This is a genomic window from Oryzisolibacter sp. LB2S (assembly GCF_040732315.1).
In the GTDB taxonomy this organism is placed as follows: domain Bacteria; phylum Pseudomonadota; class Gammaproteobacteria; order Burkholderiales; family Burkholderiaceae_C; genus Alicycliphilus; species Alicycliphilus soli.
In genome coordinates this window covers 3288399-3343706 of sequence record NZ_CP160388.1, presented here as the reverse complement: position 1 = coordinate 3343706, position 55308 = coordinate 3288399, and the positions used below count along the sequence as shown (strand labels likewise).

Annotated in this window: 56 protein-coding genes, 1 pseudogene and 1 riboswitch (2 of these 58 running past the window's edge); of the genes and pseudogenes, 42 read left to right on the top strand and 15 right to left on the bottom strand. The window is 63.8% G+C overall.

The annotated features are described in order from the left end of the window. Both hppD and phhA read left to right on the top strand, forming a co-directional pair. Positions 1–1025 carry the 3' portion of a 4-hydroxyphenylpyruvate dioxygenase gene (gene hppD, locus ABUE11_RS15780; RefSeq protein ID WP_367066303.1) on the top strand. 103 nt of this gene lie to the left of the window's left edge, so the window shows 1025 of its 1128 coding nt (coding positions 104–1128); its start codon lies off the left edge, out of view; its stop codon occupies positions 1023–1025. A gap of 1 nt (position 1026) precedes the next feature. Beyond that, positions 1027–1854: a phenylalanine 4-monooxygenase gene (gene phhA, locus ABUE11_RS15775; protein WP_367066301.1), complete on the top strand. Its 828-nt coding sequence runs from the start codon at positions 1027–1029 to the stop codon at positions 1852–1854. Between the two features lie 17 nt (positions 1855–1871). Here phhA and ABUE11_RS15770 read toward each other — a convergent pair whose 3' ends face one another. Then, positions 1872–2336 (bottom strand): phasin family protein, encoded by a 465-nt coding sequence (locus tag ABUE11_RS15770; protein ID WP_367066299.1) that lies wholly within the window; start codon positions 2334–2336, stop codon positions 1872–1874. Between the two features lie 79 nt (positions 2337–2415). After that, positions 2416–3179, bottom strand: a protein-coding gene (locus tag ABUE11_RS15765; RefSeq protein WP_367065164.1) for an IS5 family transposase whose coding sequence is annotated in 2 segments (ribosomal slippage) — positions 2416–2864 and positions 2864–3179 — 765 coding nt in all. Because the reading frame shifts where the segments join, the coding sequence is not laid out codon by codon here. A 154-nt stretch (positions 3180–3333) separates the two neighbouring features. On the opposite strand from ABUE11_RS15765, the gene rfbB reads away from it, so the two are divergent. The 11 genes from rfbB to ABUE11_RS15710 all read left to right on the top strand — a co-directional run bounded on the left by rfbB (position 3334) and on the right by ABUE11_RS15710 (position 14459). After that, the gene (gene rfbB / locus ABUE11_RS15760; protein ID WP_367066298.1) at positions 3334–4413 is read left to right on the top strand and encodes a dTDP-glucose 4,6-dehydratase; all 1080 of its coding nucleotides are present in this window, start codon (positions 3334–3336) and stop codon (positions 4411–4413) included. Continuing rightward, positions 4410–5288: a dTDP-4-dehydrorhamnose reductase gene (rfbD, locus tag ABUE11_RS15755; RefSeq protein ID WP_367066296.1), complete on the top strand. Its 879-nt coding sequence runs from the start codon at positions 4410–4412 to the stop codon at positions 5286–5288. Before rfbB ends, rfbD begins: the two co-directional genes overlap by 4 nt. 8 nt (positions 5289–5296) lie before the next feature. Next, the gene (rfbA, locus tag ABUE11_RS15750; RefSeq protein WP_367066295.1) at positions 5297–6187 is read left to right on the top strand and encodes a glucose-1-phosphate thymidylyltransferase RfbA; all 891 of its coding nucleotides are present in this window, start codon (positions 5297–5299) and stop codon (positions 6185–6187) included. Further along, positions 6184–6729 carry a dTDP-4-dehydrorhamnose 3,5-epimerase gene (gene rfbC, locus ABUE11_RS15745; protein ID WP_367066294.1) on the top strand — a complete coding sequence of 182 codons (546 nt, stop codon included), beginning with the start codon at positions 6184–6186 and terminating at the stop codon, positions 6727–6729. The genes rfbA and rfbC overlap by 4 nt, the downstream gene beginning before the upstream one ends. 191 nt (positions 6730–6920) lie before the next feature. Then, positions 6921–7766: an ABC transporter permease gene (locus ABUE11_RS15740; RefSeq protein WP_367066293.1), complete on the top strand. Its 846-nt coding sequence runs from the start codon at positions 6921–6923 to the stop codon at positions 7764–7766. Positions 7767–7772: 6 nt separating this feature from the next. Next, positions 7773–8480: an ABC transporter ATP-binding protein gene (locus tag ABUE11_RS15735; RefSeq protein ID WP_367066292.1), complete on the top strand. Its 708-nt coding sequence runs from the start codon at positions 7773–7775 to the stop codon at positions 8478–8480. Positions 8481–8976: 496 nt separating this feature from the next. After that, positions 8977–10575, top strand: coding sequence for a glycosyltransferase family 61 protein (locus tag ABUE11_RS15730; protein WP_367066291.1), 1599 nt, complete (start codon positions 8977–8979; stop codon positions 10573–10575). Next, on the top strand, positions 10572–11303 hold the full coding sequence (locus tag ABUE11_RS15725; protein ID WP_367066290.1) for a DapH/DapD/GlmU-related protein: 732 nt from the start codon (positions 10572–10574) through the stop codon (positions 11301–11303). Before ABUE11_RS15730 ends, ABUE11_RS15725 begins: the two co-directional genes overlap by 4 nt. A 21-nt stretch (positions 11304–11324) precedes the next feature. Further along, positions 11325–11738, top strand: coding sequence for an FdtA/QdtA family cupin domain-containing protein (locus tag ABUE11_RS15720; protein ID WP_367066289.1), 414 nt, complete (start codon positions 11325–11327; stop codon positions 11736–11738). Between the two features lie 4 nt (positions 11739–11742). Next, positions 11743–12837: a DegT/DnrJ/EryC1/StrS family aminotransferase gene (locus tag ABUE11_RS15715; protein WP_367066288.1), complete on the top strand. Its 1095-nt coding sequence runs from the start codon at positions 11743–11745 to the stop codon at positions 12835–12837. 170 nt (positions 12838–13007) lie between these two features. Beyond that, a complete protein-coding gene (locus tag ABUE11_RS15710; RefSeq protein ID WP_367066287.1) occupies positions 13008–14459 on the top strand; it encodes a hypothetical protein in 1452 nt (483 codons plus the stop codon). A gap of 186 nt (positions 14460–14645) precedes the next feature. Here ABUE11_RS15710 and ABUE11_RS15705 read toward each other — a convergent pair. Next, a pseudogene (locus ABUE11_RS15705) lies at positions 14646–14741 on the bottom strand (IS5/IS1182 family transposase); the annotation flags it as partial. A gap of 49 nt (positions 14742–14790) precedes the next feature. Here ABUE11_RS15705 and ABUE11_RS15700 point away from each other — a divergent pair. The 14 genes from ABUE11_RS15700 (at position 14791) to ABUE11_RS15635 (ending at position 29701) form a co-directional block, all read left to right on the top strand. Beyond that, the gene (locus tag ABUE11_RS15700; protein WP_367066286.1) at positions 14791–15093 is read left to right on the top strand and encodes a DUF1153 domain-containing protein; all 303 of its coding nucleotides are present in this window, start codon (positions 14791–14793) and stop codon (positions 15091–15093) included. A gap of 98 nt (positions 15094–15191) precedes the next feature. Continuing rightward, positions 15192–15917, top strand: a complete 726-nt coding sequence (locus tag ABUE11_RS15695; protein WP_367068841.1) for a glycosyltransferase — start codon at positions 15192–15194, stop codon at positions 15915–15917. A gap of 10 nt (positions 15918–15927) precedes the next feature. Continuing rightward, a complete protein-coding gene (locus ABUE11_RS15690) occupies positions 15928–17034 on the top strand; it encodes a glycosyltransferase (protein ID WP_367066285.1) in 1107 nt (368 codons plus the stop codon). A gap of 49 nt (positions 17035–17083) precedes the next feature. Then, positions 17084–17974, top strand: a complete 891-nt coding sequence (gene argB, locus ABUE11_RS15685) for an acetylglutamate kinase (RefSeq protein WP_367066284.1) — start codon at positions 17084–17086, stop codon at positions 17972–17974. Positions 17975–18213: 239 nt separating this feature from the next. Further along, positions 18214–18858, top strand: a complete 645-nt coding sequence (gene slmA, locus ABUE11_RS15680; protein ID WP_367066283.1) for a nucleoid occlusion factor SlmA — start codon at positions 18214–18216, stop codon at positions 18856–18858. 203 nt (positions 18859–19061) lie between these two features. Then, positions 19062–19709, top strand: coding sequence for a TetR/AcrR family transcriptional regulator (locus ABUE11_RS15675; RefSeq protein WP_367066282.1), 648 nt, complete (start codon positions 19062–19064; stop codon positions 19707–19709). A gap of 64 nt (positions 19710–19773) precedes the next feature. Continuing rightward, positions 19774–21570 (top strand): acyl-CoA dehydrogenase C-terminal domain-containing protein, encoded by a 1797-nt coding sequence (locus tag ABUE11_RS15670; protein ID WP_367066281.1) that lies wholly within the window; start codon positions 19774–19776, stop codon positions 21568–21570. 82 nt (positions 21571–21652) lie between these two features. Continuing rightward, positions 21653–22081 (top strand): DUF2147 domain-containing protein, encoded by a 429-nt coding sequence (locus ABUE11_RS15665; protein WP_367066280.1) that lies wholly within the window; start codon positions 21653–21655, stop codon positions 22079–22081. 22 nt (positions 22082–22103) lie between these two features. After that, positions 22104–24506 carry a 3-hydroxyacyl-CoA dehydrogenase NAD-binding domain-containing protein gene (locus tag ABUE11_RS15660; protein WP_367066278.1) on the top strand — a complete coding sequence of 801 codons (2403 nt, stop codon included), beginning with the start codon at positions 22104–22106 and terminating at the stop codon, positions 24504–24506. Between the two features lie 20 nt (positions 24507–24526). Beyond that, a complete protein-coding gene (locus tag ABUE11_RS15655) occupies positions 24527–25720 on the top strand; it encodes an acetyl-CoA C-acyltransferase (RefSeq protein ID WP_367066277.1) in 1194 nt (397 codons plus the stop codon). 102 nt (positions 25721–25822) lie between these two features. Beyond that, the gene (locus tag ABUE11_RS15650) at positions 25823–26716 is read left to right on the top strand and encodes an alpha/beta fold hydrolase (protein ID WP_367066276.1); all 894 of its coding nucleotides are present in this window, start codon (positions 25823–25825) and stop codon (positions 26714–26716) included. A 30-nt stretch (positions 26717–26746) separates the two neighbouring features. Next, positions 26747–27577: a thioesterase family protein gene (locus ABUE11_RS15645; RefSeq protein ID WP_367066274.1), complete on the top strand. Its 831-nt coding sequence runs from the start codon at positions 26747–26749 to the stop codon at positions 27575–27577. A 2-nt stretch (positions 27578–27579) separates the two neighbouring features. After that, entirely contained in the window at positions 27580–28365 is a 786-nt protein-coding gene (locus ABUE11_RS15640) for an enoyl-CoA hydratase (protein ID WP_367066273.1), read from the top strand. A gap of 766 nt (positions 28366–29131) precedes the next feature. Further along, entirely contained in the window at positions 29132–29701 is a 570-nt protein-coding gene (locus ABUE11_RS15635) for a polymer-forming cytoskeletal protein (protein ID WP_367066272.1), read from the top strand. 61 nt (positions 29702–29762) lie between these two features. Here ABUE11_RS15635 and ABUE11_RS15630 read toward each other — a convergent pair whose 3' ends face one another. Next, positions 29763–30185 (bottom strand): acyl-CoA thioesterase, encoded by a 423-nt coding sequence (locus ABUE11_RS15630; protein ID WP_367066271.1) that lies wholly within the window; start codon positions 30183–30185, stop codon positions 29763–29765. Positions 30186–30227: 42 nt separating this feature from the next. Here ABUE11_RS15630 and ABUE11_RS15625 point away from each other — a divergent pair, with 42 nt between their 5' ends. Together ABUE11_RS15625 and ABUE11_RS15620 are read left to right on the top strand one after the other, a co-directional pair. After that, entirely contained in the window at positions 30228–32123 is a 1896-nt protein-coding gene (locus ABUE11_RS15625) for an ABC transporter ATP-binding protein/permease (protein ID WP_367066270.1), read from the top strand. A 49-nt stretch (positions 32124–32172) separates the two neighbouring features. Next, complete coding sequence (locus ABUE11_RS15620; protein ID WP_367066269.1) at positions 32173–32520, top strand: nucleotide pyrophosphohydrolase; 348 nt, start codon at positions 32173–32175, stop codon at positions 32518–32520. Between the two features lie 248 nt (positions 32521–32768). Here the strand turns inward: ABUE11_RS15620 and ABUE11_RS15615 are convergent, their stop codons facing one another. The 3 genes from ABUE11_RS15615 to ABUE11_RS15605 form a co-directional block, all read right to left on the bottom strand. Next, positions 32769–33800 (bottom strand): DctP family TRAP transporter solute-binding subunit, encoded by a 1032-nt coding sequence (locus tag ABUE11_RS15615; protein ID WP_367068840.1) that lies wholly within the window; start codon positions 33798–33800, stop codon positions 32769–32771. 198 nt (positions 33801–33998) lie between these two features. Then, on the bottom strand, positions 33999–35297 hold the full coding sequence (locus ABUE11_RS15610) for a TRAP transporter large permease (protein WP_367066268.1): 1299 nt from the start codon (positions 35295–35297) through the stop codon (positions 33999–34001). Continuing rightward, a complete protein-coding gene (locus ABUE11_RS15605; protein WP_367066267.1) occupies positions 35294–35851 on the bottom strand; it encodes a TRAP transporter small permease in 558 nt (185 codons plus the stop codon). The genes ABUE11_RS15610 and ABUE11_RS15605 overlap by 4 nt, the downstream gene beginning before the upstream one ends. 137 nt (positions 35852–35988) lie before the next feature. Between ABUE11_RS15605 and ABUE11_RS15600 the strand changes: the two genes are divergently transcribed. From ABUE11_RS15600 to ABUE11_RS15580, 5 genes are all read left to right on the top strand, one after another. Beyond that, a complete protein-coding gene (locus ABUE11_RS15600) occupies positions 35989–36927 on the top strand; it encodes a LysR substrate-binding domain-containing protein (protein WP_367066266.1) in 939 nt (312 codons plus the stop codon). 211 nt (positions 36928–37138) lie between these two features. Next, complete coding sequence (locus tag ABUE11_RS15595; RefSeq protein WP_367066265.1) at positions 37139–38038, top strand: transporter substrate-binding domain-containing protein; 900 nt, start codon at positions 37139–37141, stop codon at positions 38036–38038. Positions 38039–38142: 104 nt separating this feature from the next. Then, entirely contained in the window at positions 38143–38895 is a 753-nt protein-coding gene (locus ABUE11_RS15590) for an amino acid ABC transporter permease (protein ID WP_367066264.1), read from the top strand. Between the two features lies 1 nt (position 38896). After that, positions 38897–39568: an amino acid ABC transporter permease gene (locus ABUE11_RS15585; protein WP_367066262.1), complete on the top strand. Its 672-nt coding sequence runs from the start codon at positions 38897–38899 to the stop codon at positions 39566–39568. 26 nt (positions 39569–39594) lie between these two features. Then, positions 39595–40332 carry an amino acid ABC transporter ATP-binding protein gene (locus tag ABUE11_RS15580; protein ID WP_367066261.1) on the top strand — a complete coding sequence of 246 codons (738 nt, stop codon included), beginning with the start codon at positions 39595–39597 and terminating at the stop codon, positions 40330–40332. 106 nt (positions 40333–40438) lie between these two features. Here the strand turns inward: ABUE11_RS15580 and ABUE11_RS15575 are convergent, their stop codons facing one another. The 5 genes from ABUE11_RS15575 to ABUE11_RS15555 form a co-directional block, all read right to left on the bottom strand. Next, the gene (locus tag ABUE11_RS15575) at positions 40439–41473 is read right to left on the bottom strand and encodes an ornithine cyclodeaminase (RefSeq protein ID WP_367066260.1); all 1035 of its coding nucleotides are present in this window, start codon (positions 41471–41473) and stop codon (positions 40439–40441) included. A gap of 76 nt (positions 41474–41549) precedes the next feature. Next, complete coding sequence (locus tag ABUE11_RS15570) at positions 41550–42365, bottom strand: HAD-IIB family hydrolase (RefSeq protein ID WP_367066259.1); 816 nt, start codon at positions 42363–42365, stop codon at positions 41550–41552. Positions 42366–42367: 2 nt separating this feature from the next. Then, positions 42368–43996: a peptide chain release factor 3 gene (locus ABUE11_RS15565; protein WP_367066258.1), complete on the bottom strand. Its 1629-nt coding sequence runs from the start codon at positions 43994–43996 to the stop codon at positions 42368–42370. Between the two features lie 16 nt (positions 43997–44012). Then, positions 44013–44315, bottom strand: coding sequence for a type II toxin-antitoxin system RelE/ParE family toxin (locus ABUE11_RS15560; protein WP_367066257.1), 303 nt, complete (start codon positions 44313–44315; stop codon positions 44013–44015). Further along, positions 44312–44578 carry a type II toxin-antitoxin system ParD family antitoxin gene (locus tag ABUE11_RS15555; protein ID WP_367066255.1) on the bottom strand — a complete coding sequence of 89 codons (267 nt, stop codon included), beginning with the start codon at positions 44576–44578 and terminating at the stop codon, positions 44312–44314. The genes ABUE11_RS15560 and ABUE11_RS15555 overlap by 4 nt, the downstream gene beginning before the upstream one ends. A gap of 60 nt (positions 44579–44638) precedes the next feature. Next, positions 44639–44730: riboswitch (S-adenosyl-L-homocysteine riboswitch) on the top strand. A gap of 78 nt (positions 44731–44808) precedes the next feature. Here ABUE11_RS15555 and ahcY point away from each other — a divergent pair. The 4 genes from ahcY (at position 44809) to ABUE11_RS15535 (ending at position 49017) form a co-directional block, all read left to right on the top strand. Further along, complete coding sequence (gene ahcY / locus ABUE11_RS15550) at positions 44809–46236, top strand: adenosylhomocysteinase (protein WP_367066254.1); 1428 nt, start codon at positions 44809–44811, stop codon at positions 46234–46236. Between the two features lie 188 nt (positions 46237–46424). Beyond that, a complete protein-coding gene (locus ABUE11_RS15545) occupies positions 46425–47426 on the top strand; it encodes a TlyA family RNA methyltransferase (RefSeq protein ID WP_367066253.1) in 1002 nt (333 codons plus the stop codon). Next, complete coding sequence (metF, locus tag ABUE11_RS15540) at positions 47423–48250, top strand: methylenetetrahydrofolate reductase [NAD(P)H] (RefSeq protein ID WP_367066252.1); 828 nt, start codon at positions 47423–47425, stop codon at positions 48248–48250. The genes ABUE11_RS15545 and metF overlap by 4 nt, the downstream gene beginning before the upstream one ends. Positions 48251–48393: 143 nt before the next feature. Continuing rightward, positions 48394–49017 (top strand): septal ring lytic transglycosylase RlpA family protein, encoded by a 624-nt coding sequence (locus ABUE11_RS15535; RefSeq protein ID WP_367066250.1) that lies wholly within the window; start codon positions 48394–48396, stop codon positions 49015–49017. A gap of 30 nt (positions 49018–49047) precedes the next feature. Here the strand turns inward: ABUE11_RS15535 and rlmJ are convergent, their stop codons facing one another. After that, the gene (gene rlmJ, locus ABUE11_RS15530; RefSeq protein ID WP_367066249.1) at positions 49048–49944 is read right to left on the bottom strand and encodes a 23S rRNA (adenine(2030)-N(6))-methyltransferase RlmJ; all 897 of its coding nucleotides are present in this window, start codon (positions 49942–49944) and stop codon (positions 49048–49050) included. Positions 49945–50172: 228 nt separating this feature from the next. Between rlmJ and ABUE11_RS15525 the strand changes: the two genes are divergently transcribed. The 4 genes from ABUE11_RS15525 to erpA all read left to right on the top strand — a co-directional run bounded on the left by ABUE11_RS15525 (position 50173) and on the right by erpA (position 53422). Then, positions 50173–51891: a serine/threonine-protein kinase gene (locus ABUE11_RS15525; protein WP_367068839.1), complete on the top strand. Its 1719-nt coding sequence runs from the start codon at positions 50173–50175 to the stop codon at positions 51889–51891. Positions 51892–52051: 160 nt separating this feature from the next. Then, on the top strand, positions 52052–52480 hold the full coding sequence (gene rplM, locus ABUE11_RS15520; protein ID WP_367066248.1) for a 50S ribosomal protein L13: 429 nt from the start codon (positions 52052–52054) through the stop codon (positions 52478–52480). A 9-nt stretch (positions 52481–52489) separates the two neighbouring features. After that, positions 52490–52882, top strand: a complete 393-nt coding sequence (gene rpsI / locus ABUE11_RS15515) for a 30S ribosomal protein S9 (RefSeq protein WP_367066247.1) — start codon at positions 52490–52492, stop codon at positions 52880–52882. Positions 52883–53050: 168 nt separating this feature from the next. Then, positions 53051–53422, top strand: coding sequence for an iron-sulfur cluster insertion protein ErpA (gene erpA / locus ABUE11_RS15510; RefSeq protein WP_367066246.1), 372 nt, complete (start codon positions 53051–53053; stop codon positions 53420–53422). A 45-nt stretch (positions 53423–53467) separates the two neighbouring features. Here the strand turns inward: erpA and ABUE11_RS15505 are convergent, their stop codons facing one another. Further along, positions 53468–54556, bottom strand: a complete 1089-nt coding sequence (locus ABUE11_RS15505; RefSeq protein WP_367068837.1) for an anhydro-N-acetylmuramic acid kinase — start codon at positions 54554–54556, stop codon at positions 53468–53470. A gap of 43 nt (positions 54557–54599) precedes the next feature. Continuing rightward, positions 54600–55308, bottom strand: the 3' portion of a protein-coding gene (locus ABUE11_RS15500) for a peptidoglycan DD-metalloendopeptidase family protein (RefSeq protein WP_367066245.1). The gene runs 656 nt beyond the window's last position; the window shows 709 of its 1365 coding nt (coding positions 657–1365); its start codon lies off the right edge, out of view; the stop codon is at positions 54600–54602.

Here is a 55308-nt window from a genome sequence, read left to right as displayed (position 1 = left end):
CCGGCGTGCTCGAGAAGGTGTTCGAGCAGCTCGGCTTCACCCTCGTGGCCAGGCACCGCAGCAAGGACGTGCTGCTGTACCGCCAGAACCAGATCAACTTCATCCTCAACCGCGAGCCCAAGAGCCAGGCGGCCTACTTCGCCGCCGAGCATGGGCCGAGCGCCTGCGGCCTGGCGTTCCGCGTCAAGGACGCGCACCACGCCTACAAGAGGGCGCTGGAGCTCGGCGCCCAGCCCATAGAGATTCCCACCGGCCCCATGGAGCTGCGCCTGCCCGCCATCAAGGGCATAGGCGGCGCGCCGCTGTACCTGATCGACCGCTTCGAGGACGGCAAGTCCATCTACGACATCGACTTCGAATGGCTGCCCGGCGTGGACCAGCGACCCGTGGGCCACGGCCTCAACGAGATCGACCACCTCACGCACAACGTCTACCGCGGCCGCATGGGCTTCTGGGCGGGGTTCTACGAAAAGCTGTTCAACTTCCGCGAGATCCGCTACTTCGACATCCAGGGCGAGTACACGGGCCTGACCAGCAAGGCCATGACCGCGCCCGACGGCAAGATCCGCATCCCGCTCAACGAGGAGGCCAAGCAGGGCGGGGGGCAGATCGAGGAATTCCTGCTGCAGTACAACGGCGAGGGCATACAGCACATCGCCCTGATCTGCGACGACCTGCCCGCCGTGGTCGACCGCCTGGGCCTGGCCGGCGTGCCGCTGGCCACGGCGCCCAACGACATCTATTACGAGATGCTCGAGAGCCGCCTGCCCGGCCATGGCGAGCCCGTGCCCGAGCTGCAGGCGCGCGGCATCCTGCTCGACGGCAGCACGGCCGACGGCACGCCGCGCCTGCTGCTGCAGATCTTCTCCACGCCCATGCTGGGCCCGGTGTTCTTCGAATTCATCGAGCGCAAGGGGGACTTCCGCGACGGCTTTGGCGAGGGCAACTTCAAGGCGCTGTTCGAGTCCATGGAGCGTGACCAGATCAACCGCGGCGTGATCGACACCGGCGCCAAGGGGGCCTGACATGGCCGTCCAGCCGGCCGTCTACGGCGCCAGCGAGCGTCCGCCGCGCGGCGACTACACGCGCGCCGCGGACGACTACACCTGCGCCCAGAACTGGGCTGCCTACACCGAGGCCGACCACGACACCTACCACCGCCTCTACCTGCGCCAATCCGAGCAGCTGCCCGGCCTGGCCAGCGAGGCCTTCATCGCCGCGCTGCCGCTGCTCGGCGCCAAGGAGCGCATACCGCGCTTTGACGACATCAACGAGCGCCTGTACCGCGCCACGCGCTGGCAGCTCGTGGCAGTGCCCGGGCTGATCCCAGAGGTGCCGTTCTTCAGCCTGCTGGCCGCGCGCAAGTTCCCGGTGACGGACTGGATCCGTACCCCCGAGGAGTTCGAGTACATCGTCGAGCCCGACGTGTTCCACGACCTCTTCGGCCATGTGCCGCTCTTGTTCAACCCGGTGCTGGCCGACTACATGCAGCGCTATGGCGAGGGCGGCCTCAAGGCCGCGCGCCTGGGTGCCTGCGAGATGCTCGCGCGCCTGTACTGGTACACCATCGAATTTGGCCTGATCCGCGAGCGCGCGGGCCTGCGCGCCTACGGCGCGGGCATCCTGAGCTCGCACGGCGAACTGCCCTACAGCGTGCAAAGCCCCGAGCCGCGGCGCCTGCCGCTGCAACTCGAGCGCACCATGCGCACGCGCTACAAGATCGACAGCTACCAGCAGACCTACTTTGTCATCGACAGCTTCCAGCAGCTCTTCGACCTGACCGCCCAGGACTTCGAGCCGCTCTATGCGTGCCTGCGCGGGCTGCCTGAATTTGCGGCCGACGCCGCCGGTTGACGGGAATCCGACCCCGGTCAACGACCCCGATCAAGGGGCGCCGATGGGCCCTCGTCATCATCCCCACGTTGCGCGCGCAGCTGCTGCAGCTCCCGGGTCAGCGCATCGACCTGTGCGCGCAGGACCGCAAGCTCGTCCTTGGTTGGCACACCCAGACGCTGGAGGGCCTTGGCCACGCGCTGCTCGAAGATGCCTTCGAGCCGATCCCACTGACCCGCGGCGCGCTCGCCGAGCCCGGTCGCCAGATGGCTCATGCGCTGGCTGGCCTCGCTCAGGTGCTCCTCGGCGGCGCTCTGCGTCCTGCGCTGCAGCGCCAGACCTTCACGCACCAGGGCCTCGAAGACCTTGCCGCCTTCCTCCTGCGCCTTGGCGAACGCCCCCAGACCCGCGAGCCAGATCTGCTGCGCCGACTCCCGCGCCATGCGCGGCAGGTCGTGGCCGGGATGCGGGGTCTTGTGCTCGTCGTCGGGTGGCTGCTCCATGGGTGCTCCTTGCTCAATCCGTAGGCACATTGTGTGCATTGCCTCTCGCCTGACCATAGGCTGACGCCCCTAGGGCCTGTTAACACATCCGAAGCCCATCAGCGACGAGTACAAAGCTGATGAAGCCGAGGAACATGATGTCGAGTTTCTCGAACCGCGTGAAGATGCGCCGGAAGCCCTTGAGGCGGCGGAATAGACGCTCAACCTCGTTGCGGCGCTTGTACATCTCGCGGTCGTACTCCCAAGGCTCGACGCGGGTACGCAGCGGTGGCACGACGGGGATGTAGCCCAAATCGAGCGCCAACTGGCGCGTCTCGTTGCCCTCGTAGGCCTTGTCCATGAGCAGGTGCAGCGGCCGGTTCGGGGCGCCCAGGCTGGCGAGCAGTTCGCGCCCTTGTGGGGCATCGCCGGCCTGGCCCGGCGACAGTGAGAACGTTATGGCCGTTCGAGCATCCGCGGCAACCATATGAATCTTGGTTGTCCATCCACCTCGAGACTTGCCGATGGATTGGGGGCCGTTTTTTTTAGCGCGCCCGTGCCGTCTGGGTGCACCTTGATGCTTGTGGAGTCCAGTGACACCGCCTCGATCTTGATGCGCACAACCTGAGCCTTCTGCAGTTCCTCGAACATTCTGTCGAGGACCCCAGCCTTGGTCCAGCGGTTCATGCGCGTGTAGATCGTGTGCCAGTTACCGAAGCGCTTGGGCAGTCCACGCCACTTGCAGCCATGCTCGGCTACGTAGAGGATGGCGTTGACGACCTGCAAGTTGCTCAGGCTGACGTTTCCTCGCTGCGTGGGAAGGCAGTGCTCGATCTTGGCGAATTGTTCTGGCGTTATCTCCATGGCTGCCAGTCTGTGCCATGGCGGGCGCAAAAACAATTAGTGTTAACACGCCCTAAACCTTCGTCCACTTGCGCGGACGAACGGTTACAACCGTTTTGGGGGCAGTGGGATAATCATCGGTTTTGCTCACGCGACACCCTTAACGGACCCCCCCATGATTCTGGTCACCGGCGGCGCCGGCTTCATTGGCGCCAACTTTGTGCTCGACTGGCTGGCGCACGGCGACGAGCCCGTGCTCAACCTCGACAAGCTCACCTACGCGGGCAATCTGCACAACCTCGACAGCCTCAAGGACGACGCGCGCCATGTGTTCGTGCAGGGCGACATCGGCGACCGCGCGCTGCTCGACCGCCTGCTGGCCGAGCACCAGCCGCGCGCCATTGTCAACTTCGCCGCCGAAAGCCATGTGGACCGGTCGATTCACGGCCCCGAGGACTTCATCCAGACCAACGTCGTCGGTACCTTCAGGCTTCTGGAGGCCGCAAGGCACTACTGGAACGCGCTGCCAGCTGCAAAAAAAGAAGCGTTTCGCTTTCTGCACGTGAGCACCGACGAGGTCTACGGCACGCTCGCGCCTTTTGACCCGGCGTTTACCGAAGACAACAAGGTCGAGCCCAATAGCCCGTATTCGGCCAGCAAGGCCGCCAGCGACCACCTGGTGCGCGCCTGGCACCATACCTACGGCCTGCCGGTGTTGACGACGAATTGCAGCAACAACTACGGCTCGCTGCACTTCCCCGAAAAGCTCATCCCGCTGATGATCGTCAACGCTCTGGCCGGCAAAAGCCTGCCCGTGTATGGCGACGGCATGCAGGTGCGTGACTGGCTCTACGTGAGGGACCATTGCAGCGCCATCCGCCGCGTGCTCGAGGCGGGTGTGGTCGGCCAGACCTACAACGTGGGCGGCTGGAACGAAAAGCCCAACATCGAGATCGTCCACACCATCTGCACGCTGCTCGACGAATTGCGCCCGCGCGCCGACGGAAAGAAGTACGCCGAGCAAATCACCCACGTCAAGGACCGCCCCGGCCATGACCGCCGCTACGCCATCGACGCGCGCAAGATCGAGCGCGAACTGGGTTGGCGCCCGGCCGAAACCTTCGAGTCCGGCATACGCAAAACCGTGCAGTGGTATCTGGATAACCCGGACTGGGTGGCCAACGTGCAGTCCGGTGCCTATCGCGAATGGGTGGCACGGCAGTACGAGGGCGAAAAAGAGGGCGCACAGGCATGAACATCCTGCTGCTGGGCAAGAACGGCCAAGTCGGCTGGGAGCTGCAGCGCAGCCTGGCCGTGCTCGGCCGCGTCACGGCCCTGGGGCATGATGAGGCCGACTTCACCGAGCCCGATCAGGTGCTCGCCCATGTGCGCAGCCTGCGCCCCGACGTCATCGTCAACGCCGCCGCCCACACCGCCGTGGACAAGGCCGAGAGCGAGCCCGAGCGCGCCCGCCGCATCAACGCCACCACCCCCGGCCTGCTGGCGCAGGAGGCCGCGCGCCTGGGCGCCTGGCTCATCCACTACGGCACCGACTACGTGTTTGACGGCAGCGGCAGCCGCCCCTGGAGCGAGGCCGACGCACCGGCGCCGCTCTCGGTCTATGGCCGTACCAAGCTCGAGGGCGAGCAGTCCATTCAACAATCGGGCTGCCGCCATCTGATCCTCCGCACCAGCTGGGTCTACGCCGCGCGCGGCGGCAACTTTGCCAAGACCATGCTGCGCCTTGCGCAAGAGCGCGAGCGCCTGACGGTCATCGATGACCAATGGGGCGCGCCCACCGGCGCCGATCTGCTCGCCGACGTGACGGCCCATGCCATCCGCCACCTGCAGCGTCATCCCCAGGACGGTGGCCTGTACCACTGCGCCGCCGCCGGCGAGACCAACTGGCATATGTATGCAAAATACGTGCTGGAGCACGCCAGGCAAGCGCAACCAGCTATAAAAATAAAAGCGACCGAAGTCACCCCCATCCCCACCAGCGCCTACCCCACGCCGGCCGTGCGCCCGCACAACTCGCGCCTCGATTGCAGCCGCCTGCAGGCCACGTTCGGCCTCACGCTGCCGCATTGGCAGCAGGGCGTCTCGCGCATGCTGACTGAAATACTCTGACTCACCCCATGACACAGCAACGCAAAGGCATCATCCTCGCCGGCGGCTCCGGCACGCGCCTGCACCCGGCCACGCTCGCCATCAGCAAGCAGCTGCTGCCGGTGTACGACAAACCCATGATCTATTACCCACTCAGCACCCTGATGCTGGCGGGCATACGCGACATCCTCGTCATCAGCACGCCGCAGGACACGCCGCGCTTTGAGCAGCTCCTGGGCGATGGCAGCCAGTGGGGCGTGAACCTGCAATATGCCGTGCAGCCCAGCCCCGATGGCCTGGCCCAGGCCTTTCTGATTGGCGAGCAGTTCTTGGCCGGCGCTCCCAGCGCCTTGGTGCTGGGCGACAACATCTTCTACGGCCACGATTTTCAGCAGTTGTTGAAAAAGGCCGATGCGCGCCAAAGCGGCGCCACGGTCTTTGCCTACCACGTGCATGACCCCGAGCGCTATGGCGTCGTCGCCTTCGATGCAGCGGGCAAGGCAGTGAGCATCCAGGAAAAGCCCAAGGCACCGCAGAGCAACTACGCCGTCACCGGCCTGTACTTCTACGACAGCCAGGTGGTGGATATCGCCAAGGCCGTCCGCCCAAGCGCCCGCGGCGAGCTCGAGATCACGAGCGTCAACCAGGCCTACCTGGAGCAGGGCCAGCTCACCGTCAAGACCATGGGCCGGGGCTACGCCTGGCTTGATACCGGCACGCACGACAGCCTGCTCGAGGCCAGCCAGTTCATCGCCACGCTGGAAAACCGCCAGGGCCTGAAAGTCGCCTGCCCCGAAGAGATCGCCTGGCGCAGCCGCTGGATAGACGCCGCCCAGCTCGAACGCCTGGCCCAGCCCCTGGCCAAGAACGGCTACGGTCAGTACCTCCAGCGCCTTCTGAAGGACAAGGTGTTCCAATGAAAGCTACTCGCCTTTCCATTCCGGACGTTGTGCTATTCGAACCAGATGTTTTCAGTGATGCACGTGGCCATTTCTTCGAGAGCTATAACCAAAAGGCCTTTAACGAAGCGATAGGTTTCGACCACCAGTTCGTACAGGACAATCACAGCAGAAGTGGTCATGGCGTGTTGCGCGGCTTACACTACCAGATCCAGCACCCGCAGGGCAAGCTAGTGCGCGTGGTGGGCGGCTGCGTGTGGGATGTGGCAGTGGATCTCCGCAAAAGCTCGCCAACATTTGGACAATGGGTTGGAGCAGAGCTGTCCGACGAGAACAAGCAACAGATGTGGATACCACCGGGTTTTGCACATGGATTTGTGACTTTGGACGGTGTGGCCGACGTCCTCTACAAAACTACAGAATTTTATGCGCCTCAATTTGAGCGGTGCATTCTCTGGAGCGATCCCCAACTGGCTATCGATTGGCATTATCGGGGCGCACCGCTACTGTCTGCGAAGGATGTGCAGGGGGTGTTGCTAGCCGCTGCAGAGGTGTTCGAGTAAGCGTACGGAGTGCCTAAATAACCTCCCTCTCCTGAATTGCAATCAACGCTTCTACTGCCTGTAGCTGTGGTGGAACCTGACCCTAGACTGTAAACGCTTCAGCTCTTCACGTCGTTGGATCTTGCTTTTCTGGAGACGTCCATGTGAGACCTTCTCTAGTAAAATCTAACACTTTGATGAGGACTTCCAACGTGAGTGTCGCTGCCACAAAGCGCTTGGCCAAATCGCACCCCTATCTACCTCCTCCCGCCAGTTCCAAGCGCAACGCCTGGGTCGAGTGGTGGGATGGAACAAAACGTGTCGACATCTGGTGGACCTTGGCGTGGTTCGATATCGTTCTACGGTATCGCCGGTCTATGCTCGGCCCGTTTTGGTTGACGCTCAGCATGGGTGCATTGATCGCAGGAATGGGGCCACTGTACAGCAGTCTATTCAATATTAATCTCACGACTTTCTTCCCCTACTTGGCGTTGGGGATTATTTATTGGTCATTATTCTCTAATATTGTAACGGACTCATGCTCGGTATTTATCAATTCGTCCAGCCATCTAAAGCAGGCATATTTTCCGATAAGTCTTTTTGTATGGCGTAGCATCGCGCGTAACCTTATCGTTTTTGCGCACCAAATCATCCTCTTCCTGCCTATTGCCTATTGGGTGAATGTTCCCCTAACATCGAACGCTTGGCTGGTAGTACCAGCTCTTCTGCTTGCATTGATTAATGCACATGCGATTGGACTAATGCTTGGCCTGCTCTGCACCCGGTATCGCGATGTCGCACAAATTATAAGCAGCGTAATGCAGGTTCTTATGTTTTTAACGCCAGTTTTCTGGATGGATACCAGTTTGCCGGAGCGAGCGAAGTATGTCTTATGGAATCCCCTTGCGCAATTGCTTAATTTGTTGCGTGCTCCGCTGTTGGGCGGCGCGCCTGGACTCGAAGTCTGGCTCGTTATAGCGGGCTGGACAACATTCAATATCATTGCCGCCGGTTGGCTGTTTAGAAAATATCGTCGCCGCGTCATCTACTGGTTGTAATATCTAATGGCATGCATTTATATGGAAGGGGTATCGGTCCGATTCCCAATTTATGGTGCTGGCGCCAGCTCTTTAAAAAAAACCCTGGTTGCGTCGGTCACTGGAGGACGCATCGGTAAGGAAACTGGCGTTACTGTTGTACAAGCACTAAACGACATATCGATTGAACTGAGAAGTGGTGACCGCTTGGGCCTTGTTGGCCATAATGGGGCTGGAAAATCCACTCTTCTGCGCACCATTGCTGGTATCTATGAGCCATCCGCAGGTACCCTGGTCCGCGAAGGCAGCGTCGCAAGTCTAATAGACCCATCCCTTGGTATCGAGCCCGATGCGACCGGCTACGAAAACATTGTTCTTCGGGGGCTGGTAATGGGGTTAAGTAAAAATCAAATATCGACACTAACCCCGGAGATTGCAGAGTTCAGCGGGCTAGGTGATTACCTAGACATGCCGGTCCGTACATACTCCACCGGGATGGCCATGCGTCTGGCGTTTTCCATTTCTACCAGCGTACAGGCCGATATTTTGTTAATGGACGAATGGCTATCTGTTGGCGATGCTGAATTCACAAATAAGGCTGAGCAGCGTATGCGTGACGTCGTTTCGCGGTCTGGCATTCTTGTTCTTGCCTCGCACTCGCCGGATTTGCTAGCAAGGGAATGCAACAAGATTGTTCACTTGGAGCATGGCTGTATCGTCAGTGCTATTCGCTAACCTGCAGTCCGTTAAATATGCTTAGGAACGGCGTTCAAAACTCTATTTATTGACCCACTCGTACTTGTAATATGGTGTTTCTCTAAGAGGTTAAAGATCGATTTTTGAGTTTTGACACATTCCTTGGGGTTCCTCTGAGAGATTTTTGTCCGAACAGAGAGTGAGAGTGAAGCGACTAAGGAATTTCTTCATAAATGGACTCCCGCTGTGATAGCTACTTCTGGCAGGAGTTATTCATTATTGAAGTCAATGCAGTATTAATAACTCACACGCGCATGGCTGCGTTAACGTGTCGTGATGAATGGCTCAGGTAGAGTACCTTTGATTTATGCAGGGGTTCCTTAAGTTCAAATTATAGTTGACAAAAAGTGATTTGCGCAAAAAATCCTTGCGACACGGGTCGATGAGGGTGAGTTACTAGTGTAATTTAATGCAGAACGGACATGGTGGTCAAAATATATTTAAACTATTCTGATCAATACGAAATGGCCGAAAAATGACTACATCATCAAACATAGAATCTCTCATATCTGATCTGCGTGAGTCACTTCGCATTATCCGTAGCAACCTGGCTCATCAAGAAAATATTCTTGAACAAATTATGTTAAGGATGCAAAATAACGAGGTGCAGAATGGTGGTCAAGTCCCAGATGAAATATTAATTCAACATGCATGGACTCCGCCTGAGCGTTGTGACGATATATCTTTGCCATCGAGGCAAATGATTCGTAAAATTGATCCATCATCTGATGCGGTTGGTGCGCTAAATGGCGCGAAAAAAACTTGGGTGGGGCGGTTCTATGTGGCCCATCTTAAGGCGCGCCCACTTTTTCGGCGGACAGCTATGTGGCTATGGATAAACTTTTATCCAGTTTATGAAAAGCACGTGGCAAGACGCCTTAAGAGGAAAGCGAAAAGCACTTGGTATCCCTTAATCACTTTCAGAGACTATGCAAAAAAAGCCAATAGTCCAATAACCAAAGTGTTTAGTAATGCAATCATTAACACCGCAACACCTTGTACATTCCCAAATGATGATCAGGTGCATCTTGAAAAACCACACGATCAATATGAGTTTCCGCCAATATGCATTATCCAAGTAGAAAATGCGCGGGTTTGCGGCGGAACAAACCTTACCTTCACCGATGAAGATGTAATATGCCACGATCTTTATAACTTCGAGCAAGACTACACAAGTGAAGAATTACACGGGCGACACGTTATCGATGTAAACAAAAAACAAATATGTGTCACACACGAAGATACAGCGCCAGAGGACATTCAGGTAGCAGCGGCATTTGTTGATGCCTGTGCTTCGAATTACGCGCACTGGCTCACAGAGGTCCTGCCGCGTGTTGCGGCATTTTGCTCTGTGAAGCAATTCAAAGATGTCCCTGTAATAGTCGATGAAGGTCTGCATAAAAATATTATGTCATCCCTGGCCGCGGTGGTGGAGCCCGGACGCGAGATAATAACCATCCCAATTGGGCGGGCGATACGAGTGGCAAGACTGTACATTACATCAGTTGCTGGTTATGTGCCATTTGAGCCGCGAAAAAAAAGAGGCGATGCCCCCGTGCATGGCTATTTTAGCCCACCAGCGCTTAACTATCTTAAAAACGTGCTTGCGCCAGCAGTAGTGGCGCTTGGCATTCAGGCATATCCAAAAAAAATATACATAAGAAGAAATTCTGGCGTAAGAAAAGTCACAAACAACGCCGAAATAGAGAGATTGCTCGTTGCTCAAGGGTTTTCTGTCGTAGAGCCAGAGAAACTCTCATTTGCTCAACAAATTGCACTTTTTTATAACGCGGATATAGTTATTGGGCCCACTGGTGCGGCGATGTCTAATATAATATTTTCCAGGAATGAGGCCGCGATTGTTATTCTAATTAATCAGCTGCCGGGTACAATTTACTGGTATTGGCAAAATATTGCTCAGGCTTCGGGGAAGAGTATCTGTTATATTCTTGGAAGTGGCGCTAGCGATAAAAATGTAGGCCCCCATTCGGATTATTATGTTGATCCGAAAAAAATTGAAGCAGCCTTAGAGGCTAAAGATAATACGGCAAGCAAACAAGGGTACTTAGCATGAACACTCGCAGGATTCACAAGACGGCTATAATTCATCCAAAGGCACTAGTTGGCGAAAATGTGGATATAGGACCGTATGCGGTCATTGGAAATGCATCTATCGGCAATGGTTCGGTAGTTCATTCACACGCAATCATTGCCGATGGCGTAGAACTTGGCGAAGAAGTCGAGGTTTTCCCGGGCGCTTTGGTTGGGAAGGAGCCAAAAGGTGCGGGATCGCTTGCTAGGCTACCGAGCTTCAAGAAATACGTGCGCATTGGAAGTCAATGCTCCATTGGGCCGAATTCTGTTATCTATTTTGATGTTGAAATAGGAAACAATACGCTGATAGGTGATGGTGCGTCGATTAGAGAGCAATGCCGGATAGGTCAGCGGTGCATAATAAGTCGCTATGTAACTATAAATTATAATACGTCAATTGGTGACAGAACAAAAATTATGGATCTCACGCATATTACAGGAAATTGCAATATTGGTTCGGATGTATTTATTAGTCTTCTGGTTGCCACCACGAATGATAATTCCGTTCGTGCAGGATATGGGGGGCATGTGATAGGGCCAACTATCGAGGATAATGTGGTTGTGGGTGCGAGCGCGAGCATCTTGCCGGGAGTTAGACTAGGCGAAGGATCAACTATAGGATCTGGTGCAGTCGTAACAAGGGATGTAAATCCAAATTCAGTAGTGGTTGGTATGCCAGCAAGGCAGCGAGGCGATCTGAACAAGTAGCCCTGCCCTCAAGGAAAAGTAATGGCGAACTTAGATAAATGTCATATTATCGATCTCCCCAAGATTACGGACAGTCGTGGTAACCTTACTTATATAGAGGCATATCGACACATACCATTCGACATCCGCCGGGTTTACTATCTTTACGACGTCCCGGGCGGTGCTGAGCGTGGTGGACATGCGCACAAGGCGCTGCATCAATTGATTGTTGCAATATCTGGCTCGTTTGATATTCACCTGGATGATGGTGGTCGCAAGAAGACAATTCACCTCAATCGTAGCTATAATGGCTTGTATGTTTGCCCGATGATTTGGCGGGAAATTGATAATTTTTCATCGGGAGCGGTTTGTATGGTTATTGCGTCAGATTTTTACGATGAAGAGGATTATTATCGTGACTATGGCATTTTTCTAGATGATGCTAAACGGTTATAAATTTATGAAAGTTCAATTTTTGAATCTGGCTCGTCTTCATCAGCCCATTCGTAAACAACTCGACGAGGCCTATCAAAGGGTAATGCAGTCTGGGTGGTTTGTTATGGGGCCTGAATTATCAGCATTTGAATCTGAATTTGCGGCGTATAGCGAAGTAAGGAACTGCATTGGCGTCGGTAACGGATTGGAGGCACTTCATTTATTGCTTCGAGCTTACCAAATTGGTCCGGGAGATGAAGTTATTGTTCCCTCCAATACGTTCATTGCTACGTGGCTTGCTGTGAGCCAATGCGGGGCTACTCCAGTGCCGGTGGAGCCTCTCATGGAAACTCATAACATTGATCCTGCTTTGGTGGAGGCTGCAATTACCCCACGTACTCGCGCCATTATCCCGGTTCATTTATATGGGCAACCGGCAGATATGGATCCTATAAATGAGATTGCTTCCCGAAATGGCTTGATTGTGATTGAGGATGCCGCCCAAGCCCAAGGTGCTCGATACAAAGGTCGAAAGGTGGGATCATTGGGTCATGCCGCAGGAACTAGCTTTTATCCAGGAAAAAACCTTGGGGCGCTGGGTGATGGTGGTGCGGTGCTTACGAATGATGATGTGATTGCCGATAAAGTTCGCCTCCTTCGCAACTATGGATCTACAATCAAATACCAGCATGATGTTGCTGGTTATAATAGCCGGCTTGATGAAATGCAGGCCGCCTTCTTAAGGATTAAGTTAAAATTCTTGGATGAATGGAATAATAGGCGAAAAGCGATTGCGGCCATATATTCTCAGTGTCTAGGAGGATTTGATGGTTCCATTCCTTGTGTTCCGGATTATGCGGATCCAGTATGGCATCTATATGTAATTCGCAGTGACTATCGCGATGAGTTCAAGGCGCATCTCGATGCGCTAGGGATTTCTACCGTTATTCACTATCCAATCCCGCCACATCGACAGGGCTGCTACGCGGGGAGCGGCTACAAGACGCTTGCTATTGCAGAATGTTTGGCCCGGCAAGTCTTGAGTCTACCAATGTCGCCAGATCTATCTGACGCTGAAATTGATGCTGTTATCAATTCGGTGAAAAGCTTCCGAAAATAGTTTGCCTTGTCGCGATCCAGAGTGGCGTTGGTTGCCTTTCAGTGGCGGTGGAATTGATCAAGTTCCAATATCTGTGATTTACCAGCTATTGGTGGGCATGGATCTTTGCGCTTTCGCGCGATTTGGCCGGTAAATAGCTTAGGTAGACCATTTATCACATAAAATCACGAGTGAATACTAATTTCCACTCAGTGCGGTCACTTGCAGAAAAAGTAGAACTGGCGATCGCCCAGGGGCGGCTTAACGCGGGTCTGAATCTTATTCATGATTTTGTTGAGCGGATAATAACTGAGCCTCTCTGCACCGCGCAAGTTTTCGCCTCTAGGGAGCTTGATGGCTTGTGTATTAAAATTGGTCGCTCCAATTTGCACGATGCGATCGAATCTCGGTTTTATGAAGATGTTGCGGACGTTGATGCAAATATCACTGTCTATATTGTAAGTCGCCTGCAGAGTTCTGGTGGTCACTCGCGGCTTGTTTTGGATTTCATACGCGCACAGCCAGAAAAAAATCACTTAATCCTGTCGACGGAGATTTCCGGATCCTCGGATGGTGATTACATCCTGCAGTGTCTATCAGGGATTGGAAATGTACAATTCAAACAGGCTCCGCGCGGAGACTTTCGGCATCGACTATTGTGGCTTCAGTCAATATTGCTGCGACACAAGCCGGAGCGCGTCCACTTGTTTAATCATCATCAAGATAGTGTTGCAATAGCTGCTCTAGTACCGGAACTTGATTTAGACGTAAGTTTTTACCATCACGGCGACCACCATCTTTGTCTTGGGGTGTATATGAGTCATGTTGCTCATGTTGATCTGCATCCAATGGGGTACCATCACTGTCGCAATGAGTTAGCTATTGAGAATTGCTATCTTCCACTTACTTTTGAGGATAAAGGTGGCACTCTTGCTGCAACTTGTGCAAATGTCGGGGGCGGCCTAATTACTGCCACGGCGGCGCGATCAAATAAGATCGAGATCCCATATTACTTAAGCTACATAGATCTCATTCCGCACATAATCAAAGCAACTCGTGGAAAGCATATCCACATTGGAAGGCTAACCCCCTGGGCCTTGCGCCGGATACGCAAAGGAATTCGCAAAGAAGGACTGCCGAAAGATTGCTTTCTATATATTGAGTGGGTTCCTAGTGTTTGGAGGGCTCTGCAGGAACACTGCGTTGATGCATACATTGCATCATTTCCATACGGAGCAGGCCTAACCCTAATTGAGGCCATGGGTGCCAGTGTGCCCGTTATTATGCATCAGCACATGTACTCGCGTATATTGAGCGGCCTCGAGCTGGCATACCCAGAAGCGTTTCACTGGTCTGATCCAGAAGATCTTTTGGCGCATCTCGAGGGTCTTCGCGCAGAGCAGCTTGTGGGAGAAAAACAGCTCTCTCGCGCGCAGTATGAGAAGTTCCACACGCCTGAGGTGCTGGTCGCTTACTTGCAAAAATCGGAGTCATCAACACTCGCGCCTCCACCTCTCGCACGCGAGTTCTCTCCGCGCCATGATGAGTGGGCGGCCCTCATCGATTCGCAGCTTAATATTTCTCGCTTGCTTTATCGGCTGGCTTATCGCACACTACGCCGGCTTAGACGATGGATGCGCTAGTGGGTTTCCAACCTAAGGAAGGTCTGCAAAACCCCACCCGCCGAGGTTGAGGAGATGAGTAATGCGACTCGGACTCCGTGATGTGAGTCGGAACGGCAATTCCAGAGTGAATTGACGCGAATCTCGGCGCTCGTCGCGGTCGCTGCGCCTTTCTGGCGCCATGCAGACGCACTTATGTCTGCAGTCCAGTAATGTTCGGCGCACCATCCACAGATTGCCCAGTGCCGCCAGCATCGTCAGCGTTGCGGTGTTCTTGGCCAGCCCACGGTAGCGCACCTTTGTATTGACCCAGTGAATTCCTGCACAGGTGTTAACGTTGAAGGAAACGACGATGAGCACCCTGATGGAAGACGACATCAAGCGCTGGACAGCCAAGCGCAAAACCGCCCTGGTTCTGGACATCATCCAGGGCAAGACCACGATCTCAGAGGCCAGCCGGGCCTTCGATCTCAGCCCCTCCGAAGTCGAGCAGTGGGTCGATGACGGCAAGCGCGGCATGGAAAATGCCCTGCGCACCAAGCCGTTGGAAGTCAAAGAGCAGTACGAGAAGCAACTGCGTGAACTGCAGGAGGCCTCCCGAGTTCGACACCTGGATCACTATTGCAGCCCCATGCGTCCTGACCAGGCCATATGAATCAACCGCTTGCACGGGCAGAAGAGTCGGTTTGTTGGTCATAACCGGCGACACTCCGATGAGTCAAAATTTCTTTCTGGACTGAGTCTATTTTGTTAGTGATCTCTGTTGTAAGTCATGGTCATGCAGATCTGGTTCATGAATTGCTGCGTTCCCTGGCAGATCTCGGTGCGGGCACTGTTGATCGCGTCGTGTTGACGCTGAATTTGCCAGAGAGCGAGCCGCAGGCACCAAGGCGGGGATGGCCCTTCGTGCTCAATGTGCGCGCAAACGCCAGCCCACTTGGCTTTGGCACCAACCATAATCGGGCGCTTCGCGGTGTGACCGAGCCCTTCGTCTGCGTGCTCAATCCCGATATTGGATTGTGTGACAGCGCAGCTTTGGGGGAACTGGTGCGGGCGGCGTCACTGCCTGGCGTCGGGTGTGCTTACCCGTTGCAGGTGGACGAGCGGGGCGAAGTGCAGGATAGCGTGCGCGCTCTCCCGACTCCCTGGACGTTGTGGCGGCGCCGACTCCTGCGCCGTGCAGAGCATGACGTCGATTGGGTCAATGCGGCCTGCATGGTGTTGCCGCGTGCGGTATGGGAGACTGTGGGTGGCTTTGATGAGTCATATCACATGTACTGCGAGGACGTAGACCTCTGCCTGCGCATCCAGTTGGCGGGTTTCCGCCTGCAAAGGGCCGATTGTGTCGTGGTGCACGAGGGCGCTAGGGCCAGCAGTCGCAAACTCGATCACCTGCGCTGGCATATGGCCAGCATGTTGCGTTTATGGGCATCGCCTGTGTATCGGCAGTACAAAGCAGCGCGGCGCGTTTCCGCCTGAAAATCCCTTCATGCTCTTGCTTGCCGTTTTTGCTTTCGTGCTGTCCGCCCTTGTCTCGCTGCTCGTGCTGCGTTGGGCGCGCCGTCGCCGTTTTTCTTACGATCCGGCAGCACCACAAAGATTTCATGTGGGTGAGACGCCCAGGCTTGGCGGCGTGGGCATGCTGGTGAGCGTGTGGGGCGGCTGGCTTCTTGGGTTGGTGCTGTCGCGCCATTTTGGGGATCCCACGCGATTGGGCATGGGCGTGTGGGTGGCTTCTTGGGCCGTGGCGTTGCTGCCGGCTGTCCTGGGCGGCGTGTGGGAGGACTTGACGCAACGGCTCTCGGTGCTCTACCGCCTGGGGTTGACGCTGATCACCGGCGTGCTGGCCGTGACTTGGTGTGGCCTCGCGGTGCCGCGATTGGGCGTTGGTGTGGTCGATGGCTGGATGCATGCCATGCCGTGGTTGGGCGTGGTGTTGGCCTTAATCGCAATTACGGGGTTGCCGCACGCGTTCAATATTATTGACGGGTATAACGGGTTAGCAGCCATGGTGGCCATAGTGGTTTGCTTGGCGCTTGCCCATGTTGCGTTGCAGGTGAATGATCGTGCGCTTGCGAGCATTTTGGCGGTGACTGCGGCGTCGACGACTGGCTTTCTGATCTGGAACTATCCGCGCGGTTGGTTGTTTGCCGGCGATGGTGGTGCTTATCTTTGGGGGGTGGTGATCGCATTTGCCAGTATTGCCTTGGTGCAGCGCCATGCAGAGGTGTCAGCGTGGTTCCCGATGTTGTTGCTGATCTACCCTGTGTGGGAAACGGTGTTCTCCATTTATCGCAAGTTGGTGCGAGGTGATTCGCCTGGCATGGCCGATGCGCTTCATTTCCACCAACTGGTGTACCGGCGGATCGTGCGCGGTGTGTTCGACGGCGACGACGAGGCGCGCGACATGTTGATACGCAATAACCGAACGTCACCCTACCTATGGGGGTTCACCATGCTCACCGTGGTGCCGGCCGTGCTGTTCTGGCGAAACACACCGGTCCTGATGGCGTTCTGCGCCTTGTTCTGCGCGACCTATTTGGCGGCCTACATCGCCATCGTGCGGTTCAAGGTGCCTGGCTGGATGCGCTTTTGATGCTGCACAATTTCGCTTCTTTTGCTCTTGCTTGTCCACAGGCTGCACGATGACCGATCTCTCCACCATAGCCCCCCGCGACAAGGCCGAAATCCTGGCCCAGGCGCTGCCCTACATCCGCAAGTTCCATGGCAAGACCATGGTCATCAAGTACGGCGGCAATGCCATGACCGACCCGGAGCTGCAGCAGGACTTTGCCGAGGATGTGGTGCTGCTCAAGCTCGTGGGCATCAACCCCGTGGTCGTGCATGGCGGCGGCCCGCAGATTGAGGCGGCGCTCCATCGCCTGGGCAAGAAGGGCGAGTTCATCCAGGGCATGCGCGTGACCGATGCCGAGACCATGGAGGTGGTCGAGTGGGTGCTGGCCGGTGAGGTGCAGCAGGACATCGTGGGCCTGATCCACCACGCGGGCGGCAAGGCCGTGGGCCTGACGGGGCGCGACGGCGGCATGATTCGCGCTCGCAAGCTCAAGATGGTGGACCACAAGGATCCGAGCATCGAGTACGACGTGGGTCAGGTGGGCGACATCGTGGAGATCGACCCGAGCGTGGTCAAGGCGCTGCAGGACGACGCCTTCATTCCCGTCGTCAGCCCCATTGGCTTTGGTGAGAACAACGAGAGCTACAACATCAACGCCGACGTCGTGGCCAGCCGCCTGGCGACGGTGCTGCAGGCCGAGAAGCTCGTGATGCTGACCAACATCCCGGGCGTGCTGGACAAGCAGGGTCAGCTGTTGCCCGAGCTCACGCCGGTGCAGATCGACGCGTTGATCGCCGACGGCACCATCTCCGGCGGCATGCTGCCCAAGCTCGCCGGCGCCATCGATGCCGCCAAGGCGGGGGTGAATGCTGTGCATGTGGTCGATGGCCGGGTGCCGCATTCCATGCTGCTGGAGATTCTGACGGATCAGGCCTACGGCACCATGATTCGCAGCGAGTGAGGGGCTCGCCGCGGATGGCGGGGCTCTCCACTCGCTTCCGACGGCTCGCTTGCGTGATAGGGCAGGCCCCTGGGACGTACAGGGGGCTGCATCGATGTCGATGCTCGGCCCATGTTTGGCGGACCACCGGCCACGACCCCGCTCACGAACGGGGTTGCTTGCCTGCGACGGTTGTGGATAGCACTGACACAGGATCGGCATGTGCTGTGCGAGAATCAATTGCATACATTTGTTGCAATATGCCCGATTCCTCCTCTGCCACCCCCGAACTCTCTCCATCCAATGGTGCAGCCGCACCGCGTCGCCGGCCGCGGCCTGGCGAGCGGCGCGAGCAGATCCTGCAGGCGCTGGCCACCATGTTGGAGCAGCCGGGCGCCGAGCGCATCACCACGGCGGCGCTGGCGCGCCAGCTGTCGGTGAGCGAGGCGGCGCTCTACCGCCATTTCGCGAGCAAGGCGCAGATGTTCGAGGGCCTGATCGATTTCGTGGAGCGCAGCGTGTTCACGCTGGTGCGTCAGGTGGTGGACCACCCCGGCGACGCGGATGGTGCCCAGCGCGCGGCGCATATCGTCACCATGGTGCTGCAGTTTGCAGAGCGCAATCCGGGCATGGTGCGCGTCATGGTGGGTGATGCGCTGGTATTCGAGAACGAGCGCCTGCAGCAGCGGATGAACCTGTTCTTCGACAAGCTGGAATCCACGCTGCGCCAGTGCCTGCGGCCTGCCGCCGATGCCGAGGGTGTCGCCGCTCCCACGGCTCAGGCCCAGGTGCGCGCCGCCGCCCTGTGCGACCTGCTGCGCGGGCGCCTGCAGCGCTATGCCCGCACGGGTTTTCGCCGCTTGCCCACCGAGCACATGGATGCGACGCTGGCGTTGATGTTCTAGCGGGGGGGGGCACCGGCCCGGAGCCGGACCGCCTCGCCGGCACATTGTTCCGGCTCTCTCGCCTCCCGCTCACCGTGGCTGCGCTTGTGCGGTCGGTGAGCAACTAGGTGTTTACCCTTGGGTGCGCTCTGCGCGGCTGCAAAGACTGGTGCCGCACCGGCATTTCATGCAGAATAGAACGATCGTTCGTTTTATTTTGTGCCATGCCCACCTCGCCTCCCTCCGCCAAGACTGCCCGCGCGCCGCGTCGCGAAGGTCGCGCCCTGCAAAAGGGGCAGCAGACCAAGGCCGTGATCGTGGATGCGGCATTGGGCCTGGCCGCGCACATCGGGCTCGAGGGCCTGTCCATCGGCGCGCTGGCCGATGTCACGGGCATGAGCAAGTCGGGCGTGTTCGCGCATTTTGGCTCGCGCGAGGAGCTGCAGATTTCCGTGATCCGCGAATACCACCAGCGCTTCGAGCAGGAGGTGTTCTACCCCGCCATGAGCGAGCCGCGCGGCATTGCGCGCCTGCGCGCCATGTTCGGCAACTGGATGAAGCGCACCTCGATAGAGATCGACTCGGGCTGCATCTACATCAGCGGCGCGGTCGAGTTCGATGACCGCGAGGGGCCCGTGCGCGACGCGCTGGCCCAGTCGGTGCAGACCTGGCAGACGGCGATGAAGCGCGCCATCACGCAGTGCAAGGAATGCGGCCAGCTGCGCGCCGACGTGCGGGAGGAGCAGCTGCTGTTCGAGATCCACGGCCTGATCCTCGCGCTGCACTACGAGGCGCGCTTTCTGCGCACGCCCGGCTCGATCGCGCGGGCCAATACCGCCTTCGACAACATTCTGGCGCGCTACGCCGCATAGGGCGGCGCCGGTTTTTCTTTCACCCCTATCACATCAGCCACCCCACCTCGAGAGGAGAGTTCACATGCCTACCTACACGCCGCCGCTGCGCGACATGCAATTCGTGCTGCATGAAGTCTTCCACGTCGCCGACGAGTTCAAGGCCATGCCCGCGCATGCCGAGACCGACGCCGACACCATCAACGCCGTGCTCGAGGAGGCCGGCAAGTTCGCCGCCGAGGTGGCCTTTCCGCTGAACATCAGCGGCGATGCCGAGGGCTGCACGCACAACAAGCAGGACTACAGCGTCACCACGCCCAAGGGCTTCAAGGAGGCCTATGCCACCTACATCGAGGGCGGCTGGCCGGCCCTGTCCTGCGACCCCGCGTTTGGCGGCCAGGGCCTGCCGCACACCGTCAACCAGTGCCTGTACGAGATGCTCAACAGCGCCAACCAGGCCTGGACCATGTACCCCGGCCTGTCGCATGGCGCCTACGAGGCCCTGTTGGCCCATGGCACGGACGAGCAGAAGAAGACCTACCTGCCCAAGCTGGTCAGCGGCCAGTGGACCGGCACCATGTGCCTGACCGAGCCGCATTGCGGCACCGACCTGGGCCTGCTGCGCACCAAGGCCGAGCCCCAGGCCGACGGCACCTACAGGATCACCGGCAACAAGATCTTCATCAGCGCCGGCGAGCATGACGTGGCCGAGAACATCGTGCACCTGGTGCTGGCCCGCCTGCCCGACGCGCCAAGGGGCAGCAAGGGCATCAGCCTGTTCGTGGTCCCGAAGTTCCATGTGAATGCCGATGGATCGCTGGGTGGCCGCAACCCCATCTTCTGCACGGGCCTGGAGCACAAGATGGGCATACACGGCAATGCCACGGCGCAGATCAGCATCGACGGCGCCACGGGCACCCTGGTGGGCGAGCCCAACAAGGGCCTGGCCGCCATGTTCGTGATGATGAACGCCGCCCGTCTGGGCGTGGGCAACCAGTCGCTGGGCCTGACCGAGGTGGCCTTCCAGAACGCGCTGGCCTACGCCAAGGACCGCATCCAGATGCGCAGCCTGTCCGGCACCAAGGCCAAGGACAAGGACGCCGACCCCATCATCGTCCACCCCGACGTGCGCAAGATGCTGCTCACCGCCAAGGCCTATGCCGAGGGCGCGCGTGCGCTGCAGATCTTCTGCACGCTGCTGCTGGACAAGAGCCACAGCCACCCCGACGAGAAGGTGCGCAAGGACAGCGATGAGCTGGTCGCGCTGCTGACCCCCATCGTCAAGGCCTTTGTCACCGACAACGGCCACATTGCCACCAACGCCTGCATGCAGGTGTTCGGCGGCCATGGCTTCATCAAGGAATGGGGCATGGAGCAGTTTGTGCGCGACAACCGCATCAACATGATCTACGAGGGCACGAACACCGTGCAGTCGCTCGATCTGCTGGGCCGCAAGGTGCTGGGCAACCAGGGCGCGACGCTCAAGAAGTTCGGCAAGCTCGTGGGCCAGCTGGTGATGGAAGAAGGCGTGAACGAGAAGATGGCCGAGTTCATCAACCCGATTGCCATGCTGGGCGACCAGATGACGAAGTTCACCACCGAGATCGGCTTCCGCGGCATGCAAAACCCCGACGAGGTGGGCGCCGCCGCCGTGGACTATCTGCGCGTGGCCGGCCATCTGGTGTTCGGCTACCTGTTTGCGCGCATGGCCCAGGTGTCGCTGCGCGCGATTGCCGCGGGCAGCACCGACCCGTTCTACACCGCCAAGCTGCAGACGGCGCGTTTCTATTTCGGGAAGCTGTTCCCCGAGGTGCAGACGCTGATGCGCACGGCACGTGCCGGCAGCAAGGTGCTGATGGACACGGACGCCGCGCTGGCCTGAGCCCGCTGACTCCCTCTCCCGCGGGCGGGAGAGGGAGTGACAGGTGACCGAGTATTCGTAGAGTTTTTGCCAAGGAGCCCTTATGAGACAAGCGTTAGCAGCTATCGTTTTGATGGCAATCGCCGGCCCCGCACTGGCCCAGATGAGCCCGCTGGGTCTGTGGCGCAGCATTGACGACAAGAGCGGCGAGCCCAAGGCCGAGATCCGCATCGTCGAGCAGGCCGGCGCCTTGAGCGGCCGCATCGAGAAGACCCTGCGCAAGGACGCCAAGCCCACCTGCACCGAATGCCAGGACGACCGCAAGGGCCAGCCCATCGTGGGCCTGGAGATCATCCGCGGCGGCAAGCAGGCCGAGGGCAAGGAGGTCTGGGAGGGCGGCAAGATCCTCGATCCCGAAAACGGCAAGGAATACCGCGCCAGCCTCACGCCCGTCGACGGCGGCAAGAAGCTGGAGGTGCGCGGCTACCTCGGCCCGTTCTGGCGCACCCAGACCTGGCAGCGCGTGGAATAACCATCGAAGAATTGAAGAAACCATGACCCGATTCAATGTCAAGAAAGTCGCCGTGCTCGGCGCGGGCGTGATGGGCGCGCAGATTGCGGCCCACCTCGTCAACGTGAAGGTGCCGGTGGTGCTGTTCGACCTGCCCGCCAAGGAAGGCCCGAAGAGCGCCATCGCGCTCAAGGCCATCGCCAACCTCAAGAAGCTCAAGCCCTCGCCGATCGGCGTGGCCGAGGATGCGGATCTGATAGAGCCCGCCAACTACGAGGAGCACATGGGCCTGCTCAAGGACTGCGACCTGGTGATCGAGGCGATCGCCGAGCGCATGGACTGGAAGCTGGACCTCTACACAAAAATAGCCCCCCATGTCGCCAAGCACACGCTGCTGGCCTCCAACACCTCGGGCCTGTCGATCACCAAGCTCTCCGAGGCCCTGCCCGAGGCGCTGCGCCACCGCTTCTGCGGCATCCACTTCTTCAACCCGCCGCGCTACATGCCGCTGGTGGAGCTGATCGCCACGCCCGCCACCGAGGCGCGCGTGATCGACCAGCTCGAGGCCTTCGTCACCAGCGGCCTGGGCAAGGGCGTGGTGCGCGCCAAGGACACGCCCAACTTCATCGCCAACCGCATCGGCATCGCCGGCATGCTGTCCACGATGAAGGAGGTGGAAAACTTCGGCCTCACCTATGACGTGGTCGATGACCTCACGGGCAAGAAGCTCGGCCGCGCATCGAGCGGGACGTTTCGCACCGCCGACGTGGTGGGCCTGGACACCATGGCCCATGTCATCAAGACGCTGCAGGACAACCTCTCGCTGGAGACCGACCCGTTCTACGCGAGCTTCGGCACGCCGCCCGTGCTCGCCAAGCTCATCGAGCTCGGCAACCTGGGCCAGAAGACCAAGGCCGGCTTCTACAAGAAGGCGGGGCGCGACATCCTGCGCTTCGAGCTCGAGAGCGAAGACTACGTGCCCGGCGGCCAGAAGGCCGACGAGGTGTACGCGCGCATGCTGAAAAAGCCTGCGGCCGAGCGCCTCAAGCTGCTGCGCAATGCCGAGGGTGCGCCGGGCCAGTTCCTCTGGGCCATCCTGCGCAACAGTTTTCACTACGCCGCCATCCACCTGGAGAGCATTGCCGACTGCGCGCGCGACGTGGACCAGGCCATGCGCTGGGGCTTTGGCATGAAGCAGGGCCCGTTCGAGCTCTGGCAGGAGGCCGGCTGGCTCGAGGTTGCCAAGATGGTGCAGGAGGACATCGACGCGGGCCGTGCGCTGTGCAGCGCGCCGCTGCCCAAATGGGTGTTCGAGGGCCCCGTGGCCGAGGCCGGTGGCGTGCACACGGCGGCCGGCTCGTGGAGCCCATCGCAGCAAAAATTCATAGCACGTCGCGTGCTCCCCGTCTACGAAAGACAGCTTTTCCCTGAAAAACTGCTCGGCGAGGACAGCCTGCCCGACTGGCAGACGGCGGGCACGACGATTGCCGAATCCAAGGCGCTGCGCACCTGGACGCTCGACGGCCAGGTCTTGATCGCCAGCATCAAGAACAAGATGCACGCCATCAGCCCCGAGGTCATGGAAGGCTTGCTCGAGGCCGTGGAGCTGGCCGAGCAGGAATACCAGGCCATGGTGATCTGGTCGGGCGACGCGCCGTTCTCGGTCGGCGCCGATCTGGAAGCGACCATGCCTGCCTTTGTGGTCGGCGGCGCCGACGCCATCGACAGCATCGAGTCCGAGCTGCAGAACCTGATGCTGCGCATACGCTATGCGCAGGTGCCGGTCATCTCCGCCATCCATGGCATGGCCCTGGGCGGCGGCTGCGAGCTGGCCGTGTACAGCGCGCGCCGCGTGGTGCACATGGAGGGCTATCTGGGCCTGGTGGAAGTCGGCGTGGGGCTGGTGCCCGGCGCGGGCGGCCTGACCTACGTCGCACGCCGTGCGGCCGAGAAGGCCGCCGCGAGCACGGGCAAGGACATCTTGCCCTTCCTGAGCGAGGGCTTCACTGCCGCGGCCATGGCCAAGGTGGGCATGAGCGCCATCGAGTCGCGCAAGCTCGGCTACCTGCTCGACTCCGACATCATCGTGCCGCACAGGGACGAGCTCCTGTTCGTCGCCATCAACGAGGCCAAGGCCATGGCCGCGAGTGGCTGGCGTGCGCCGCTCAAGCGCCTGTTCCCCGTGGCCGGCCGCAGTGCCATGGCCACGATCAGGATGCAGCTCGTGAACATGCGCGACGGCGGCTTCATCAGCGCCTACGACTACAAGATCGCCAGCATGATCGCCGAGGTGGTCTGCGGCGGCGACGTGGACGCGGGCACCCTGGTGAGCGAGGAATACCTGATGGCCCTGGAGCGCAAGGTGTTCTGCCACCTGATCGGCCAGCCCAAGACGCATGAGCGCATCTTGGGGATGCTCAACACCGGCAAGCCCGTGCGTAACTGAGCGCCAAGGAGAGATACAACATGAAGCAAGTACAAGACGCCTACATCGTCGCCGCCACGCGCACGCCCATCGGGCGCTCGGGCCGCGGCTACTTCAAGAACACCCGCCCGGACGATCTGCTGCTGGCCGCCGTGCGCGGCGCCATGGCGCAGGTGCCCACGCTCGACCCCAAGGCCATCGAGGACAGCATTATCGGCTGCTCCTTCCCCGAGGGCGAGCAGGGCATGAACATGGCGCGCATCGTCATGGGCCTGGCCTTTGACCACCCCGTGGGCGGCGTCACCGTCAACCGTTTCTGCGCCTCGGGCATCACCGCCATCCAGATGGCGGCCGACCGCATCCGCGTGGGCGAGGCCGATGTGCTGATCGCCGGCGGCGCCGAGTCCATGAGCATGGTGCCCATGGGCGGCAACAAGCCCTCGTTCAACCCCGAAATCTTCACGCGCGACGAGAACGTCGGCATCGCCTACGGCATGGGCCTGACGGCCGAGAAGGTGGCGCAGCAGTGGAAGGTCTCGCGCGAGGCGCAGGATGCGTTTGCGCTCGAGTCGCACCAGCGCGCCATCAAGGCGCAGCAGGCGGGCGAATTCACCGACGAGATCACCCCCGTGGAGGTCATAGAGCGCAGCCCGAACCTCGCCACGGGCGAGGTCGGCATCAAGACGCGTACCGTGAACCTCGACGAGGGCCCGCGCCCCGACACCTCGCTCGAGGGCCTGGCCAAGTTGAAGCCCGTGTTCGCCGCACGCGGCTCGGTCACGGCGGGCAACAGCAGCCAGACCAGCGACGGCGCCGGCGCGCTGATCCTCGCGAGCGAGAAGGCCGTCAAGCAGTTTGGCCTGACGCCGCTGGCGCGTTTTGTCAGCTTTGCCGCACGCGGCGTGCCGCCCGAGATCATGGGCATAGGCCCGATCGAGGCCATCCCCGCCGCGCTGCGCTATGCCGGCCTCAAGCACGAGGACATTGGCTGGTATGAGCTCAACGAGGCCTTCGCCGCGCAGTCGCTGGCCGTGATCAACACCCTGGGCCTGAACCCCGCCACGGTCAACCCCATGGGCGGCGCCATCGCCCTGGGTCACCCGCTGGGCGCCACGGGCGCGATCCGTGCGGCCACCACCATCCACGCGCTGCGCCGCCACAAGCTCAAGTACGGCATGGTGACCATGTGCATCGGCACCGGCCAGGGCGCGGCGGGTATCTTCGAAAGCGTTTAAGCACGCAGGGCGTGAGCGAGCGGCCCGCGAGCCTGGTGCGCGGGCCGTTCCTATTGGCATGACTTCGAGCCGGCGCAGACCGGCCCACAAGGAGACGCAAGCATGCAGACCTACACCCTTGAGCCACCCGGCGGCGCCCCGCTGGCGCTGTGCGTGCACGAGGGCATCGGCCTGGCGCGCGCCAGCGTGGTGATGGGCCCGGCCATCGGCGTGCCGCAGCAGTTCTACCAGGACTTTGCCGCCTGGCTGGCGCGCCAGGGCTGGCGCGTGACCACCTTCGACTACCGCGGCCATGGCGCCTCGCTCAAGGGCCGCCCCGCGCACGCGCGTGCCAACCTGTTCGACTGGGCGAGTGACTACGAGGCCGTGGTGGCGCACGCGCGCGCGCAGTTGCCGGGCAGGCCCCTGTACCTGATGGGTCATAGCCTGGGAGCGCAGCTGCCTGGCCTGTTTGCGCGGCCGGGGCAGGTGGACGGCCTGCTCGCCGTGGCCGCGGGCAGCGGCTACCTGCGCCACATCGCGCCGCGGGTCAGGCGCATGGCGCCGTTGCTGTGGTACGGGGTGCTGCCGCTGTCCACGCTGGCCTGCGGCTACTTCCCGGGCCGGCGCCTGCGCACCATCGGCGACCTGCCCGCGGGTGTGGCCTGGCAATGGCGCCGCTGGTGCCTGCACCCGCGCTACAGCGCCGGCGCCGAGGGCGAGCGCGCGGAGCGCGGCTACGCCCAGGTGCGCTATCCCATCACGGCGCTGTCGATGACGGACGACGAGATGATGACCCTGGCCGGCACCGAGGCACTGCTGGCGCTGTACAGCGGCGCGCCACGGCACATCGAGCGCCTGGGTCCTCAGGATGCGGGCGGGCGGCGCATAGGCCACATGGGGTTCTTCCGGCCGCAGTTCGAATCCACGCTGTGGCCGCGCGCGCAGGGCGTGCTGGCCCAATGGGCCGCAAGCTGGCAGGGCGGCGCCGCGCCAGTCGCCACCACGACGGCATGAGCCGCGCTTTCACGGCACACTCGCACGACCATGACCACCGCAACACACCCACTTGATACGGCGCTGCAACTGCAGTCCACGGCCACTCCCGGCCACTACCAGGGGCGCACCACGCCCGATTACTGGAACATGGTCGGCCCGTTTGGCGGCATCACCGCCGCGACGCTGCTGCGGGCCGTGCTCAGTCATCCGCGGCTGCTCGGTGCGCCGCTGTCGCTCACCGTCAACTATGCGGCCGCGATCGGCGAGGGCGACTTCACCGTGCGCGCCGAGCCGGTGCGCACCAACCGGTCCACCCAGCACTGGGTCGTGACGGCGCTGCAGCGCGATGCCGACGGCCAGGAGCAGGTGACGACCACGGCCACCGTGGTCACGGCCCTGCGCCGCGAGACCTGGAGCGCCACCGACCTGCCCATGCCCGCCGTGCCCGCGCCCGCCCAATGCGCGCGCGTCGAGACGGCATTTCGCTCCGAGTGGCTCCGTCGCTACGAGATGCGTCTCGTGTCGGGCGCGCTGCCCACGCAGTGGGACGACAGCGGCCACACCAGCCTGACGCAGCTGTGGGTGCGCGATGCGCCCGAGCGGGCGCTGGACTTCTGTGCGCTGGCCGCACTCGCCGATGTGTTCTATCCGCGCGTGTGGCTGCGCCGTGCGCGCCAGGTGCCTGCGGGCACGGTGTCGATTACCGTGTACTTTCATGCGGGTGAGTCGGATCTGGCCGCCACCGGCACCGGCTACCTGCTGGCGCAGGCGCGCGCGCAGGAGCTGCGCAACGGCTTCTTCGACCAGTCCGCACAGCTGTGGAACGAAGCCGGCCAGATGCTCGCCACCAGCCACCAAATCGTCTACTACAAGGAATGAACATGACAGAGTCCAGCGACATCCTCGTGCACACCGAGGCCGGCGTAGCCACCATCACCTTCAACCGCGCCGACAAGAAGAACTCCATCACCGAGGCCATGTACGCCGCCATGGCCGACGCGCTGGCCGCGGCCGAGCAGGACGCGGCCGTGCGCTGCGTGGTGTTTCAGGGCGACATGGCGATCTTCAGCGCGGGCAACGACATTGCCGACTTCCTGGAGCAGGTCCAGGCCGGCAGCCCGGCCAGCGGCGAGCGTCCGGTGTGGCGCTTTCTGCGCACCATCGCGGCGTTTCCCAAGCCCATCGTGGCGGCGGTGTGCGGCCCGGCCGTGGGCATAGGCACCACGCTGCTGCTGCATTGCGACCTGGTCTACGCAGGCGACAACGCGGCGTTCTCCCTGCCCTTCGTGAATCTGGGCCTGTGCCCCGAGGCGGCATCCAGCCTGCTGCTGCCGCAGATGCTGGGCCACCACCGCGCCGCCGAGGCCCTGCTGCTGGGCGAGCCCTTCATGGCAGAGGCCGCGCTCGAGGTCGGCCTGGTCAATCGCGTGGTGCCGCCGGCCGAATGCAATGCGCTGGCCCAGGCGCAGGCCAGGAAGCTCGCCGCCAAGCCCCTGGCTGCGCTCATGGAGACCAAGCGCCTCATGAAGGCCGGCCAGGCGCCCCAGGTGCAGGCACGCATGCAGGAGGAGGGCGCGAGCTTTGCCCGCCTCATGACCGGCCCCGCCGCCCGCGAAGCCTTCACCGCCTTCATGGAAAAGCGCCGCCCCGACTTCAGCCACTGCTGAAGGCGGGGCCCCGCAGGGGTGGGACCGCGCAGCGGGCGGCGCGCTTTCGCCAAAAGCGCCGCCCCGACTTCAGCCACTGCTGAAGGCGGGGCCCCGCAGGGGTGGGACCGCGCAGCGGGCGGCGCGCTTTCGCCAAAAGCGCCGCCCCGACTTCAGCCACTGCTGAAGGCGGGGCCCCGCAGGGGTGGGACCGCGCAGCGGGCGGCGCGCTTTCGCCAAAAAGCGCCGCCCCGACTTCAGTAACTGCTGAACCACCAGCGCAGTGGATTCCCGCCTTCGCGGGAATGACGGGGTACGGACTCCGGCGCCTGCCTCCTGTCTGCGTCATCCCCGCGAAGGCGGGGATCCACAGGCGTGGCCTGTGGCGCGGGGGCTGGATTCCCGCTTTCGCGGGAATGACGGTGCGTGGTGTTCGGTGCCGGCCCCCTGTCTGCGTCATCCCCGCGCAGGCGGGGATCCACGGGCGTGGCCTGTGGCGCCGGAGCTCGATTCCCGCCTTCGCGGGAATGACGGTGCACGGACTTCGGCGTCTGTCTCCTGTCCGCGTCATCCCCGCGCAGGCGGGGATCCACCTGTGTGGCTTGGGGCTCCGCCGTGGTGCAGGAAGGGGGACAGACCTTCCCGAGCTTGATCCTGTGTGGTGCTGCAAACCCTGCAAGTGCATGCTACGAATGAGCGGTTTGGTTACCGTTCTTGCGCAATCGCGAGGGCTGTGTTTCAGTGCAGCCCCTAGGATTTCCCCTTGTTTTTCAGGAGATCCGAACCCATGGCCGTGCAGAACCCCTTCTTTGGCAAACGCGACAACGACTCGTTCCAGACCCGTCAACCATCGTCCGTGCTCGGCGGCAGCACCGTGACGGGTTCGGCCAGCGCCAGCCCAGCTGCAAGCACGGCTGCGGTCAGCAAGCCTGCGAGCACCGGTACCACCGAGAGCGGCGGCAGCAAACTCACCGTGGGCCCCAACATCAAGCTCAAGGGCGTGGAGATCACCGACTGCGACACCCTGGTGGTGGAGGGCACGGTGGAGGCCACGATGGATTCGCGCGTGATCCAGATCGCCGAACAGGGTGCCTTCCACGGCACGGCCGAGATCGACATCGCCGAGATCCACGGCCGCTTCGACGGCTCTCTCACGGTGCGCGAGAAGCTCGTGATCTACAGCACGGGCAAGGTCAGCGGCACGATCCGTTACGGCAAGGTGGTGATCGAGGAGGGCGGTCAGCTCTCGGGCGAGATCTCTGTCGGCGTCGGCAGCAGCCGCGCACAGCAGGCGGCCGCGCCCGCCCAGGCATCGGCCTCGTCGACCACGGCATCTCCCGCGCTGGCCGCGGCCTGACTCTGGTCTGAGGGGGCTGCGCCCCGCGCACAACGGGAGGCCGCAGGGCACTCCCGTTTTTTTATGCCGCAGCGGGTGGCGGCGGAATCGGGCAGGGGCGGCCGTTTTCGTCTATGGCCACATAGGTCAGCGTCGCCTCGGTCACCTTGGCGTAGCGGCCCTGGGTGCGCGCGCTCTCGGCAAAGACTTCCACGCGGATGGTCATGGAGGTCGTGCCCACGCGCGTGACCTCGGCAAAGAAGGACAGCAGGTCGCCCACGCGCACGGGCTGCTTGAAGATGAATTCGTTGACCGCCACCGTGGCCATGCGCCCGCGGATGCGCCGTGCGGGCAGCACCGCGCCGGCCAGGTCCACCTGTGCCATGACCCAGCCGCCGAAGATGTCGCCATTGCTGTTGGTGTCGGCGGGCATGGGGATGACGCGCAGCACCAGATCCTTGTCAGTGGGCAGTTCGGCGTAGGTGCAGGGCAGATCCTGGGACATGGGCACAATCTCTGGTTTTGTTGACTCCACGGATTGTCTCCCATGCGCCGCTACGGCGAAGCCATAGTCCCCGATAGCCCGCGCACACGCTCCGACGCGGCCACGCTCCAGCGCCTGCTGCCCTATCTGTGGCAGTACAAGGGCCGCGTGCTCGCGGCCATCGCCTTCATGGTCGGCGCCAAGCTGGCCAATGTGGGCGTGCCCGTGCTGCTCAAGCGCCTGGTCGATGCCATGACGCTGCCCGCGGGCGGCAGCGCCGCGCTGCTGGTCGTGCCCGTGGGCCTGCTGCTGGCCTATGGTGCGTTGCGCCTGACGAACTCGGTGTTCAACGAGCTGCGCGAGCTGGTGTTTGCCAAGGCCACGCATGGCGCGGCGCGCGCCATTGCATTGCGCACCTTCGAGCATCTGCATGGCCTGTCGCTGCGCTTTCACCTCGAGCGCCAGACCGGCGGCATGACGCGCGACATCGAGCGCGGCGTGCGCGGCATCGAGTCGCTGGTGTCGTTTGCGCTGTTCAACCTCGCGGCCACGCTGATCGAAGTGCTGCTGGTGCTGTTCATCCTCGCGCGCCAGTTCGACATCTGGTTTGCCGTGATCACGCTCACGGCGCTGGTGCTCTACATCGCGTTCACCGTGGCCATCACGCAGTGGCGCATCCAGTTTCGGCGCCAGGCGAATCAGTTCGACTCGGCCGCGCACAGCAAGGCCATCGATTCGCTCTTGAACTACGAGACCGTCAAATACTTCAACAACGAGCAGTTCGAGGCGCGCCGCTACGACGAAAGCCTGGAGCAGCTGCGCCGCGCGCAACTCAAGGCGCGCAGCACGCTGGGCCTGCTGAACGCGGGCCAGCAGCTCATTATCGCCGTGGGGCTGGTGGCCATGCTCTGGCGCGCCACCGAGGGCGTGGCCGCGGGCCGCATGACGATTGGCGACCTGGTCATGGTCAACGCCTTCATGATCCAGATCTACATCCCGCTCAACTTCCTGGGGGTGATCTACCGCGAGATCAAGCAGAACCTGACCGACCTGGACAAGATGTTCACCCTCATGGACAAGGAGCAGGAGGTGGCCGACGCGCCCGGCGCTACGGCGCTCGCGGGACTCGACGCGCCCACGGTGCGTTTTGAGGACGTGCACTTCGCCTACGACCCGGCGCGGCCCATTCTGCAGGGCGTGAGCTTTGAGATCCCGGCGGGCAAGACCGTGGCCGTGGTTGGCCCCTCGGGTGCGGGCAAGAGCACGCTCTCACGCCTCTTGTACCGCTTCTATGACGTGGGAATCGAGCCCCCACGCTCGCCCACTGCGTGTGGCTCGCTGCCCCCCGAGGGGGCCGCCGCCGACTTGGGGCGGCCCGGCGTCGGCGGTGGCCGCATCAGCATCGCCGGGCAGGACATCCGTAGCGTCACCCAGCAGTCCCTGCGCCGCGCCATCGGCATCGTGCCGCAGGACACGGTGCTGTTCAACGACACAGTGGCCTACAACATCGCCTACGGCCGGCCCGACGCCAGCGCCGCCGAGGTGGAGAGCGCCGCGCGCGCCGCGCATATCCACGACTTCATCACCGCCCAGCCCAGGGGCTACGAGACCATGGTGGGCGAGCGCGGCCTCAAGCTCAGCGGCGGCGAGAAGCAGCGCGTGGCGATCGCGCGCACGCTGCTCAAGAACCCGCCCATCCTGATCTTCGACGAGGCCACGAGCGCGCTCGACTCACACAACGAGCGCGCCATCCAGGCCGAGCTGCGCGCCGTGGCCCGGGGCAAGACCACGCTGGTGATCGCCCACCGCCTGTCCACCGTGGTCGATGCGCACGAGATCCTGGTCATGGACGCCGGCCGTATCGTCGAGCGCGGCACCCACGCCGAGCTGCTGGCCGCGGGCGGGCGCTATGCGGGCATGTGGGCGCTGCAGCAAAGTTCAAGCGAAATTGACCTCTAGAGCCCATGTATAAAGCGCAGGCAGCTATCAAAAAGAAAGCCAACACATCATGGACGTGAAAGCCCTGCAGCGCGAGCTGCGCGACTTCGCCGCCGCGCGCGACTGGCAGCCCTACCACGCGCCCAAGAACCTGGCCATGGCGCTGATGGTCGAGGCGGCCGAGCTGCTGGAGCTGTTCCAGTGGCTCACGCCCGAGGAGTCGCACCGTTTTGCCGACGACGCCGGCAACAAGGAGCGCCTGAGTGACGAGATCGCCGATGTGCTGCTCTACCTGCTGCAGCTGGCCGACCATACGGGCGTGGATGTGGAGCAGGCGGTGATTGCCAAGCTCGCCAAGAATGCCGCCAAGCATCCGCCAAAGAAGGTGATACCACCCGACGAGGGGCTGGTGCGATGATCTGCGCCCCCTCTCCCCAGCCCTCTCCCGCAAGGGGAGAGGGAGCAGGAACCCAGCGGCCACCCTGACCCCCCAGACCCTCTGCGCGCGCTGGACAGAAGCGCAGCGGCCACCATGACCCCACACCCCTCCCCCCTCGCGGGGGAGGGGCCGGGGGAGAGGGGGCGCCGCGCCAGCGCAGCCATTCGCAATACAAACAGCTGGAAGCGCCCGTACATCAAGCGCAAACAGCTATTAAACAAATAGCGTCACTGCTTGCGCGCCGCAATCGCCTTCTCGGCGGCGGTCACCAGGTCGGCGCCGATCTGGCCCTTCCACTTGTCGTACACCGGGCGCGTGGCCTTGACGAAGGCCTCGCGTTCGGCGGGTGACAGCTGCGTCACGGTCACGCCCAGGCCCGCTATCTGCTTGAGCAGCGGCTTGTCGGCCTCGACCACGCCCTTGCGCGCGATGGCGATTTCTTCCTTGCCCGCCTCGATGGCGGCCTGGCGCACGGCCTCGCGGTCTGCAGGCGTCCAGCTGTTCCACACGTCCTTGTTGACCACGAACACCAGCGGGTCGTTCATGTAGCCCCACATGGTGATGTGCTTCTGTGCCACGTTCTGCAGCTTGGCCGCGGTGAAGATGGACAGCGGATTTTCCTGGCCGTCGACGGCGCCGCTGGCAAACGCAGGCTGGGCGTCGGCCCAGCTCATCTGCGTGGGGTTGGCGCCCAGGGCCGTGAAGGTGTCGAGGAACAGTGGCGAGCCGACGACGCGAATCTTCAGGCCCTTCAAGTCGGCCGGGCTCTTGATGGCGTGCTTGGAGTTGCTGATCTCGCGGTAGCCGTTCTCGCCCCAGGCCAGCGGCACCACGCCGGCCTTCTCCAGCGTCTTGAAGATGCTCTGGCCCACGGCGCCCTGCGTGACGGCGTCCACGGCGGCGTAGTCGGGGAACAGGAAGGGCAGCGAGAACAGGTTCAGTTGCTTGACCTGGGGCGACCAGTTGATGGTCGAGCCGATCGCCATGTCGATCACACCCTGGCGCAGCGCGGAGAACTCACGCGTCTGGTCGCCCTGGATCAGCGAAACGCCGGGGTAGAGCTTGATGTTGATGCGGCCCTGGGTCTTTTCCTTGACCTTCTGCGCCCAGAGCTCGCCGCCCTTGCCCCAGGGGAAGGCCGTGCCCAGCACCAGGGACATGCGGTATTCGCTCTTGTAGTTTTGCGCCAGCGCCGCCGTCGAGAAGGCCAGGGCCGCGGCGGCGGCGACGGCGGTGGTCAGAAAGGTACGCAGTTTCATCATCAAAGTCTCCTTAGTAGAAAAAGGGCTCAAGTAGCGATGCCTGTTGATTGCACGCGATGCTTGCAAGATCCACTGTCATCCCCGCGAAAGCGGGGATCCACAGCAGTGACGAATCGACTGCTTGTGTGGCGCCTGGATCCCCGCCTTCGCGGGGATGACGGCGTCAATAGATATCGCTACTTGAGTTTAGAAAAATCAATACCCCAGTTTGGCAGGCAGCCACAGCGCAATCTGCGGCCAGGTCACGACGGCCAGCATGGCCAGGCACATGGCCAGCACCAGCCACAGCACCCAGCGCGTGGTGGCCTCCATGCGCACCTGGGCGATCTTTGCGGCCACCATCAGGTTCACGGCCATGGGCGGCGTGAACTGGCCGATGGCGATGGTCAGCACCAGCACGGTGCCGAACCACACCACGTCCCACTGGAAATGCTGCACCAGCGGCAGCACCAGCGGCACGAAGATGAGCATGATGGAAATGCCGTCGAGGAACATGCCCATGACGAGCAGCAGCACGATGAGCGCGGCCATCACGCCGCGCTCGCCCATGCCCGATTCGATGATGGCGCGCGTGACCGGGTCGATCACGCCGAGCGTCGAGAGCGAGAACGCGAAGATGCCCGCGAGCGACACCACGACGAGGATCACGGCCGAGAGCTCGCCCGCCTCGCGCAGTATGGGGAACAGGTCGCGCAGGCCTATGGTGCGGTGGATGACCATGCCCACGAACAGGCCGTAGAACACGGCGACCACGGCGGCCTCGGTGGGCGTGAACCAGCCCATGCGCATGCCGCCGAGGATGACCACGGGCGCGGCCAGGCCCCAGGCGGCCTCCTTGAGGCTGTGCCAGAACGGCGGGCGTGGCAGCTCGGCCTCGAGCCGGCCCATGTGGTGGCGCCGCGCGAGCCACACTGACGGGATGATGAGCGCCAGCCCCGCGAGCACGCCCGGGAACATGCCCGCGGCAAACAGCGCCGGCACCGAGGCGCCCGGCACCAGCACCGAGTAGACGATGAAGGCCACCGAGGGCGGGATCAATATGTCGGTGGCCGCCGCGGCCGCCACCACGCTGGCCGAGAACGGCCCGGGATAGCCCGCGCGCGCCATGGCGGCGATCATCACCGCGCCCACGGCCGCCGCCGTGGCCGGGCCCGAGCCCGAGATGCCGCCCATGAACATGGCCACGGAAATCGCCACCAGTGGCAGCATGCCGGGCCCGCGCCCGACGATGGCGACGGCAAAGTTCACCAGGCGCTGCGCCACGCCCGAGCGGTCGAAGATCGAGCCCACGAGCACGAACATGGGGATGGCCAAGAGCGGGTACTTGCCCAGCCCGGCGTAGAAGTTCTGCGGCACGGCCAGCAGGCCAAACCACTGGGTCTCTGCATTGGCCAGCGCGATCGCCGCCGCGCCGGCCAGGCCCAGGGCAGCGCCTATGGGCACGCCCAGCAGCATCAGTGTGAGGAAGGCGACGAAGAGCAGCGTGGCTATCATGGCCGGCCCTCCTGGGGCGGCTCATCGTCTGCGAGGTACTCGGCATCGCCCTGGCGCGTGCGCCGGCGCCACAGGCCTATGGCACGCAGCGTGATCAAGGTGGCGCAGACGGGCAGCCAGATCGAGTACCACCACTGCGGCACGCCGATGCCGGGCGAGGTCTCCTCGAAACGGTACTCGTCCCAGACCACGCGCACGCTCAGAAAGGCGATGCAGGCAAACAGCAGCGCCGTGCAGGCCGCGCCCAGCTGCGCCAGGCGCCGCCTGCGCGCGGCCGAGCCCGCCCGGCAGAAGAATTCGATGCGGATGTGCTGGTCGCGCGCCACGGCCGAGGAGCCGCCCACCAGGGCCAGCACAATCATCAGGAAGACCGAGAGCTCCTCCGTCCAGGCAAAGGAAGAATCGGTGAAGTAGCGCACGATGACGTTGGCAAAGGTGATCAGGGCCAGCAGCGCCATGGCGAGCACGGTGAGCCAGTCCTCGATGCGCAGCGAGCGCGGCTCCTTGGCGGGTGGTGCGGGTGGCGTGGGCGCGTCGGCGGGCGTGGGATCCATGGGCAGAGGTGCGGAGGCTGAAACGGAACGGGCCGGCATGGACAGCGGCCAGGAGCGGGCGGGCCGATTATGCGCGTTGCTATGGAAACTATGTCTTTTGCGCAGCAAGGGTTTGCGCGAGCGGATAATGCCGCGCCATGGAAACCAAATGGCTTGAAGACTTCGTCAGCCTGGCAGAAACGCGCAGCTTCAGCCGTTCGGCCCAGCTGCGCCATGTGACGCAGCCCGCGTTCTCGCGCCGCATTCAGGCGCTGGAGGCCTGGGCGGGCACGGACCTGGTGGACCGCAGCTCCTACCCCACCAGGCTCACGGCAGCGGGCACCACGCTGTACGACCAGGCGCTGGAGGTGCTGCAGGCGCTGCAGAACACCCGCGCCATGCTGCGCGGGCATTCGAGCAGCAGCTCGGACATGATCGAGTTCGCCGTGCCGCACACGCTGGCGTTCACCTTCTTTCCGGCCTGGCTGTCGGCGGTGCGCGCCGACTTCGGGCCGCTCAAGACGCGCCTGATCGCGCTCAACGTGCATGACGCCGTGATGCGCCTGGTCGAGGGCGGCTGCGACCTGTTGATCTCCTACCACCATCCCTCGCAGCCGCTGCAGCTCGATGCCGAGCGCTATGAGATGGTGACCCTGGGCCAGGAGTCGCTCGCCCCCTACGCCAAGGCCGGGGCCGACGGTCAGCCGGTGTTCAGTCTGCCCGGGCGCGCGGGCGAGCCGCTGCCCTATCTGGGCTATGCGCCGGGCGCGTATCTCGGGCGGATCACCGAGCTCATCCTCAAGCAGTCGGGCACGGCCATCCACCTCGAGCGCGTGTACGAGACCGACATGGCCGAGGGCCTGAAGGCCATGGCGCTCGAAGGCCATGGCGTGGCGTTTCTGCCCTTCAGCGCCGTCAAGAAGGAGCTGCGCACGGGCAAGCTGGTCAGCGCCGCGCCCGCGGGCGTGACCGACCTGCAGATGGTCATGGAGGTGCGCGCCTATCGCGAAAAGCCCTCGCGCAAGGAGTCGGCCAAGAGGGTGGCACAGGCGCTGTGGGCCTATCTGCAGGCCCAGAGCGGCCAGAATCCGATTTGACCGGGCGCGCGAAACTGCCGCCCATGGCGCTGTTCTTCTGGAAACACCCTATAAATCCGCCGTTGCCGGCGTTCCCACAGCACGCACAATACAAAGCCTGTCCCTCACCGGGGCGGGCTGCTCGCATGAACGCGCCCCACCGGACCTGTCCATCGGCGCGCAGCCCATTGACCGTACCGCAGAGTTCATTTCACCCATAAGGAGAGATCACATGAAGAAACATTTGCTGGCCGCCGCGATCACCGTCCTGGCTGCTGGAAGCGCCATGGCGCAGGCCAATGACACCCTGGCCAAGATCAAGTCGTCTGGCGCCATCACCCTGGGCGTGCGCGAGTCCTCCGGCGCGCTGGCCTACACGCTGGGCGATGGCAAGTATGTGGGCTTTCACACCGAGATGGCCGAGCGCATTGCCCATGACATCCAGAAGCAGCTGGGCCTGACCAAGATGGAGATCAAGTACCAGCCCGTGACCTCGCAGAACCGCATTCCGCTGGTCGTCAACGGCACGGTGGACCTCGAGTGCGGCTCCACCACGAACAATCTGGCACGCCAGAAGGATGTCGCCTTCGCGTACACCACCTATGTGGAAGAGGTGCGCATCGCCGTTCGCGCCAATTCGGGCATCGACGACATCAAGGACCTCAACGGCAAGACCATCGTCACCACCACGGGCACGACCTCGGTGCAGACGCTGCGCAAGAACAAGCGCGCCGACGGCCTGAACATCAAGGAGGTCATGGGCAAGGACCATGCCGACAGCTTCCTGATGCTGGAGACCGGCCGCGCCGACGCCTTCATCATGGATGGCTCCATTCTCGCGGGCAACATCTCCAAGGCCAAGAACCCCAACGACTTCAAGATCGTGGGCGAGGCCCTGTCGGTCGAACCCATCGCCTGCATGCTGCGCAAGAACGACCCGGCCTTCAAGAAGGCGGTGGACGACTCCATCGTGCGCCAGATCAAGGACGGCACCCTGGCCAAGTCCTACGACAAGTGGTTCATGCAGCCGATCCCGCCGAACAACACCAAGGTGGGCCTGCCGCTGTCGGCTGCGACCAAGAATGCCTGGGAGCACCCGAACGACAAGCCCATGGAAGACTATCAAAAGTAATCCGTGATGCGCTGGGCCCCTTCAGACCCGGGGTTTGAAGGGGCCTTTTTCATTGCCGGCGCAGCCGCCCGGCATGGTTGGCATTCAATGAAAGAGGTGCTCCTATGAATTGGGATTGGCAGGTGTTCTGCCAGGACACCATTACCCAGGAGGTGGGCGCAAGCTGCTTTGGCAAGGGCGGGGACATCACCTATCTGGACTGGCTGCTGTCGGCCTGGGGCTGGACGGTGTCGGTGTCGCTGCTGGCGCTGGTGATTGCGCTCATCGTCGGCTCGCTGATCGGCACGCTGCGCACGCTGCCTGACAGCCCCTGGATCGTGCGCCTGGGCAATGCCTGGGTCGAGTTCTTCCGCAACATACCGCTGCTGGTCCACATCTTTCTGTGGTACCACGTGATACCGGCGATCTTCCCGGCCATGAAGTCGCTGCCCGGCTTTGTGCTGGTGGTGTTTGCGCTCGGCTTCTTCACCTCGGCGCGTATCGCCGAGCAGTTGCGCTCGGGCATTCTGGCGCTGCCGCGCGGGCAGCGTTACGCGGGCATGGCCATGGGCTTCACCACGTTCCAGTACTACCGCTACGTGCTGCTGCCCATGGCGTACCGCATCATCATCCCGCCGCTGACGAGCGAGACCATGAACATCTTCAAGAACTCGTCGGTGGCGTTCGCAGTGTCGGTGTCCGAGCTCACCATGTACGCCATGCAGGTGCAGGAGGAGACCTCACGCGGCATCGAGGTGTACCTGGCGGTGACGGGGCTGTACATCGTGTCCGCGCTGGCCGTCAACCGCGTCATGGCCTTCATCGAGAAGCGCGTGCGCGTGCCGGGCATGATCGCCGCGGGCGGGGGAGGGCACTGAGATGGGTCTGCACATCGATTGGTCCTTCATCAGTTGGAACCTGCTCTCCAACTTCGTCCTCAAGGGCTTCTACTTCAGCGTCGTCCTCACGGTGATCGCCACGCTGGGCGGCATCTTCCTGGGCACGCTGCTCGCGCTCATGCGGCTGTCGGGCCGGCAGTGGCTCATGCTCCCGGCCACCATCTATGTCAACGGCATGCGCAGCATTCCGCTGGTGATGGTGATCCTGTGGTTCTTCCTGCTGGTGCCGCTGATCATCGGCCGGCCCATCGGCGCGGAGGCCTCGGCCATCATCACCTTCGTCGCGTTCGAGGCGGCCTACTTCAGCGAGATCATGCGCGCGGGCATTCAGTCCATCCCGCGTGGCCAGATCTTCGCGGGCCAGGCCCTGGGCATGACCTACGGCCAGAACATGAAGCTCGTGGTGCTGCCGCAGGCGTTTCGCAACATGCTGCCGGTGCTGCTCACGCAGACCATCATCCTGTTCCAGGACACCTCGCTGGTCTACGCCATCGGCGCCTACGACATGCTCAAGGGCTTCGACGTCGCGGGCAAGAACTTCGGCCGCCCCGTGGAGGCCTATCTGGTCGCCGCGGTGGCCTATTTCGTGATCTGCTACTCGCTGTCCTGGGCCGTCAAGCGCCTGCACAGGAAGATTGCCATCATCCGCTGAGGCGTGTTATTGCAAGGAATTTCCACATGATCGAACTCAAGAACGTCTCCAAGTGGTACGGCAGCTTCCAGGTGCTCAACGACTGCTCCACCAGCATCAAGAAGGGCGAGGTGGTCGTGGTCTGCGGCCCCTCGGGCTCGGGCAAGTCCACGCTCATCAAGACCATCAACGCGCTCGAGCCCATACAGAAGGGCGAGATCTGGGTCGATGGCACGGCCGTGCACGACCCCAGGACCGACCTGCCCAAGCTGCGCTCGCGCGTGGGCATGGTGTTCCAGCATTTCGAGCTCTTTCCCCATCTGTCGGTGACCGAGAACCTCACCATCGCCCAGATCAAGGTGCTGGGGCGCAACCCCGAGGATGCCAAGACGCGTGGCCTGAAGATGCTCGACCGCGTGGGCCTGATGGCGCACAAGGACAAGTTCCCGGGCCAGCTCTCGGGCGGTCAGCAGCAGCGCGTGGCGATTGCGCGTGCGCTGTCCATGGACCCCATCGTGATGCTGTTCGACGAGCCCACGAGCGCGCTCGACCCCGAGATGGTGGGCGAGGTGCTGGACGTGATGATGGGCCTGGCCCATGAGGGCATGACCATGATGTGCGTGACGCACGAAATGGGCTTCGCCAAGAAGGTCAGCGACCGCGTGATCTTCATGGACGTGGGCGGCAAGATCCTCGAGGACTGCAGCAAGGAGGAGTTCTTCGGCAACCTCGAGGCACGCCAGCCGCGCACCAAGGATTTCCTCAACAAAATTCTGCAGCACTGAGCCGGCTTGCGGCCTGTCATGCCAAAAGGTGCCCATGGCACCTTTTGCTTTTTTCATAGCTGCCCGCGCTTCATGCACGGGCGCTGGAGTCGATTTTTGCCAGTATTCACACCACCCGGCGCAGCCGGCTGCGCGTGCGGCCGAACAAATCCCTGGGGTCGCTGTCCGTGGGCACGAGCGCGAGGTCCGTGCCAAGGCCCCTGGCCTGGGCCAGCCGGTGGATCAGGCGCAGCACGGCGTGATCCTCCAGTGCAAAGCCGACGGAATCGAAACAGGTGATCTGGAGCGCATCCTCCCGCCCCTTGACCTTGCCCGTGAGGATCTGCCACAGCTCGGTGACGGGGTGATTCTCCGCGAGCTGCTGGACCTCGCCCTCGATACGGCTTTGCGGTGCGTACTCGACGACGATGCGCGCGCGCCGAAGCACCTCTGGGTCGATTTCGGTCTTGCCGGGGCAGTCGCCGCCCACGGCATTCAGGTGCATGCCCGGCTCCAGCATGTCGGGTGTCACGATGCGGGCGTGGCACTTGGCCGCCGTGATGGTGGTCACGATGTCCGCGCCGCGCACGGCATCGGCGACCGAGGCCGCCCGCACCAGCCTGAGCGCCGGCGTGCGTGCCAGGTTGCGCACGAGCTTGTCGGTGGCGGTCGGCGCGACGTCGAACACGCGCAGCTCCGTGATGCCCAGCAGCGCATGAAAGGCCAGTGCCTGGAATTCGGCCTGCGCGCCATTGCCGATCAGCGCCATGCTGCGGCTGCCCGTGCGCGCCAGCGCCTGCGCGGCCAGGGCCGATGTGGCGGCCGTGCGCAGCGCGGTGGCCAGCGTCATCTCCGACAGCAGCAGCGGCAGGCCCGTGGCGACCTCGGCCAGCACGCCGAAGGCCATCACCGTGGGCAGGCCATGGGCCGGGTTGCCCGGGTGACCGTTGACGTACTTGAAGCTGTAGAGCCGCCGGTCGGAGACGGGCATGAGCTCTATCACCCCTTGCGGGCTGTGACTGGCCAGGCGCGCGGTCTTGTCAAAGGCATTCCAGCGCAGAAAGTCGGCATGGATCTCGTCGGCCAGCTCGCACAGGAAATGGGCCGCACCCATGTCGTGCACCAGGGCGGCCAGCGTGGGCAGGTCTATGAGGCGGGTCATGGCGGCGCGGCTTTGTGCAAGGGGGCTGCGCGCCATTGTGTGCGCCTTGGCGCGCCAGGGCAACGCCCGCGGCGCGTCAGCGAGTCAGCAGGGCGCGTGCCAGTTCGGCAAAGCCCGCGCCGCGCTCGCCCTGCGTGACATAGCGCGGCAGATGCACGAGCTGCGGCACGAAGCGCGCGATGTTGGCCACGCCCACGCTGTGCGGGAAATGCTCGAACATGCGCTGGTCGTTGGTCGAGTCGCCCACGTACACCCAGCGATGGAGCTCGGCGTCAAGCTCTCGCCCCAGCAGCTCGCGCACGATCCAGCGCGCGCCCACGAGCTTGTCGTGCGCGCCATACCAGCCGTTGATGTGGATGCTGCTGACCGTGGCGTTCATGCCGGCCGCGCGCATGATCTGCACGCAGGCGTCGATGGCGGCCTGGGGCAGGTGGGTGAACTCGCTGTGGTCGATGGCAATGTCGCACTCGCGCCCGGCCGAGTCCTGGGCGCGCCGCGCCCCCGGCACGCGCGCCTCGATGTCGGCCAGCACCTGCTGCATGGCGCGGTAGTTGGCGGCACGCGTGGCATCGTCCTGTTGATATATTTTCAATAGCTGTCCGCGCTTGCCTGGAGCGCCTTCGATGCCAATATGGCTTGAATCCTGTGGCAGCAGGGCGCAGGCACCGTTTTCGGCCACGATGGCGTCCACGGGCCAGGTGGCGGCAAAGGGCGCGCTCCAGCCCACGGGCCGCCCGGTGATGGGGATGACATGCAGGCCGGCGGCCTTCAGATCACCAAGCGCGGCCAGCGCGTCGGGCGTGATGGCGCCGTCGGTGGTCAGGGTGTCGTCGATGTCGGTGAGCACGCCCACGAGGTCAGTGGGCGGCTGCCATTGGGAAAGCGGCTGCATGGTCAGTGGCTGCTGCTCAGCGCCAACCCCGCATGCTCCCTCAGCGGGTGAAAGTGAATCTTCGGAAACCGCTCCTGCGCCAGCCGCACGTCATACGGACTGGTGCACAGATAGGTCAGTGTGTTGGCCGCATCGTGCGCCATGCGCAGCGGGTAGGCGTTCTCGAACTCGCGCAGCTCGGCCGGCGTGTCGGCCGTGATCCAGCGCGCGCCCGTGTATTGGCAGCCTTCCAGGCGCACGTCGCAGTCGTACTCGGTCTTGAGGCGATGCTGCACCACCTCGAACTGCAGCTGGCCCACGGCGCCCAGCAGCATGTTGCCGCCGGCGTCGGGCTTGAAGACCTGGATGGCGCCTTCCTCGCCCAGCTCCATCAGGCCCTGCTGCAGCTGCTTGGAGCGCAGCGGGTTCTTGAGCACCACGGTCATGAACAGCTCGGGCGCGAAGAAGGGCAGGCCGGTGAACTGCAGTGGTGGGCCGTCGGTGATGGAGTCGCCCAGCTGCACGCCGCCGTGGATGGTGAAGCCGATGATGTCGCCGGCGTAGGCCTCGTCGACCGCCTCGCGCCGCTGGCTCATGAAGGTGACGACGCTGGTTGGGCGCAGTTCCTTGCCCGTGCGCTGCACCTTCATCTTCATGCCTGGCGTGTATTTGCCACTGGCCACGCGCACGAAGGCGATGCGGTCGCGGTGGTTGGCGTCCATGTTGGCCTGCACCTTGAAGACCACGCCGGCAAAGCCCTTGTCCTCGGGGCGTACCGTAACCTGCTCGCGCTCGCGGCCCACTTCGCGCCAGGCCATGCGCGGGCCGGGCGGGGGCGACATGTCGACCACGGCGTTGAGCACCTCCTGCACACCGAAGTTGTTCACGCCTGAGCCGAAGAACACCGGTGTCAGGCGCGCGGCCAGAAACTCCTGGTGATCCCAGGCAATCGACGCGCCCACGGCCAGCTCCATGCTTTCGATGGCGTCGTCGTAGGCCTTGCCGAAGCGCGCGCGCAGCCTGTCCACCTCGGTGAGCGGGATGACCTCGAAGTCCTCCGGGCGCTTTTCGCTGCCGGCCTGGAACACCGTCATGCTCTGCGTGCGCAGGTCGATGATGCCGCCAAAGGTCTTGCCCTGGCCCACGGGCCAGGTCATGGGGCAGCAGGGCATGCCGAGCTCGCGCTCGACCTCGTCGAGGATGTCCAGCGGGTCGCGCACCTCGCGGTCCATCTTGTTGACGAAGCTGATGATGGGCGTATCGCGCTGGCGGCAGACCTCGATCAGGCGCCTCGTCTGCGCCTCCACGCCGTTGGCCGCGTCGATCACCATCAGTGCCGAATCGACGGCGGTGAGCACGCGATAGGTATCCTCACTGAAGTCCTTGTGACCGGGCGTGTCGAGCAGGTTGATGACATGGTCGCGGTAGCTCATCTGCATGACCGAGCTGGCCACCGAGATGCCGCGCTGCTTCTCGATCTCCATCCAGTCGGACGTGGCATGGCGGCTGGCCTTGCGGCCCTTGACGGCGCCGGCGATCTGGATCGCGCCCGAGAACAGCAGCAGCTTTTCCGTCAGCGTGGTCTTGCCCGCGTCGGGGTGGGAAATGATGGCGAAGGTGCGGCGGCGGCGCGTTTCGGAGGCGTAGGACACGAAAATACTCGAAAGGTTAGGAGAGATGGATGGGCAGGTCACGGGCCTGGTGCAGCACGCGCACGATGTCGATGAAGTCGGCTTGCTCCACGTAGAAGACGGCCAGTGGGAAGTGGCGCAGCGTCCAGAAGCGCAGGCCGGGTACATGGCCGGCATAGCGCGCTGAACCGGTGTCGGGATGTCGGGCGATGTGCAGCAGGGCGCTGTCGTAATCGTCCACAAACCGTTCTGCCAGGCTGGAGCCTCCTTGCTCCCGGTAGTACGCGAAGATGTCGTTGACGTCTGTTTCCGCAGCAACGCGCGGTATGACGGGCTTCACGCAGGCTTGCTCTCGGCGGCGCGGGCGGCTGCAATGCGTGCACGCAACTCGGCGCGATGCTCCTCCCAGGGGCGGCCGGCGGGGGAGTCGAGCCCCTCCTGAATCAGCGCCACAAAGCGCTCCTCGGCCGCGCGTTCCTCGTCGCGGCGCACCAGGTCGCGCATGTACTCGCTGGTGCTGCTGTAGCCGCGCGCCTGCACGCGGGCGTCAACAAACGCCTTCAGCTCGTCGGTGAGCGAAATATTCATGGTGACCGTGCTCATGGGGGGATTTTACGAGCCTTGGCAAGGCTTGCCAAAAACCGCGCCGGTATAATCGTCCACCTTTCCGAGGAGCGTTGCAGCGCCCCCAGCATCCACCGATGGCAGCGGGGCGTGAGGCTCGGAACCCATTCTTGCAACGACGCTCACCCACGCCAGTCCTGTGCGGTGAGCGGTTTTTTCTCCCTCCTGCACCGGCGCGTGGTTTGCCATAGACCATGAAGGAATACGCCATGAGCGCAGCATTCAAAGCCCATGACTCGGCCATCGCCGACATCACCCTGGCCGACTGGGGCCGCAAGGAAATCAAGATCGCCGAGACCGAGATGCCCGGCCTGATGGCGGTGCGCGAGGAATTTGCCGCCAGCCAGCCGCTCAAGGGCGCGCGCATCACCGGCAGCCTGCACATGACCATCCAGACGGCCGTGCTGATCGAGACGCTCAAAGCCTTGGGCGCCGACGTGCGCTGGGCCTCGTGCAACATCTTCTCCACGCAGGATCACGCCGCCGCCGCGATTGCCGCCACGGGCACGCCGGTGTTCGCCATCAAGGGCGAGTCGCTCAAGGACTACTGGGACTACACCCACGCCATCTTCGAATTCGGCCCTGCCGGCACCAAGGACGAAGGCCCCAACATGATCCTGGACGACGGCGGCGACGCCACTATGCTCATGCACCTGGGCATGCGCGCCGAGAAGGACATCTCCGTGCTGGCCAACCCCGGCAGCGAGGAAGAAAAAATCGTCTTTGCCGCCATCAAGGCCAAGCTCGCCCAGGACCCCACCTGGTACAGCAGGAAGAGCGCCCACATCATGGGCGTGACCGAGGAGACCACCACGGGCGTGCATCGCCTCAACGAGATGTCGGCCAAGGGCCAGCTCAAGTTCCGCGCCATCAACGTCAACGACTCGGTCACCAAGTCCAAGTTCGACAACCTCTACGGCTGCCGCGAGTCGCTGGTGGATGGCATCAAGCGCGCCACCGACGTGATGATCGCCGGCAAGGTCGCCTGCGTGGCCGGCTATGGCGACGTGGGCAAGGGATCGGCCCAGGCGCTGCGCGCCCTCTCGGCCCAGGTCTGGGTGACCGAGATCGACCCCATCAACGCCCTGCAGGCCGCGATGGAGGGCTACCGCGTGGTGACCATGGACTACGCCGCCGACAAGTGCGACATCTTCGTGACCACCACGGGCAACCGCGACGTCATCACCTTCGAGCACATGCAGGCCATGAAGAACGAGGCCATCGTGTGCAACATCGGCCACTTCGACAACGAGATCCAGGTCGCCAAGCTCGAAGAACATTGCCAGTGGGAAGAGATCAAGCCCCAGGTCGATCACGTGATCTTCAAGGACGGCAAGCGCATCATCCTGCTGGCCAAGGGGCGGCTGGTGAACCTGGGCTGCGCCACCGGCCACCCGAGCTTTGTGATGAGCAACTCGTTTGCCAACCAGACCCTGGCGCAGATCGAGCTCTACACCCGTCCCGAGGCCTACGAGGTGGGCAAGGTCTACGTGCTGCCCAAGATCCTCGACGAGAAGGTGGCGCGCCTGCACCTGAAGAAGGTGGGCGCCCAGCTCACCGAACTGACCGACGCCCAGGCCGCCTACATCGGCGTGAGCAAGAGCGGGCCGTACAAGCCCGATACCTATAGGTACTGACACCCCTCTGTGACGCTGCGCGCCTTCCCCCCTCTCCCCTGGGAGGGGGGACGCCGCCAGTGGCCGGGCGAAGCCCGCTCCACGGCGTCCGCTGGCTTGCTGCGCCCTGTGGATAGAGTATTTTGATAGCTGCCAGCGCTTGTCAGAAAAGCGCTGCAGCCCGATTTGATACATAAAGGACCCGCGCCATGCGCGCCGATGTATTTCTCGTCGAGGGCGGCCACGCAGCCACCCGCTCCCAGGCCCAGCGCCTGATCGCCGCCGGTGTGCAATGGCGCCTGGCCAGCACCCTGCCCTGGAACAAGGTGGCCAAGAACGGCGACGACATTCCCGTGGGTGCCGAGTTGCAGCTGCTCGACGCGGCAGAGGCCAAATACCTCTCGCGCGGCGGCCTCAAGCTCGAGGGCGCGCTCTCCGCCACGGGCCTTTCGGTCGCCGGCCTGCGCTGCCTGGACGTGGGCCAGAGCACGGGCGGTTTTACCGACTGCCTGCTGCAGGCCGGCGCGGCCCAGGTGATTGGCGTGGACGTGGGCCAGGGCCAGCTGCATGAGCTCCTGCGCGCAGACCCGCGCGTGATCGGCTGCGAGGGCGTGAACGCGCGCCACCTCACGCCCGACGCGCTGGTCGAGGCCTGCGAGGAGGCGATCAGCGAGCGCATAGAGACCGAGGTCGAGGACAACGAGACCCAGCCCAAGGCGCCCTACGCCTGGATGCGCAACGGCGGCATGGTGGACGACGACTACGACGACAGCGATGACGCCAAGGAGCACGAGATCGAGGCCTTCAAGGCCGAGCGCGCTGCCAAGGCCCAGGCCCGTGCAGCGGGCGACATCGCCACCGAGCGCCGGCGCCTGGCCGGGCGCGAGGGCGACGACCTGACGCCCGTTTTCCCCTTCATCACCGGTGACCTGTCCTTCATCTCGCTGACGCTGGTGCTGCCCGCGCTCGCGCCGCTCCTGGCCCCGGGCGGCGACCTGCTCATGCTGGTCAAGCCGCAGTTCGAGCTGCAGCCCGGCCAGGTGGGCAAGGGCGGCATCGTGCGCGACGCGAGCCTCTACCCGCAGGTCGAGGAGCGCATCCGCCAGGCCTGCGCCGCTGCCGGCCTTCAGGTGGCGGGCTGGTACGACAGCGCTATCCCCGGCGGCGACGGCAACCGCGAATTTTTCATACACGCAAGGAGGGCCGCATGAGCCTGCCTATCAGTTTCGAGTTCTTCCCGCCCAAGACGCCCGAGGGCGCCGAGAAGCTGCGCGTCGTGCGCGAGCAGCTCTACGCGCAGAAGCCGCAGTTCTGCTCGGTCACCTACGGCGCGGGCGGCTCCACGCAGGAGGGCACCTTTGCCACGGTGCGCGACATCATTGCCGAGGGCCAGCAGGCGGCATCGCATTTCTCCTGCATAGGCGCGACCAAGGCCAGCGTGCGTGCGCAGCTCGCCGAATTGAAGGCCATGGGCGTCAGGCGCCTGGTGGCGCTGCGCGGTGACCTGCCCAGCGGCTACGGCCTGGGCGGCGAGTTTCACTACGCGAGCGACCTCGTGGCCTTCATCCGCGCCGAGACCGGGCGCGACTTTCACATCGAGGTCGCTGCCTACCCCGAGATGCACCCCCAGGCGCGCTCGCCCGAGGCCGACCTGCAGGCCTTTGCCACCAAGGTGCGCGCCGGGGCCGATTCGGCCATCACGCAGTATTTCTTCAATGCCGACGCCTACTGCCGCTTCGTCGACGAGGCGCGCCGCCTGGGCGTGGACCTGCCCATCGTGCCCGGCATCATGCCGATCACCGGCTCCACGCAGCTCATGCGCTTTTCCGACGCCTGCGGCGCCGAGATCCCGCGCTGGGTGCGCCTGCGCCTGGCGGGCTATGGCGACGATGTGGCGAGCATCCGCGCCTTCGGCCTGGAGATGGTCGGACGCCTGTGCGAGCAGCTTGTCGCGGCCGGCGCGCCGGGCCTGCACTTCTACACCATGAACCAGAGCACGGCCACGCTGGCGCTGTGCCGGCATCTGGGGTGGTGAGCGGCGCGAGGCGTCTCCCCAGGCTGGCCGCGGCATGCGGCGCGGCCGCGTTGGCACTGTGGCTGGCGGGGTGCGCCGCACCCGCGGGGCCGGACGGGCCCGAGGCCGCGCCGTCAGCGCAGGCAGTGCCGGCAGCACCGGTAGTGCCGGTCGCCCCGGATGGGCCCGCGGGCGCTGCTCCCACGGCCCCGGTGCAGCTGGTGCCGCAGCACCATGCCGAGCCCGCCCTGCGCCTGCTGCCAGGGCGCAGCCCGGGCGAGCGCTCGGGCCCGCCGGCGCTGCGCGCGCCCCAGCCCGACGAGCCCGTGCTGCTCGCCAGCGGCGTGGCCTCCTGGTATGCCGACAGCCTGCATGGCCGGCGCACGGCCAATGGCGAGCGCTACGACCGCGAGGAATTCACGGCTGCGCACCGCAGCCTGCCCTTTGGCGCGCGGCTGTGCGTGCGCAGCCTGGTCAATGGCCGCACGGTCATGGTGCGCGTCAACGACCGCGGGCCGTTCACGCCCGGGCGCATCATCGACCTGAGTCGCGCCGCCGCCGAAGAGCTGGGCATGGTCGGCCTGGGCGTCAAGTCGGTCGAGCTGTGGCGGCTTGGCAGCGATGACGACAGCTGCCCCGAGTCGCTCGCGCAGCCGGCGGAAGGCTCGGGCCTGGGCCTGGACGCGGGCGCCGCTGCGCGTGCGCTGCAGGAGCCCGCGGCCGGGCAGGGCGGCAGGCCGGCGCCCAAGGCGGCGGCCAAGCGCCGGGCCACGCGCAAACGTCGCTGACCCGGCGCTGAATTGAGGCGGGCGTGGGCCTTATGACCCGCCGCCCTCCAGGCTCCAGGCCGCATGCCGGTCCTGCGCGAGCAGCTCGGCCATCTGCGGCAGCGCCTCGCGCAGCGCGGGCTCGAGCGTGTAGGGCGGGTTGACGAGGAACATGCCGCTGGCGGGCAGCCCGGGGCGGCGCTGCCGGTCGGCACCGGCCGCCGGCGCGGCCTTGCCGCCCTTGACGGTGAGCGTGGCATGCAGCCAGGGCTTGCCGGCCTTCTGCGCCAGGGTCTTGAGCCGGCGTGGCAGGTCATGCGCCTCGGGGCGCGCGATGAGGGGGTACCAGACGGCGCACACGCCCGTGGCAAAGCGCTTCAGGCCGTCCTGCAGCATGTCCTGCACGCGGCCATAGTCGCTCTTGATTTCATAGCTTGGGTCGCACAGTACAAGCGCCCTGCGGGCCGGTGGAGGCAAAAACTTTCTGATGCCCTCGAACCCGTCCTCGGTGAGCACCGCCACCTGGCGGCCTGCCTCAAGCTGGGCGATGTTGCCCGCCAGCGCGCGCGCATCCGTGGGGTGCAGCTCGAACAGCTTGAGCCGGTCCTGCGCGCGCAGCAGGCGCTGGGCGATGAAGGGCGAGCCGGGGTAGACGCGCGTGGTCGGCCCCTGGTTGAAGGCGCGCACCATGTCCACATAGTCCTGCAGCGCCGGTGCCAGCGTGGTCGGCGCGGCCGGTGAGACCAGGCGCTGAATGCCGTCGGCGGCCTCGCCGCTGGTGGCCGCATAGTCGCCGTCCAGGCGGTACAGGCCCGCGCCCGCATGTGTATCCAATACGGTTAAGGCCGCGTCTTTCTGTAGTAGGTGTTGCAAAGTGGCAATCAATACCGAGTGCTTGAGCACATCGGCATGGTTGCCTGCATGGAAGGCGTGGCGATAACTGAACATGGGGGCCAATGGTAGCGACAGGCACGCGGGCCGTGCCGCGGCGCGGTTGATGTTTTTGCCCCACAGGATGCGCTTTGTTGCGAGGCCCGGCGCGGCCCTGGGCCATCATGGCGCCTCTGGCCGGCCTGCCGGCGCATAAGCCTGCGGGCGCGCACGTGACGCCGCCGCAGCCCTCCGACCTTGTCCACGCAACCCTCCGATTCCCCCCTCTCGACCACCGCGGGCCAGATGGCGCCGGCCGATGCCGTGCGTCATGCCGAGGCCCTGCCGCCCGGCACGCGGCTCAAGGAGTTCGAGATCCAGGCGCTGCTGGGTGTGGGCGGCTTCGGCATGGTGTATCAGGCCTTCGACCACAGCCTGCAGCGCAGCGTGGCCATCAAGGAGTACATGCCGGCCAGGCTCGCCGGGCGTGCCGATGGGCAGTCGCTGTGGGTGCGCTCCTCGTCCGACGCGCAGTCGTACCAGGCGGGCCTGGCATCGTTCGTGGACGAGGCGCGCCTGCTCGCGCGCTTCGACCATCCCAGCCTGGTCAAGGTGTTCCGCTTCTGGGAGGCCAATCACACGGCCTACATGGTCATGCCCCTGTACCGCGGCATGACGCTCAAGCAGGCGCGCGCCCGCATGCGCACGCCGCCGTCCGAGGACTGGCTGCGTCAGCTGCTGTGGTCCCTCATGGGCGCGCTGCGCGTGCTGCACGAGGGGCAGGCACTGCACCGCGACCTCTCGCCGGACAACATCTTTCTGCAGGACCATGGCCCGCCGGTGCTGCTCGACCTCGGGGCCGCGCGTCACACCGTGGGCGCGGGCAGCGACAGACATGCCGCCGTGCTCAAGGTCAACTATGCGCCGCTGGAGCAGTACGGCGCGGCCGGCGCGCTCGAGCAGGGGCCCTGGACCGACCTGTATGCCCTGGGCGCCGTGGTGCATGGCTGCCTGAGCGGCGTCACGCCGCAGCCGGCCACGGCGCGTGCCGAGCACGACCGCATGCCGTCGTTTGCGCGCTTGGCGCGCAGCGTGCACAAACGCTTCGGGCTGGAATATTCGCCGCCCTTCGTCGCCGCCATGGCGCAATGCCTCGCGCTCGATCCCCGGGACAGGCCGCAGTCCGTCGCCGCGTTGATGCAGGCCATGGACATGGTGACCGCGCCCCAGGGGCATGACGAGTTCGACTTTCGCGCCGCCCTGGGTGACGGCGCGGCCGCGCCGCAGGGCGCGGGCGCGCAGGACATGGCCGCGCCCCCGGTGTCGGCCCAGGCGTCCATCCATGCGTCGGCGCATGCCCTGCGCACGGTCGTCTCGCGGCGGGTGTCCGCCATCCTGGCGATGCCCCCCCTGCCGCACGTGCCATCCGTGCAGGTGCCGCAGCGCATTGCCACGCGCTCGCCCGGGCTCGTGATGGGCGCCGCCGCGGCGTCCGCGGCCGCCGTGGTCATCACCGCGGGCAGCCTCTGGTGGGGGGCGGACGAGTCGCAGCCGTATCAGACGCCCGAGAGCGAGATCATCACCGAGGTGGCCGACCCGCCCATGTTGACGGCTCAGCCCCTGGCGCCGCACGAGGGCCCGGCGCGGGCGGTGGACTGGCCGGCCCCGGTCGCAGCGAAGGGCGCCCCCATCATCCTGCCCGCGTCCGACGCCCCGGTGGCCCGGCCCCAGCCCGCGTACCGCGCGGTCGATCCGGCGGCGCAACTGCCCGACTCGGCGACGGTGCGCGCCATACGCGATGCCGCGGCCGTCGCAGCGGCCGCGCCGCAGCGTCCCGCGATGCCGGGGCAGCCCTCGGCGCCGCAGGAGCCGTGCGCCTCGGCCGGTTTCTTTGCGCGTCCCATCTGCCTGCAGCGCGAATGCCAGAGGGCGGAGATGGCCGCCCATCCCGTCTGCGTGGACCTGCGCAGCCACCAGCAGGCCCGGGAGGCCGAGGCCCTGCGGCGCCAGCTCTATACCCAATGAGGCCGGGCCGCTGGCCAGTGCGACGCATTTTTGTATAATGGCGGGCTTCGCAGCGATTCATGGGTCCCGCGGCGAAGCATGCAAGCCACCTAAGAGGCTCCCTTCAGAGGAGCACCGACCGTGGAAAAGGACCGCCAAACCCCTCTTTCAAGAGAAACTCATGACTACTTTCAGCGCAAAGCCCGCTGAGGTCGTGCACGAGTGGTTTGTGATTGACGCGACCGACAAGGTCCTCGGACGAGTAGCCAGCGAAGTTGCTCTCCGTCTGCGCGGCAAGCACAAGGCCATTTACACGCCTCACGTCGACACCGGTGACTTCATCGTCGTCGTCAACGCCTCCAAGCTCAAGGTCACCGGCACCAAGAACCTGGACAAGATGTACTACCGTCACTCGGGCTATCCGGGCGGCATCACGGCCACCAACTTCCGCGACCTGCAGGCCAAGCACCCCGGCCGCGCGCTGGAGAAGGCCGTCAAGGGCATGCTGCCCAAGGGCCCCCTGGGCTACGCCATGATCAAGAAGCTGAAGGTCTACGGTGGCGCGGAGCATCCGCACAGCGCCCAGCAGCCCAAGCCCCTGGCAATCTAAGGAGCCGAGATGATTGGTGAATGGAACAATGGCACCGGCCGTCGCAAGTCCAGCGTCGCCCGCGTGTTTCTGAAGAAGGGTTCCGGCAAGATCACTGTGAATGGCAAGGACATTCAGCAGTACTTCGGCCGCGAGACCTCGATCATGATTGCCAAGCAGCCCCTGGTGCTGACGGGTAACGTCGAGACCTTCGACATCCAGATCAACGTGCACGGTGGTGGCGAGTCCGGCCAGGCCGGCGCCGCCCGCCACGGCATCACGCGCGCCCTGATCGACTATGACGCAGCGCTCAAGCCCCAGCTGAGCGCCGCCGGCTTCGTCACGCGCGACGCCCGCGAGGTCGAGCGCAAGAAGGTCGGTCTGCACTCCGCACGCCGCGCCAAGCAGTTCTCCAAGCGTTAATCCGCTGTTCGGGTTCTGCCCTGCTGCACAAAGCCACCCTCGGGTGGCTTTGTGCGTTCCTGGGAGGCTGCAATGGCCCCAGGGCCTCTGGCGGCAAAGCCAGTGTCAGCGCTGCAATCGCGCCGTTTGCAGTAGCATCCCCAACCGTTTTGAACATTGGAGCAATCCATGAGCGCAGCACAGACAGCCGAAACCGCGATGCCGGATCCCATCCTCTTCACCGACAGCGCCGCCACCAAGGTGGCCGAGCTCATTGCCGAAGAGGGCAATCCCGACCTCAAGCTGCGCGTGTTCGTGCAGGGCGGCGGCTGCTCGGGCTTCCAGTACGGCTTCACGTTCGACGAGATCACCAACGAGGACGACACCGTCATGACCAAGAACGGCGTGTCCCTGCTCATCGACGCCATGAGCTACCAATACCTCGTGGGCGCCGAGATCGACTACAAGGAAGACCTGCAGGGCGCGCAGTTCGTCATCAAGAACCCGAATGCCGAGACCACTTGCGGCTGCGGCTCGAGCTTCTCGGTGCAGGACCAGTAAGCCTTTCGCGCTTCTTTCTGAACCAGCCGCCCCCGGGCGGCTTTTTCATGCGGGGTAGATGGCGCCGAGGATGCGCGCGCCGCGCGCGCCGGTGACGGCCGGCAGGTTGGCCGGTTGGCCCGCCATGCACTGGCGCGCCAGCCAGGCAAAGGCCGCGGCCTCCACCTGCAGCGGAGGCAGACCGTGGCGGGCGGAATCCTCCACGCGCACGCCGGGCAGCAGGGCCTGCAGGCGCGCCATCAGATGGCCGTTGAGCGCGCCGCCGCCGCAGACTATGAGCAGGCCGCAGTCGGGCGCGTGGCGCAGCAGCTCCCGGGCGCAGCTCGCCGCCGTGTATTCGGCCAGCGTGGCCTGTACGTCCTGCGGCCGCGCGCCACCGGCCGCGCGCGCCAGATGGGCCGCGAGCCAGTCGGGGTTGAACAGGTCGCGCCCCGTGCTCTTGGGCGGGGGCAGGGCCAGAAAGGGCTCGGTCAGCAGGGACGCGAGCAGCGCGGGGAGGCTCTGGCCGCCGCGCGCCCAGGCGCCGTCCTCGTCATAGGGCCGGCCCGTGTGGCGCTCGCACCAATGGTCCATGAGGGCGTTGGCCGGGCCGCAGTCAAAGCCCAGCACACCGCCATCGCCGCGCAGAAGGCTGAGGTTGGAGATGCCGCCCAGGTTGAGCACGGCCACCGTGCGCCCGCCCTGGCCAAACACACCCTGGTGAAAGGCCGGCACCAGCGGCGCGCCCTGGCCGCCGGCGGCCACATCGCGGCTGCGCAGGTCGGCCACCACGGTGATGCCCGTGAGCTCGGCCAGCAGGGCGGGGTTGTTGAGCTGCAGCGTGTAGCCTGTGCCGTCGAAGGCCTGGGGCCGGTGGCGCACCGTCTGGCCATGGGCGCCGATGGCGTGGATGGCGCCTGGCGCGAGGTTTGCCCGCTCCAGCAGCTCCTGCACGACGGCCGCGTAGGCGCGCGCCAGTGCGTTGCCGGCCAGGGCGGCCCGGTGCAGCTCGTCCGCACCGCTGGCGTTCAGGGCGAGCAGTTCTGCTCTTAATTCAGGAGCTAATGGCGCCGATGCATGAAGCGCTACACGGCATTTTTCATCTGAAAAACTTGCGAGCACACCGTCGATGCCGTCGAGCGAGGTGCCCGACATCAGCCCGATGTACCACCGCGGCGGCTGCGTCACGCTGGGCCGCTTATTCGGCGCTGGCCTGCATGATCTGCGCGGCAGACGACAACTGCACGCGCATGCCGGCCGCCAGGCGGTTGAAGGCCTGGCGCGCGGCCGCCGGTACGGGTTGGGCGGCCTCGCTCTGCTGGGCGATGGTCATGGGGTCGCGGTGCTCGCCCGCCACGCGGAATTCGAAGTGCAGGTGCGGGCCCGTGGCCCAGCCCGTGGCGCCCACGGCGCCGATCTTCTGGCCCTGTTCCAGCGTCTCGCCCTTGCGCACGTCGATGCGGCTCAGGTGGGCGTAGACGGTGACATGCTCGTTCGCATGCTTGACATAGACCACGTTGCCATAGCCGTTCTGCACGCCGGCAAAGTCCACCACGCCGTCGCCCACGGTGCGCACGGCCGTGCCCGTGGGCGCGGCGAAGTCCGTGCCCAGATGGGCGCGCCAGGTCTTGTGGATGGGGTGCATGCGCATCGCGAAGCCGCTGGAGACGCGCGAGAACTCGACCGGCGAGGTCAGGTAGGCGCGGCGCATGCTCCGCCCGTCCAGCGTGTAGTACGAGCCCTTGGCCGCGCCGGGTGGCTGGAACCAGATGGCGTCGTAGGACTTGTCGCCGTTCTGGAATTCGGCGCTCAGCAAGCGGCCGCTGCGCAGCGGCTCGCCATCGGCCTCCAGGGTTTCGTAGACCACGGAGAAGCGGTCGTTCTTGCGCAGCGCGCGGCTGAAATCG

Excerpts from the sequence above, each read along its gene's own strand:
- ABUE11_RS15570 (WP_367066259.1), bottom strand. The coding sequence starts at position 42,365 with ATGCAGCCGCTTTCCCAATGGCAGCCGCCCACTGACCTCGTGGGCGTG.
- ABUE11_RS15665 (WP_367066280.1), top strand. The coding sequence starts at position 21,653 with ATGAGACAAGCGTTAGCAGCTATCGTTTTGATGGCAATCGCCGGCCCC.
- rfbD (WP_367066296.1), top strand. The coding sequence starts at position 4,410 with ATGAACATCCTGCTGCTGGGCAAGAACGGCCAAGTCGGCTGGGAGCTG.
- ABUE11_RS15690 (WP_367066285.1), top strand. The coding sequence starts at position 15,928 with ATGCTCTTGCTTGCCGTTTTTGCTTTCGTGCTGTCCGCCCTTGTCTCG.
- ABUE11_RS15595 (WP_367066265.1), top strand. The coding sequence starts at position 37,139 with ATGAAGAAACATTTGCTGGCCGCCGCGATCACCGTCCTGGCTGCTGGA.
- ahcY (WP_367066254.1), top strand. The coding sequence starts at position 44,809 with ATGAGCGCAGCATTCAAAGCCCATGACTCGGCCATCGCCGACATCACC.
- ABUE11_RS15585 (WP_367066262.1), top strand. The coding sequence starts at position 38,897 with ATGGGTCTGCACATCGATTGGTCCTTCATCAGTTGGAACCTGCTCTCC.
- metF (WP_367066252.1), top strand. The coding sequence starts at position 47,423 with ATGAGCCTGCCTATCAGTTTCGAGTTCTTCCCGCCCAAGACGCCCGAG.
- ABUE11_RS15645 (WP_367066274.1), top strand. The coding sequence starts at position 26,747 with ATGACCACCGCAACACACCCACTTGATACGGCGCTGCAACTGCAGTCC.
- ABUE11_RS15505 (WP_367068837.1), bottom strand. The coding sequence starts at position 54,556 with ATGTCGGGCACCTCGCTCGACGGCATCGACGGTGTGCTCGCAAGTTTT.
- ABUE11_RS15605 (WP_367066267.1), bottom strand. The coding sequence starts at position 35,851 with ATGGATCCCACGCCCGCCGACGCGCCCACGCCACCCGCACCACCCGCC.
- ABUE11_RS15590 (WP_367066264.1), top strand. The coding sequence starts at position 38,143 with ATGAATTGGGATTGGCAGGTGTTCTGCCAGGACACCATTACCCAGGAG.
- ABUE11_RS15770 (WP_367066299.1), bottom strand. The coding sequence starts at position 2,336 with ATGGAGCAGCCACCCGACGACGAGCACAAGACCCCGCATCCCGGCCAC.
- ABUE11_RS15630 (WP_367066271.1), bottom strand. The coding sequence starts at position 30,185 with ATGTCCCAGGATCTGCCCTGCACCTACGCCGAACTGCCCACTGACAAG.
- ABUE11_RS15725 (WP_367066290.1), top strand. The coding sequence starts at position 10,572 with ATGAACACTCGCAGGATTCACAAGACGGCTATAATTCATCCAAAGGCA.
- rplM (WP_367066248.1), top strand. The coding sequence starts at position 52,052 with ATGACTACTTTCAGCGCAAAGCCCGCTGAGGTCGTGCACGAGTGGTTT.
- ABUE11_RS15600 (WP_367066266.1), top strand. The coding sequence starts at position 35,989 with ATGGAAACCAAATGGCTTGAAGACTTCGTCAGCCTGGCAGAAACGCGC.
- ABUE11_RS15545 (WP_367066253.1), top strand. The coding sequence starts at position 46,425 with ATGCGCGCCGATGTATTTCTCGTCGAGGGCGGCCACGCAGCCACCCGC.
- ABUE11_RS15660 (WP_367066278.1), top strand. The coding sequence starts at position 22,104 with ATGACCCGATTCAATGTCAAGAAAGTCGCCGTGCTCGGCGCGGGCGTG.
- ABUE11_RS15650 (WP_367066276.1), top strand. The coding sequence starts at position 25,823 with ATGCAGACCTACACCCTTGAGCCACCCGGCGGCGCCCCGCTGGCGCTG.
- ABUE11_RS15575 (WP_367066260.1), bottom strand. The coding sequence starts at position 41,473 with ATGACCCGCCTCATAGACCTGCCCACGCTGGCCGCCCTGGTGCACGAC.
- ABUE11_RS15720 (WP_367066289.1), top strand. The coding sequence starts at position 11,325 with ATGGCGAACTTAGATAAATGTCATATTATCGATCTCCCCAAGATTACG.
- rlmJ (WP_367066249.1), bottom strand. The coding sequence starts at position 49,944 with ATGTTCAGTTATCGCCACGCCTTCCATGCAGGCAACCATGCCGATGTG.
- ABUE11_RS15615 (WP_367068840.1), bottom strand. The coding sequence starts at position 33,800 with ATGAAACTGCGTACCTTTCTGACCACCGCCGTCGCCGCCGCCGCGGCC.
- ABUE11_RS15700 (WP_367066286.1), top strand. The coding sequence starts at position 14,791 with ATGAGCACCCTGATGGAAGACGACATCAAGCGCTGGACAGCCAAGCGC.
- rfbB (WP_367066298.1), top strand. The coding sequence starts at position 3,334 with ATGATTCTGGTCACCGGCGGCGCCGGCTTCATTGGCGCCAACTTTGTG.
- ABUE11_RS15625 (WP_367066270.1), top strand. The coding sequence starts at position 30,228 with ATGCGCCGCTACGGCGAAGCCATAGTCCCCGATAGCCCGCGCACACGC.
- ABUE11_RS15640 (WP_367066273.1), top strand. The coding sequence starts at position 27,580 with ATGACAGAGTCCAGCGACATCCTCGTGCACACCGAGGCCGGCGTAGCC.
- rpsI (WP_367066247.1), top strand. The coding sequence starts at position 52,490 with ATGATTGGTGAATGGAACAATGGCACCGGCCGTCGCAAGTCCAGCGTC.
- erpA (WP_367066246.1), top strand. The coding sequence starts at position 53,051 with ATGAGCGCAGCACAGACAGCCGAAACCGCGATGCCGGATCCCATCCTC.
- ABUE11_RS15620 (WP_367066269.1), top strand. The coding sequence starts at position 32,173 with ATGGACGTGAAAGCCCTGCAGCGCGAGCTGCGCGACTTCGCCGCCGCG.
- ABUE11_RS15730 (WP_367066291.1), top strand. The coding sequence starts at position 8,977 with ATGACTACATCATCAAACATAGAATCTCTCATATCTGATCTGCGTGAG.
- ABUE11_RS15670 (WP_367066281.1), top strand. The coding sequence starts at position 19,774 with ATGCCTACCTACACGCCGCCGCTGCGCGACATGCAATTCGTGCTGCAT.
- ABUE11_RS15655 (WP_367066277.1), top strand. The coding sequence starts at position 24,527 with ATGAAGCAAGTACAAGACGCCTACATCGTCGCCGCCACGCGCACGCCC.
- ABUE11_RS15610 (WP_367066268.1), bottom strand. The coding sequence starts at position 35,297 with ATGATAGCCACGCTGCTCTTCGTCGCCTTCCTCACACTGATGCTGCTG.
- ABUE11_RS15525 (WP_367068839.1), top strand. The coding sequence starts at position 50,173 with ATGGCGCCGGCCGATGCCGTGCGTCATGCCGAGGCCCTGCCGCCCGGC.
- ABUE11_RS15735 (WP_367066292.1), top strand. The coding sequence starts at position 7,773 with ATGGCATGCATTTATATGGAAGGGGTATCGGTCCGATTCCCAATTTAT.
- rfbC (WP_367066294.1), top strand. The coding sequence starts at position 6,184 with ATGAAAGCTACTCGCCTTTCCATTCCGGACGTTGTGCTATTCGAACCA.
- argB (WP_367066284.1), top strand. The coding sequence starts at position 17,084 with ATGACCGATCTCTCCACCATAGCCCCCCGCGACAAGGCCGAAATCCTG.
- ABUE11_RS15635 (WP_367066272.1), top strand. The coding sequence starts at position 29,132 with ATGGCCGTGCAGAACCCCTTCTTTGGCAAACGCGACAACGACTCGTTC.
- ABUE11_RS15675 (WP_367066282.1), top strand. The coding sequence starts at position 19,062 with ATGCCCACCTCGCCTCCCTCCGCCAAGACTGCCCGCGCGCCGCGTCGC.
- slmA (WP_367066283.1), top strand. The coding sequence starts at position 18,214 with ATGCCCGATTCCTCCTCTGCCACCCCCGAACTCTCTCCATCCAATGGT.
- ABUE11_RS15715 (WP_367066288.1), top strand. The coding sequence starts at position 11,743 with ATGAAAGTTCAATTTTTGAATCTGGCTCGTCTTCATCAGCCCATTCGT.
- ABUE11_RS15580 (WP_367066261.1), top strand. The coding sequence starts at position 39,595 with ATGATCGAACTCAAGAACGTCTCCAAGTGGTACGGCAGCTTCCAGGTG.
- ABUE11_RS15555 (WP_367066255.1), bottom strand. The coding sequence starts at position 44,578 with ATGAGCACGGTCACCATGAATATTTCGCTCACCGACGAGCTGAAGGCG.
- phhA (WP_367066301.1), top strand. The coding sequence starts at position 1,027 with ATGGCCGTCCAGCCGGCCGTCTACGGCGCCAGCGAGCGTCCGCCGCGC.
- rfbA (WP_367066295.1), top strand. The coding sequence starts at position 5,297 with ATGACACAGCAACGCAAAGGCATCATCCTCGCCGGCGGCTCCGGCACG.